At 54.5% G+C, this 46,944-nt stretch carries 39 protein-coding genes and 2 pseudogenes (1 of these 41 running past the window's edge); 26 read left to right on the top strand and 15 right to left on the bottom strand.

Features of this window, described 5'->3' with window-relative positions:
* The 6 genes from HGO41_RS04705 to HGO41_RS04730 all read left to right on the top strand — a co-directional run.
* On the top strand, positions 1–333 hold the end of the coding sequence (locus HGO41_RS04705; protein ID WP_013578075.1) for a LacI family DNA-binding transcriptional regulator. The gene continues 723 nt to the left of window position 1, outside the view; the window shows 333 of its 1,056 coding nt (coding positions 724–1,056); its start codon lies off the left edge, out of view; its stop codon occupies positions 331–333.
* A 257-nt stretch (positions 334–590) separates the two neighbouring features.
* Entirely contained in the window at positions 591–1,409 is an 819-nt protein-coding gene (locus HGO41_RS04710; protein WP_217244550.1) for an ATP-binding cassette domain-containing protein, read from the top strand.
* Positions 1,409–2,224: an ABC transporter ATP-binding protein gene (locus HGO41_RS04715; protein ID WP_250980822.1), complete on the top strand. Its 816-nt coding sequence runs from the start codon at positions 1,409–1,411 to the stop codon at positions 2,222–2,224. Before HGO41_RS04710 ends, HGO41_RS04715 begins: the two co-directional genes overlap by 1 nt.
* 4 nt (positions 2,225–2,228) lie before the next feature.
* Positions 2,229–3,467, top strand: coding sequence for an MDR family MFS transporter (locus HGO41_RS04720; RefSeq protein WP_250980823.1), 1,239 nt, complete (start codon positions 2,229–2,231; stop codon positions 3,465–3,467).
* Between the two features lie 13 nt (positions 3,468–3,480).
* Positions 3,481–4,989, top strand: coding sequence for an ABC transporter substrate-binding protein (locus HGO41_RS04725; RefSeq protein ID WP_131637417.1), 1,509 nt, complete (start codon positions 3,481–3,483; stop codon positions 4,987–4,989).
* Positions 4,989–6,776, top strand: coding sequence for an ABC transporter permease subunit (locus tag HGO41_RS04730; protein ID WP_250980824.1), 1,788 nt, complete (start codon positions 4,989–4,991; stop codon positions 6,774–6,776). Before HGO41_RS04725 ends, HGO41_RS04730 begins: the two co-directional genes overlap by 1 nt.
* Before the next feature lie 16 nt (positions 6,777–6,792).
* Here HGO41_RS04730 and HGO41_RS04735 read toward each other — a convergent pair whose 3' ends face one another.
* Positions 6,793–7,773: a bifunctional helix-turn-helix transcriptional regulator/GNAT family N-acetyltransferase gene (locus HGO41_RS04735; protein WP_153375195.1), complete on the bottom strand. Its 981-nt coding sequence runs from the start codon at positions 7,771–7,773 to the stop codon at positions 6,793–6,795.
* A gap of 434 nt (positions 7,774–8,207) precedes the next feature.
* Here HGO41_RS04735 and HGO41_RS04740 point away from each other — a divergent pair, with 434 nt between their 5' ends.
* The 10 genes from HGO41_RS04740 to tssG all read left to right on the top strand — a co-directional run bounded on the left by HGO41_RS04740 (position 8,208) and on the right by tssG (position 22,194).
* Positions 8,208–10,709, top strand: coding sequence for a type VI secretion system Vgr family protein (locus HGO41_RS04740; RefSeq protein ID WP_250980825.1), 2,502 nt, complete (start codon positions 8,208–8,210; stop codon positions 10,707–10,709).
* Between the two features lie 18 nt (positions 10,710–10,727).
* The gene (locus HGO41_RS04745; RefSeq protein WP_153375191.1) at positions 10,728–11,675 is read left to right on the top strand and encodes a T6SS immunity protein Tli3 family protein; all 948 of its coding nucleotides are present in this window, start codon (positions 10,728–10,730) and stop codon (positions 11,673–11,675) included.
* A 2-nt stretch (positions 11,676–11,677) separates the two neighbouring features.
* Positions 11,678–12,544 (top strand): T6SS immunity protein Tli3 family protein, encoded by an 867-nt coding sequence (locus HGO41_RS04750; RefSeq protein WP_153375189.1) that lies wholly within the window; start codon positions 11,678–11,680, stop codon positions 12,542–12,544.
* Positions 12,545–12,547: 3 nt separating this feature from the next.
* Positions 12,548–14,227, top strand: a complete 1,680-nt coding sequence (locus HGO41_RS04755; RefSeq protein ID WP_250980826.1) for a T6SS effector phospholipase Tle3 domain-containing protein — start codon at positions 12,548–12,550, stop codon at positions 14,225–14,227.
* The gene (locus tag HGO41_RS04760) at positions 14,212–14,562 is read left to right on the top strand and encodes a hypothetical protein (RefSeq protein WP_250980827.1); all 351 of its coding nucleotides are present in this window, start codon (positions 14,212–14,214) and stop codon (positions 14,560–14,562) included. Before HGO41_RS04755 ends, HGO41_RS04760 begins: the two co-directional genes overlap by 16 nt.
* Positions 14,559–14,816, top strand: a complete 258-nt coding sequence (locus HGO41_RS04765; RefSeq protein ID WP_153375186.1) for a PAAR domain-containing protein — start codon at positions 14,559–14,561, stop codon at positions 14,814–14,816. Before HGO41_RS04760 ends, HGO41_RS04765 begins: the two co-directional genes overlap by 4 nt.
* Positions 14,816–16,132 carry a KPHS_23130 family T6SS system protein gene (locus tag HGO41_RS04770; RefSeq protein WP_250980828.1) on the top strand — a complete coding sequence of 439 codons (1,317 nt, stop codon included), beginning with the start codon at positions 14,816–14,818 and terminating at the stop codon, positions 16,130–16,132. The genes HGO41_RS04765 and HGO41_RS04770 overlap by 1 nt, the downstream gene beginning before the upstream one ends.
* Positions 16,133–16,257: 125 nt before the next feature.
* On the top strand, positions 16,258–19,356 hold the full coding sequence (locus HGO41_RS04775) for an ImcF-related family protein (RefSeq protein WP_250980829.1): 3,099 nt from the start codon (positions 16,258–16,260) through the stop codon (positions 19,354–19,356).
* A 13-nt stretch (positions 19,357–19,369) separates the two neighbouring features.
* On the top strand, positions 19,370–21,145 hold the full coding sequence (gene tssF, locus HGO41_RS04780) for a type VI secretion system baseplate subunit TssF (protein WP_250980830.1): 1,776 nt from the start codon (positions 19,370–19,372) through the stop codon (positions 21,143–21,145).
* Positions 21,109–22,194: a type VI secretion system baseplate subunit TssG gene (gene tssG / locus HGO41_RS04785; protein WP_217244545.1), complete on the top strand. Its 1,086-nt coding sequence runs from the start codon at positions 21,109–21,111 to the stop codon at positions 22,192–22,194. Before tssF ends, tssG begins: the two co-directional genes overlap by 37 nt.
* A 43-nt stretch (positions 22,195–22,237) precedes the next feature.
* On the opposite strand, the gene HGO41_RS04790 is transcribed toward tssG, so the two are convergent.
* From HGO41_RS04790 to HGO41_RS04815, 6 genes are read right to left on the bottom strand one after another with little or no spacing between them, the layout of a single operon-like run.
* Complete coding sequence (locus tag HGO41_RS04790) at positions 22,238–23,008, bottom strand: ABC transporter ATP-binding protein (protein ID WP_112151588.1); 771 nt, start codon at positions 23,006–23,008, stop codon at positions 22,238–22,240.
* 24 nt (positions 23,009–23,032) lie between these two features.
* Positions 23,033–23,899, bottom strand: coding sequence for an ABC transporter ATP-binding protein (locus HGO41_RS04795; RefSeq protein WP_112151589.1), 867 nt, complete (start codon positions 23,897–23,899; stop codon positions 23,033–23,035).
* A complete protein-coding gene (locus HGO41_RS04800; RefSeq protein WP_112151460.1) occupies positions 23,871–24,776 on the bottom strand; it encodes an ABC transporter permease in 906 nt (301 codons plus the stop codon). Before HGO41_RS04800 ends, HGO41_RS04795 begins: the two co-directional genes overlap by 29 nt.
* Positions 24,773–25,789: an ABC transporter permease gene (locus tag HGO41_RS04805; protein WP_049804371.1), complete on the bottom strand. Its 1,017-nt coding sequence runs from the start codon at positions 25,787–25,789 to the stop codon at positions 24,773–24,775. The genes HGO41_RS04800 and HGO41_RS04805 overlap by 4 nt, the downstream gene beginning before the upstream one ends.
* A gap of 41 nt (positions 25,790–25,830) precedes the next feature.
* On the bottom strand, positions 25,831–27,474 hold the full coding sequence (locus HGO41_RS04810) for an ABC transporter substrate-binding protein (RefSeq protein ID WP_379670768.1): 1,644 nt from the start codon (positions 27,472–27,474) through the stop codon (positions 25,831–25,833).
* 51 nt (positions 27,475–27,525) lie between these two features.
* On the bottom strand, positions 27,526–28,680 hold the full coding sequence (locus tag HGO41_RS04815; protein ID WP_037033211.1) for a mandelate racemase family protein: 1,155 nt from the start codon (positions 28,678–28,680) through the stop codon (positions 27,526–27,528).
* 388 nt (positions 28,681–29,068) lie between these two features.
* Here HGO41_RS04815 and exoX point away from each other — a divergent pair, with 388 nt between their 5' ends.
* Positions 29,069–29,731 (top strand): exodeoxyribonuclease X, encoded by a 663-nt coding sequence (gene exoX, locus HGO41_RS04820; RefSeq protein ID WP_013578051.1) that lies wholly within the window; start codon positions 29,069–29,071, stop codon positions 29,729–29,731.
* Positions 29,732–29,735: 4 nt separating this feature from the next.
* On the opposite strand, the gene HGO41_RS04825 is transcribed toward exoX, so the two are convergent.
* Complete coding sequence (locus HGO41_RS04825) at positions 29,736–30,641, bottom strand: LysR family transcriptional regulator (protein ID WP_153375170.1); 906 nt, start codon at positions 30,639–30,641, stop codon at positions 29,736–29,738.
* A 134-nt stretch (positions 30,642–30,775) separates the two neighbouring features.
* Between HGO41_RS04825 and HGO41_RS04830 the strand changes: the two genes are divergently transcribed.
* The 6 genes from HGO41_RS04830 to HGO41_RS04855 all read left to right on the top strand — a co-directional run bounded on the left by HGO41_RS04830 (position 30,776) and on the right by HGO41_RS04855 (position 35,639).
* A complete protein-coding gene (locus HGO41_RS04830; protein ID WP_217244544.1) occupies positions 30,776–32,197 on the top strand; it encodes an MFS transporter in 1,422 nt (473 codons plus the stop codon).
* Positions 32,198–32,236: 39 nt separating this feature from the next.
* Positions 32,237–32,926 (top strand): helix-turn-helix transcriptional regulator, encoded by a 690-nt coding sequence (locus HGO41_RS04835; protein WP_013578048.1) that lies wholly within the window; start codon positions 32,237–32,239, stop codon positions 32,924–32,926.
* Between the two features lie 97 nt (positions 32,927–33,023).
* A complete protein-coding gene (locus HGO41_RS04840) occupies positions 33,024–33,395 on the top strand; it encodes a VOC family protein (RefSeq protein ID WP_013578047.1) in 372 nt (123 codons plus the stop codon).
* 212 nt (positions 33,396–33,607) lie between these two features.
* Positions 33,608–33,847 (top strand): DUF1272 domain-containing protein, encoded by a 240-nt coding sequence (locus HGO41_RS04845; protein WP_072012244.1) that lies wholly within the window; start codon positions 33,608–33,610, stop codon positions 33,845–33,847.
* Positions 33,848–34,045: 198 nt separating this feature from the next.
* Positions 34,046–34,690 (top strand): hypothetical protein, encoded by a 645-nt coding sequence (locus HGO41_RS04850; RefSeq protein ID WP_013578045.1) that lies wholly within the window; start codon positions 34,046–34,048, stop codon positions 34,688–34,690.
* 289 nt (positions 34,691–34,979) lie between these two features.
* A complete protein-coding gene (locus HGO41_RS04855) occupies positions 34,980–35,639 on the top strand; it encodes a LysR family substrate-binding domain-containing protein (protein WP_014416637.1) in 660 nt (219 codons plus the stop codon).
* Here the strand turns inward: HGO41_RS04855 and HGO41_RS04860 are convergent.
* Genes HGO41_RS04860 through HGO41_RS04870 form a run of 3 tightly spaced genes read right to left on the bottom strand, consistent with a single transcriptional unit; the run spans position 35,612 to position 37,757 of the window.
* Positions 35,612–36,595: a saccharopine dehydrogenase family protein gene (locus tag HGO41_RS04860; RefSeq protein WP_121019867.1), complete on the bottom strand. Its 984-nt coding sequence runs from the start codon at positions 36,593–36,595 to the stop codon at positions 35,612–35,614. The two genes, HGO41_RS04855 and HGO41_RS04860, sit on opposite strands and share 28 nt — an antisense overlap.
* A complete protein-coding gene (locus tag HGO41_RS04865; protein ID WP_013578042.1) occupies positions 36,592–36,996 on the bottom strand; it encodes a VOC family protein in 405 nt (134 codons plus the stop codon). The genes HGO41_RS04860 and HGO41_RS04865 overlap by 4 nt, the downstream gene beginning before the upstream one ends.
* A gap of 17 nt (positions 36,997–37,013) precedes the next feature.
* The gene (locus HGO41_RS04870; RefSeq protein ID WP_013578041.1) at positions 37,014–37,757 is read right to left on the bottom strand and encodes an SDR family NAD(P)-dependent oxidoreductase; all 744 of its coding nucleotides are present in this window, start codon (positions 37,755–37,757) and stop codon (positions 37,014–37,016) included.
* 134 nt (positions 37,758–37,891) lie between these two features.
* Here HGO41_RS04870 and HGO41_RS04875 point away from each other — a divergent pair, with 134 nt between their 5' ends.
* Both HGO41_RS04875 and HGO41_RS04880 read left to right on the top strand, forming a co-directional pair.
* A complete protein-coding gene (locus tag HGO41_RS04875) occupies positions 37,892–38,794 on the top strand; it encodes an AraC family transcriptional regulator (RefSeq protein WP_013578040.1) in 903 nt (300 codons plus the stop codon).
* A pseudogene (locus tag HGO41_RS04880) lies at positions 38,775–38,996 on the top strand (LbetaH domain-containing protein); the annotation flags it as partial. The gene HGO41_RS04875 and the pseudogene HGO41_RS04880, both read left to right, overlap by 20 nt.
* Positions 38,997–39,067: 71 nt before the next feature.
* On the opposite strand, the gene HGO41_RS04885 reads toward HGO41_RS04880, so the two are convergent.
* Positions 39,068–41,467 carry a glucose/quinate/shikimate family membrane-bound PQQ-dependent dehydrogenase gene (locus tag HGO41_RS04885; protein ID WP_013578038.1) on the bottom strand — a complete coding sequence of 800 codons (2,400 nt, stop codon included), beginning with the start codon at positions 41,465–41,467 and terminating at the stop codon, positions 39,068–39,070.
* A 178-nt stretch (positions 41,468–41,645) separates the two neighbouring features.
* A complete protein-coding gene (gene pqqU / locus HGO41_RS04890) occupies positions 41,646–43,799 on the bottom strand; it encodes a TonB-dependent receptor PqqU (protein WP_250980831.1) in 2,154 nt (717 codons plus the stop codon).
* 787 nt (positions 43,800–44,586) lie between these two features.
* On the opposite strand from pqqU, the gene HGO41_RS04895 reads away from it, so the two are divergent.
* Complete coding sequence (locus HGO41_RS04895) at positions 44,587–45,345, top strand: alpha/beta fold hydrolase (protein WP_250980832.1); 759 nt, start codon at positions 44,587–44,589, stop codon at positions 45,343–45,345.
* 34 nt (positions 45,346–45,379) lie between these two features.
* Here HGO41_RS04895 and HGO41_RS04900 read toward each other — a convergent pair whose 3' ends face one another.
* Both HGO41_RS04900 and HGO41_RS04905 read right to left on the bottom strand, forming a co-directional pair.
* The gene (locus HGO41_RS04900; protein ID WP_013578035.1) at positions 45,380–46,198 is read right to left on the bottom strand and encodes a hypothetical protein; all 819 of its coding nucleotides are present in this window, start codon (positions 46,196–46,198) and stop codon (positions 45,380–45,382) included.
* Positions 46,198–46,944 (bottom strand): annotated as a pseudogene (locus HGO41_RS04905) (hypothetical protein); the annotation flags it as partial. The pseudogene HGO41_RS04905 and the gene HGO41_RS04900, both read right to left, overlap by 1 nt.

The following is a 46,944-nucleotide window of genomic DNA, read 5'->3' on the forward strand; positions in this document are numbered from 1 at the left end:
TACGAAATGTTTGCGCAGCTGTGTGCCCGGCTTGGGCGTCCACCCAAAGCGCTTTTCGTGGCCTCCTGCGGTTTGATGGAAGGGGTTCTGCGCTATATGAGTCAGCATCAATTGCTTGAGAGTGATATCCATCTTTGCAGTTTTGACGATCACTATCTTTACGACTCGCTGTCCGTGAAAATTGATACCGTCGCTCAGGACTGCGGGGAGCTGGCCATGCACTGCTTCAGCATGATCAGTGATCTGATGAATGAACACCCCATCGCACAGCCACAATGCTTTTTAACCCCTAAATTGCACTGGCGTTCCCCGCACTTCTCGCAGATCAAATAGATATTCAATGTCGTCACATGAGGATGATGAGAGATGTTAATTCATCTCGCATCATCTGATTGTTCCTGCCAGCTTTGCTTCATCATGTCCCGGCTACGACAGCGGCGAACTCATCATTTCGCTGCCTGAAAGGGTGCTGCACACAGTTGCACCGGCAAATAGCACAGAGAAAATCACAAAACCTTTTGCATTAAATTGACACATTTTGTTATGTTATCACATATCAAAACAGTCGCAGCGATGAACAGGTTTAGGGAATGACATACAACAGGACGCAAAATACTGAACCGGTTCTCGCGGTGGAAGGGCTGACAGTGCGGCTCGCAGGTGAAGAACGCGTTAGCGGACTGAGTTTCAGCGTCAGTGCGGGCGAACGGGTGTGTCTGCTTGGTGCTTCCGGCTCCGGTAAATCACTGACTGCCAAAGCCATCACCGGCACGCCGCCTGCGGGCGCGATACACGGCGGCAGCATTCGGGTGAATAGCGTCGAAGTGCGCGGCATACATCCGGTTTCACGTTGTGCTGCCAGCCGCGTCGCCACGGTTTTTCAGGATTCTTCCACCGCACTGAACCCGCTGATGACGCTCGGAAAACAGCTACGTCTCGCCCTGCCCGCCGCCAGCGAAGACGAAATCTGCACGATGCTGGATGCCGTCGGGCTGGGCGATATTGCACAATTTTCCACCCGTTATCCGGCGGAGCTTTCCGGCGGCCAGCGCCAGCGTTTGTGCCTGGCGCTGGCGATGCAATCCTCTTCTTCGCTGCTGGTGGCGGATGAACCGACCACCGCGCTCGACGTGCTGACCCAGCAACAGGTTTTACAGGTCATGCATAACGCCTGCACCCGCCCGCAATCACCCCGGGCGCTGCTGTTTATCACCCATGATATTGCCGTCGCCGCGCAGCTATGCGAGCGCGCACTGGTAATGGAAAACGGCGTGCTGGTGGAATCTGCCGGTATGGCGCAGTTACTCCGTCATCCGCAACATCCTTATTCCAGAAAACTGGTTCACGCTGCGAGACAGGCCGCCGCGCTGCATCAGAATGCCGCGGCGCGGAGCGGGGTTGCTGTCTGATGGAATCTTCACTGCATCTGGCCACCGAACCGTTTCTGCATCTGCATAACGTCAGCCGCCATCTCGCCCTGCAGCGGTCCGGCTGGCGCAGGCAGCACGCTGCGCTTTTTGAGCATCTGTCGCTGCGTATCGGCCCCCACGAAACACTCGGGCTGGTCGGCGCGTCCGGCTGCGGAAAATCCTCCCTGCTGAAAATCTTGCTGGCGCTTGAATCTCCCGACAGCGGTGAAGTATATTGCGCCGGTGTTAAAATTCGCCCCGGCTCTGCACGGTCTCTGCGCGCATACCGGCAGCGCGTGCAGTACATTCCGCAGGATCCGGCCGGTTCGCTGCCACCGGCTCAGACCGTTTATCAGATTATTGCCGAACCGCTGAAACGCCTCGGGTTTAGCGGCAATATCCGTCTGCGCGTGACTGACGTGATGGCGCAGGTCTGCCTGAACGAAACGTTGATAGGGCGTACGGCAGCCGGACTCTCCGGCGGGCAGGCGCAGCGGCTAGCGATTGCCCGTGCGCTGGCGATCCGCCCGCAAGTTCTGGTGGCCGACGAGCCGGTGAGCGGGCTGGATCTTCCCCTGCGCGGGCAGATCAAACAACTGCTCCAACAGGTGACGCAGCAAAATGGCATGGGCCTGCTGATGGTCACGCACGATATCTCGATGGTGGCCGGGCTATGCGACCGGTTGCTGGTAATGCACGGCTGCAAAATTGTGGAAGACCGCGCCACACAGGATATTTTGCGCACCCCGGACCATACGCATACCCGGCAACTGCTGCAGGCCATTCCTCATTTACCTTTGACCGTTAACGGATAACCGGATGCTGACCCGTTCCATTGCCCGCGCTTCTGCGCCAAAACCACCGCTGCTGCTCGCCAGCAATCTGGTATTTAACATTGGCTTTTATGCCGTCGTGCCGTTCCTGGCGATTTTTCTGCGCGACGATTTATTGCTTTCCGGCTGGGCGATCGGGCTGGTGCTGGGTTTGCGGACATTCTCGCAACAGGGCATGTTTTTGCTCGGCGGGGCACTGTCTGACCGCTACGGCGCACGGGTCATCATTCTGCTGGGCTGCGTGGTGCGTATCGCCGGTTTTCTGCTGCTCGGGCTTTCCGACACACTGGCACCGGTGATTCTCGGCGCCTGTCTGACTGGCATCGGCGGCGCACTGTTTTCCCCTTCGATCGAAGCGCTGCTGGCACAGGCAGGAACGCACAGCGAGAAAGCCGGAAAACGCAGCCGGGCAGAATGGTTCGCGCTCTCGGCGGTCTGCGCGGAACTGGGTGCGGTGCTGGGGCCATTGCTCGGATCGCTGCTGTCCGGTTACGGTTTTCAGCCGGTGGCGCTCGCCGGTTCCGGTCTGTTTCTGATTGCGCTGGTGGTGTTGTTTTTCACGCTGCCCGCCACGCCGGAACGTGCCGCTGAACTGAAAATTGTGCCGTGGTGGCAGACCTTCCGTCAGCCGCGTTTTGTGGCCTTTATTATTGCCTACAGCGCTTATCTGTTCAGCTACAACCAGTTGTATCTGGCGCTGCCGGTGGAGCTGCGCCGTTCGAGCGGCAGCGAGCAGGACCTCGGGCCGCTGTTCGTGCTGGCCTCGGTGCTGGTGATCGTTCTGCAAATGCCGCTGGCGCGTTTTTCCCGCCGGATAGGCGCGGCGCGGATTTTACCTGCGGGCTTCGGATTGCTGTCTTCCGCGTTTATCGCCGTGGCGCTTTTCGCCTGGACAATACCGCCGGAAGGCTGGCTGCGGCTGCTGCCTTCCGTATTACTGATTACCCTGCTGACTGTCGGCCAGATGCTGATTGTGCCGGTCGGGATGGATCTCATTCCGCGCTTTGCCGGGCAACATAATCTCGGTGCGCATTATGGTGCGCTGTCGTCGATGGGCGGCGCTGCGGTGCTCGCGGGCAATTTCCTGCTCGGCGGCCTGCTCGATAACGCCCTGACACCGTCTCCGGGCGCAGTGATTCCGTGGCTGGCGCTGGCCGCCGTTCCCTTTTTAAGCGCGCTGGCGATGTGGCGAATCTGCCGCCAGTTGCCCCCTCCTGCAATCTGACAAGGAACTTCTGATGTCTCTGTTACGTGTAAGCCCGCTGGCCGGGCTGCTTTCTGCTGCCCTTTTACTGACCGGTTGCTTCAGTGAAGCCGATAAAACCCCCGAAAAAAGCGCGGATCAACGCCTGCGGCTGGCGATGTTACAGCCGCCGCGTTCCGGCCTGACGCCGCTCAGCGACGATGCATTTAAACTCTCACGCTGGAGTACAGCAGAGACGCTGGTGACGCTCGATAAGCTCGGCGAAGCGCAACCGGCGCTGGCCATCCGCTGGCAGCAAATCGGTAATAACAGCTGGCGTTTCGCGCTGCGTGCCGGTGTGAAATTCCACGACGGCAGCCCGCTTGATGCCGCCACAGTGGTGAATGCACTGACCGTCGCCGCACATGCCGCGCCGAAACCGCGCATTCTGGATGGCGTGCAACTGACCGCCGTGGCTGACGGCGCACTGGCGGTGATTGTGACCACCGCACTGCCGGATCCGTTGCTGCCGCAGCGTCTGTCCAGCCCGCAACTGGCGATTCTTTCACAAAAAGCCTACAGCGCCAGCGGCGTGGTCGATCCACGCCATACCGGTTCCGGCCCGTTTGAACTGGTGCAGGTGAATGGCACCAGCAGCGCCCGGCTTGAACGTTTCGCCGGTTACTGGGGCGAAAAGGCCAAAGCCAGCGGCATTGATGTCAGTTTCGTGCCGGACGGCACCGCACGCGGCGCGGCATTACGCAGCGGCACGGCGGATATTGTCGAAGCCATTCCCGTGTCTCAGGCCCCGCTGCTCGATCAGAACTTAATCCACGAGGTGCCGATGCCGCGCACCAACACGCTGTATCTCAATACGCGCCTCGGCGTCATGCAGGATCCGGCGCTGCGTGCCGCCGTTCGCGAGGCGATTAACCGTCAGCAACTGGTGGATAATGTCTACGAAAAACGCGCAGATGTGGCGCAGGGTCTGCTCGGCCCGGCACTCCCCTGGGCAGCACAACTGCGCCAGCCGGTGAGCCATCCGGTAGCTGCCCGTAAACCGGCCGGTGAAACCATCACGTTAGCGACATTCAGTGACCGCGCTGAACTGCCGGAGGTGGCGGTGTATCTTGCGCAACAACTGAAGGCCGCCGGTTTTACCGTGAAACAGGTAGTGCGCGAATACTCACAAATCGAATCTGACGCGCTGGCAGGCAAGTTCGATGCCTTTATTTTATCCCGTGCGACGGTGCTGGATTCCGGCGACCCGGTGGCCTATATGTACAGCGATTTTGCCTGCAAAGGGTCGTTTAACATTGCGCAGCTTTGCCGCCCTGACATCGATCAGGCGCTGCAAAAGGCTGCCGTTATTCCGGCTGGCGCTGAACGCCGCCAGGCGATCATGCAGGCTGAAAACCTGATCCTCGCCACGGATGCCGCCATTCCAATGTTGCATGAACGGGTGATTCAGGGCGAAGCAGCGGATATTCGTGATGCAGTGCGCGACCCGCGTGAACGCACATTAATCAATGCCGCAACACAACGTGCGGTTCAGGCCGACTGATGAGTGAATCTCTGTATTGCCGCACCTGCATGGCCGTCAGCCGTGTTCGCATGAGCCAGACCGGCGGCGCGTGGATACCGCTGATTTCGCGCTTGCTGACGCTGGCCGCCATCGTGGTATTGATCGGCCTGTTGCCGTGGCTGTCGGGCAGTGATCCGGCACTGACCTTGCTGCGCGCAAAATCCGGTGAGCAGGAAGCCACGGCAGAAACGCTCAATGCGATCCGCCTTACTCTGGGGTTAGATCAGGGGCCGTGGCATGCACTGACCCACTGGCTGGCCGGTTTGTTGCGGGGTGCCGCGGGAATTTCCTGGGTATCCGGCATGCCGGTTTTACCCGGCATGTTGCGGGCCACCGGCGTTTCACTGACGCTGATGGCGGTTTCCGCTGGCGTGGCGTTTCTGATTGCACTGCTGTTATGCGCGGGCACGATGATTCGTGGCTTGCAGGGCGGCACGGCACGCCCGGCCGGTTTTCTGGCCGCACTGCTGACCGCGCTGCCCGAGTTTTTACTGGCGTCGGTGCTGCTGATTACCGGCGCTGTCTGGCTGAAATTTTTCCCGCCTTATGGCTGGTCCGGCTGGTATTACGCTGTGCTGCCTGCGCTGGCGCTGGGCATTCCGGCGGGTGGCTATCTCGGGCGGCTGTATTCCGATGCCCTCAGCGGTGTCTTTAATGAAAGCTGGCTGACCACCTGGAGCGTGCTGGGCATTTCGCGCCGCCATACCGCACTGGCCATTATCCGCCGCGCATTGCCCGGGGTAATGCCGTTAACCGGACTGGTGCTGGTGTCGCTGACCGGCGGTGCAATCGCGGTGGAAAAAGTCTTCGCCATCCCCGGCCTGGGGCGCGCTACGCTGGGCGCGGCGGCGGCGGGAGATTTACCGGCGTTACAAACCGGCGTGCTGATCCTGCTGCTGCTGGCCTCCGCCATCGGCATGCTGACGGGCGGCATGCGGCGGATATTACTGGGACGTGCGTTGTCATTGGGTGCGGTGCCGGTTCCGCAACCCGATGCCACGCCCGAGAAACAGCGGGCATGGCTGCCGTGGCTTTGTCTGAGCGTTCTGGTCGTTATGGTTCTCGCCGGTTTGCCGCGCGACCCGCTGACATCAGAGTATTTGCGCCTGCAATCCCCCTCTTTCGCTTTGCCGTTTGGCGCTGACGCGATGGGTCGTGACCTTCTCGCCCGCGTGGCGCGTGGCACATTCAGCACCTGTTTGCAGGCACTGAGTGTTTCACTGATTTGCCTGCTCGCAGGCGTGATTACCGGTGCTTTTCCCCGTGCTATGACCGGCCCGATTGAAGTCACTAACGCACTGCCGCCGGTCATTGCCGGGCTGGTGATCGCTGCCATCAATGGCCCAACCGCCACCGGCGCGGCGATTGCCGTCACCGCCGTAAGCTGGGCGCCGCTGGCAGCACATACCGCCGCGCTGGTGGCCGAAATCCGCGCAAGGCCATACATGCAGATGCTTGCGGTCATTGGCGTGGGTGCATTGCGCCGTAATGTATTTTATGTGTTTCCTGCGCTGGCAGGTCCGCTGTTGCGCCACGCCCTGCTGCGTTTACCGGGCATCGCGCTGGCGCTGGCATCATTAGGTTTTCTCGGGCTTGGCGAATCCCCGCCCGCCCCGGAATGGGGACGCGTGCTGGCGGAAGGGATGCCGTATATTGAACGCGCCCCGTGGAGTGTGCTCGCGCCTGCCGGTGCGCTGGCGCTGCTGTCCGTGATGGCGGTGACGATGAGCAGTTTGCGCTGGAAAAAAACCGTCAGGGCTGGCTGAACTGTTACCTGAATCATTATTTTCGCGCCAATCTGACGGTACTGCCGCCCTGATGACCGGCCGGACTCAATTTCGCCTCATGACAATCTCCGGTCAGGCGTGTATTTTTTCGCTGTTCTGTTACGTGCTCAAAATCTTCTTTTTTCAGATGCATCGGGGTGATGGGCATGCCGTAGAAATCACGGGTGGGCCCGGTGATTTTTCCACCCAGCTCGCTGATGATCCTGACCGTGGAATCCCGCGCCTCCATTATCACGTTATCTGTTTCTTCAAGCATCTCCGTCAGGGAAACCCGCGCCAGTTGCCTGCCGATGCCCATCCCGCGATAACAAGGATTAACGGCAAACCTTCCCCAGTGCCATTCGTTATTTTCCTGCCAGCAGGCGACAGTGCCCAGAACATATTCTCCCGAGCGAACTATCCAGCATTTAGTTTTAAGCTCTGCGGGTAACAGAATAAGCGCCTGCGGAATATTCTGTTCCTGCGAAAAAGTCTCCATTAAGAGTTTTGTCACTTCGGGAAGGTAATTACTGCGCATAATTTCAATTTGTATTCTTTGCGGATGACGTGCGGCATTCCGCCGGAAAGTATTTATTCTCAACGCACGTAACCCATTAATTATTTCCTGCGCTTGCTGTAATTCCATTGCATTTTGAACAAATGAAAATTCATTATCCGCCGAAGCATCAGCCGCGGCTAAACACTGCGCACCTGCCGTCGTCAGCTGAAAACTTTTTTGCCGCTTGTCTCTCTCTCCGGTGACCGGTTCAACATAATTTTTTCCGGCCAGCACGTTCAGCGTACGGCTTAGCGAGGCCTTATCCATGCTCAGTTGCAGGCATAACTCAGCAAAAGACGTCACGCCGTTCTTTGAAAGATAGGTCAGCAGATGCGCCTGCGTAAGAGATAAACCCGAGCGAAAACAGTTTTTATCCAGCAACCCGAGCTCCCTGACAAGGTAACGCAGCTCGGTGCGAATCGAATGAATGGCCGTCATTTTTAACCCTGTTAGTTGATAGTATCAACGAAATTAAACAGCTTCCACCATTCTGTCAACCCTGAACTACATCCCTCAATCCACTCATACACTACCGTTCAATTCTGAGCCGCTGCGCCGGCACTTATCTGGCATTATGTTAACGAGATGAATAACCTGAATTAATAAGAAGAAAATGATTATAAAAACCCGGCAATACAAATCATAGCCTTCAGGCATACTTGCCAGAGCCATTATTTTTAATTATTGAACATACATCACTTCTGTTTTTGGGATTTTTAAGTAGACTTGCGCGATCTTTAAATTTAACTTAAGTCAAATTATATTTTCATTCATGCCGCTAATGATTTAACACAATGGATTCATTTCATAACCAGTAAACAGGGTGTCGATTAACCGGCCATATGCTGCGTTGTGTCAAAGGGAATTAAACGATGAGCATTCAGGATTACATTCTTGCAGGCAGTAAATTACCGGTCCACAACCATTATCAGTTAAGATTAATACGGCTGGAATCTCAGCAGCCCGGCGTCGATATTTCTGTGCTCAAATTCAGCGGCAGCGAGGCCATCAGCGATATTCTGCGCTATGAGATAGCGTTTACCAGCACGGTGAAAGATATTCCCGCCCGGCACATCATCAATTATTCCGCGCTGTTCCTGATGTACCCCGACGGTAAGCCGTGGGAGTCTGTAAAGCCTCGCATTATTCCCGGTGTGATCACGCAGTTCCGCCAGTGCAGCACTTCTGCTGATGAAACCCGTTACGTCGCCACGCTGGAGCACCGCGTCACCCGCTTAAATCAGGGCAGCAATAACGCGATTTACCAGAACGACAGCATCATCAGCATGACCGAAAACACCTTCCTGCGTTACAACATGGACCGGCTGGATTTTCGGTTTGCGCTCAATGACCAGTACCCGCTGAAAAAATTCATGATGCAGTTCGGTGAAAGCGAATACGCCCATATTGCGCGACGCCTGGCAGACAGCGGCATCTCGTACTTCTTCGAATATGACGAAGAGAACAACTGCGACGTCATGGTCCTGGCCGACCATTCTTACGCCTGGCCGGAACCGGTTGAGATCCCGTTTCGCAACCCGGCGGGACTTTTTGACGGCGGCCTGGAATCAGTCTGGGAGATGTCGGTCAGCCGCAAGGCCATTCCGAAGTCAGTCACGGTTAACGACGACTATTACCCCGCTGCGCAAAGCGATATGACCGGCACGACGCAGACCAATCCCGATTATCCGGCGCTGGTCGCCGAAGATTACCGCTGGGGTGAGTACTATCCTGAGCCGGGCAAGGAATTCAGCAACGAGCCCGGACAGGGCATGTGGTACGCCAGACGCCGTCAGGAACGTTACCTCAGTGAGCAAATCACCTTTGAGGGCAAATCTAACTGCATGACGCTGCGTCCGGGGATGGTCATCACCACACCCGGCAAAGACTGGCCGGAAGCGCCGGACGGTCTCCTGATAGTTTCCACCAACTCTAAAAACGTCGCCCGCGATACGGCGTACTTCGTCACCTTCACCGCGGTTCCGCGTAATACTCAGCATCCGTACCGCCCTGCGTTGTTGCCGTGGCCGACCGTCACCGGCACGCTGCCTGCCCGCATCTCCAGCGCGCATCCGGACGAACCTTACGCCCACATCAACGCCGACGGTTTGTACCGCGCCCAGTTTGGTTTCGACCGTACCGAATGGCAGAAAGGCTTTGAGAGCTGCTGGCTGCGTCTGGCCAAACCGTATTCCGGTGATACCTGCGGCTTCCATATGCCGCTGCTGGATTCCACCGGCGTGGCGATTGCCTTCGAAAATGGCGACGTTGACCGGCCTTATATCGCCTGTGCGCTGCATGATTCAACGCACCCGGATCATGTGGCGTTACCGAATTATAAGCGGAACGTCATACGCACTCCTTCTGGAAATAAGTTAAGACTTGATGATTCACGAGGCAAAGAACACATCAAGCTTTCCACACCGGCCAGCGGCAAAAGCCAGCTGAACCTGGGGGCGCTGGTCGATGACAAGCGCAAAGACCGCGGTCACGGCGCCGAACTGCGCACCGACGACTGGGTGGCCGTTCGTGGCGGCAAAGGGGTGTTTATTACCGCCGACGTGCAGGCGTCAGCCGGAGGTCAGCAACTGGACATGCAACAGGCCAAAGCACTTCTTTCCAGTGCGATGGTAGAAATGCAGAGCCTGTCGGCCAGTGCTCAACAGGCCCAGGCATTAGCGGCGGATATCGACCGGCAACAGACGCTGTTACAGCAGAAACTCGACAAACTTCAGCAAGCCGTTTTGCTTTTAAGCGCACCAAAAGGCGTCGGTATTGTCAGCGGGGACAGTATGCAATTGTACGCGGAAGACAGCCTGACGCTGACCGCCGGTAAGCAGGTGGATATCGGCGCGACGAAGAAATTCACCGTCGCCGCCGGTGATCAGATCAGCCTCTACAGCCGTCAGGGAACCAAAATATTTGCCGCCAAAGGCGACATTGACGTTCAGGCGCAGGGCGGGAAATTCACCACCTGGTCAACGGACGATACGCATATTGCCAGTGGCAAAAAAATGACGGTGACAGCACAGGACGAGCTGGTTCTGATCTGCGGCGGTGCCTACATCAAACTGAAAGGCGGTAACGTTGAAATTGGCGGGCCGGGGAAACTGCTGGTTAAAAATGGCGGCATCGTCAAGCAAGGCTCGGCCAGCATGCAGAGTGCGATGAAATCGTTCGAGCCCGAACAGTTCAATGAAGGATTTGTCGTTACTCATCCGCTCAACGGCAAGCCACTGGCTTCCCAGAAATATAAAATCACACTGGATGATGGACAGATCATTGAAGGGCTGACTGATGAAAAAGGCATGACCTCTCTCACTAAATCACAAGCCGCGCAGGATATGGTCATTTCGTTACTGGATGGCGAATAAGGATTTCAAGGAAAGAATATGAAAAAAATAACTAAATTAATCATCAGCGCGCTCAGTCTTTCTGTTGTGATAAGTGTGACAGGTTGTGCTGTTGGCCCCTGGGGAGGCCTCATTATAGGTAACCCTTTTTCCGGAATAGCGGAAGCTCGTCAGGCTAGAGAATATAATGAAAGGCAAGCAGAATTAAAGAAAGAAGCACTACAGAAAGAGCTATTGGCCGAAAAAACTTATGGGCCGCCACAGGTGATATATCGTATTGATAAAAAACGCTATATCACGCTTGAAAAGTATACCCATTGCGACAATGGTCAGATATTTTTTCATAATGATGAAAAAAATATAAAATTACCACTAGCGGTCTCATCGCGAAGCGTAATGAATTACAAAGGAAAATTCATCTGGGCAGCGAAGAGCGACAACATGCTGGCTTTTCCTTTAGTGAGAGGCGGCAACGATCATTGTAGTGACACTCTCAAAAACTGTGCTTATAGCATTCTATCAGCCAGTAACGATGGGGGGGAGAAATTTAGTGATATTATATTCGGTGCAAGTAATAGCTCAAACTCTAAAGAGTACACGGTTGTCCTTACAGATGATGCTATCTTCACCAAAAGAGACAAATATCCTACTGATAAATTTTCTGTCGATACAGATGGTAAATTTTATAATGTAAGGCAAGTCTGGGTCCAGGATGAACTTTATAAAGGCTTGTTGAAGTTCGGGGTGCCAAAAGATGTTTTAGCAAATAACCGAGTAGGTTATATACCTTCTTGGCTAAAAGCATTACACGATTACTCTGATATTCAAATTCATGAAGTTGATGTAAAGGCTCATACGTTGTTAAACCGACTCAATAACTCACCGACTTTAGAGAAATTACCTGATGAAAAGATCGGTAAATCAATAAGTAGTGAATTTACTTGCAATGATGCTCTGATACCGACTCAGCCTAAAAATCAAGGATGACCATGAAGAATCTAACTTTACTCGCAGGTGCATTAATATTTTCACTGACCAGCCTGAATGGCTGCGCCGTGACACCGCCTCCGGTGCAGACATCAACGCAGCCAAAAAAGCTGGCAGTACAACCCATCCATAACCCACCACAGGTGATTTATCGTATCGATAAAAATCGCTATCTCACGCTGGAGGATTATTCGAACTGCGATGATGGTTCGATTTATTATCGCAATGACAGCAAGAAGATAAAAACTAAACTCTGGTTCCTCTCTAAGGGAACGATGAACTATAAGGGCAAGTTTATCTGGGCAGCGAAAAACGACGACATGCTGGCGATTCCATTGGTGAGCGGTGATAACGCACCTTGTGGTGACCCATTAAGAGGCTGTGCTTACAGCATACTATCAGCCAGTAATGATGGTGGAAAAACATTTAATGATATAAAATTTAGAGCAACTGATAGCTCAGCTTCTAAAGATTACACAATCGTTATTTCTGATAATGCCATATATATTAAAAGCATCAACTATAATGCTGATAAATATGTACGCAATAACGAAGGTGCTTTTATACAACCAAGAGAATTATCAATTAACAACATTTTCTACAAAAAACTTTTGGCAATGGGAATACCTGATGATGCTTTAGATAAAAAAAATCTTTTGGATGTAAATGGGAGTTTATTATCAACTAAATATTCATATACTAATGAACAGCTTTCTGACTTGGGTAATAAGGTTAGTGCTTTATATTATGATATAAGAGATAATACTCCCCAAGATACAATCCCTAAATTGATGCCATTCCCTCAAAGCGCAACTCAATTTACCTGCAACACCGCATTGCTCCCTACTCAGCCTAAAAATCAAGGATGACCCATGTCTGAAGCCTATCAACACGATCAGCCTACTCGTTTACTGAACAGCGAGACGACTCCTAATGGTATTCAACAAGCCAGAAGTACCATGAGCCCCCAAAATGTTTGTGTTCGAGGGGAGGTAAGAAAAGGTGCCCAACTTCCAGGCTTGGTTATCTTTGTTCATGGCGTAAATTCTGAAGGCGAATGGTACCTCAAAGCAGAAGAGCATCTCTGCAAGGGTCTTAATCAGCGTCTTGGACTGGAGGGCTCTCCATTTAGTTTAAAACCTAATGCATATAATGAAGATAATACGTTTCCAGTAAAATTAACTCAGAAAGGCAGATCTCCTGTCATCCGTTTCTACTGGGGATATAGAGCACAACCCGGCACAGAAAAAGATTTTGTCATCCCACTGAGAACTGCAAAAGGCGACAGTTATACCGACCTCAGTGATCAACAAATTAAGAATGGTAATAACCGGTTTTTCTGGGGTGGAGGTCCTTTCCAGAACGGCTGCACATCACTTTATTCGCTGTGGAGCAAATATGGCTTCAGTAAATGGGTCAATAAAATCCCTATCCCCTTCAGTACGCAGTTTATCAATGAAGAAACTGACCGCCTTTTGGCAAACGCACCACCGCGTGAATATTATTCTCACGCTGCTGAACGACTGGCAAATTTGGTGAGAAAGATCCGCGAACTCAGCCCGACTGATACCGTAACTGTTATATCTCACAGCCAGGGCACTATGATTGCTACTGCCGCAGCGGCAATGGAGGGTGCCGCACCCGATGCGCTCTTTGTGATGAATTCTCCGCTCTGTCTGGAAAGCAAAGGGATGGACTATCTCTCCTATCCATTAGCGGAATGTATTTCTGAAGCCGCGAGACGCATCACCTTTGCTGACATTGTTGCAAAAGTGGCTGAAAACAAGGACCGGCTTAAGAACGCCAACCCGAAGAAACTCGTCTGTGGTCTTGATGGTGCATGCGAGAACTGGCAACCGGATGGGGAAACCTCCAATCCGGATGTTCCTGAGCGGGACAATCACGGACGCACGTATATTTATTGCAGCCCACATGATCGGGTAATGGGGTCGTCACCCTTATTGAGTATTGGCTGGCAAGGGCTTCCTAATACGAAAGCCAGCAACTATACCCAGCCACACCCTGTCTTTGCGATGGTGCCGGAAAACTCACTTTTTGTGCGCATGCTCGCCCGTAATATGGCTTGTGGCGAAGCACCTAATCCGCAAACACCGTTCGGTACGTTGCCAGATATGAGCAGGGACTGGAAGCCGAATGGCGGTAAGACATTCTGGGACAGCAATGATTCTGTGTTTAGTCGCCAGGCATGGCCTAATCCTGACCCAAACCAAAAGCTGTTCATCAATGCCGAGCAGGTCCCTCTGCCAATAACAGCGGAGCAGTTGGCTGATTTCGATAAAGACCGTAAACATATTAAAGATTTGCCCGCCGATAAAGCAGCACATTCTATCTATTTGGCTGATAAAAATTATGACAGTTATGGTTATAGCTGGAGCACCAATGCCCCGGAAACAGGGAAGCCCAACGACAATACCTACAAATATTATATCAAGCTGTATGGCTTCAATGAGCGCAAAACCTTCCCTGTGCCACCAGGCACGATAAACGGAATGTTGACAGGGAAAGCGTTGAACAGATGCGAACGCGCATAAGCCAGTATATTTCCCGGCCTGCCGATCACAGTGATTTACCCCAAAATCCGCTGTTCCTTCAGCAGGTAATGGCCTACGACTTGCCTATTGGATTCTGTAACATCGGACAAAACGAAACACAGATGCAGATGCTGCGCGATATGGCTGACTGGACACATATTGGATCCGATGATTACTACCAAACAGGCACTTTCACGCCACCTCCGCTGCCGCCCATTATCCGTAAAGACGTGGATGCCGATGCCCAGCAACGTTATGACGCGGCGGTGAAAAAGGCCGAGGCTGACAATATCGCGTTAGTCCGGGCACAGAAACCGCAGGGAGAACTCGCATGAAAAATGTCGTAGTTCTTGGAGATAAAACTTCCCACGGCGGCGCTGTGATTTCTGCTTCATCGACGTTTGAGATTGAGGGCAAAAATGCTGCACTGTTAAATGACAGCGTGAGCTGCCCTGAACACGGCCCGAACCGCATTATCGAATTCGAGCCGGGTTATGAGGAGCAGGGAAAAGGGATTGTGGTACATCTCTGCAAAACTGAATGTGGGTCGGTAGTATATGCCAGCTTCCCTGACGCAGGGTTCGAATAATGGGCTGGTCAGTTCCTCAGGCTGAACCTCAGCAAAAGCCACCTGCGTGGTCACCGTGGGTGTGCGTGTTTATTTTTCTGCTGGCTTTTGCACTGGCTTTAGTCTGGGTCGTGCTCGATACGCCATCAACCGGGTTGTATCCGTTGTCTTCAGGTCATTATCTGCCGCTGACCGGCTTCACATTGGTTGGGATCCTGTCTTGCCTGTCGCTTTATCTCCTGATATGGGAGGCCGGTGCGCTGATGTATTACAGCTGGATGCACTGGCAGGCAAATACATATGCGGCGTGGCAAAACTGGACCCATCAGCATCTGCATATCGTTGATAGCGTGAACTTCACCACCCGTCTGGATTTATACCCACAGGTCGCGGGCCTCTCCCGTCCAGAAGGCGATAACGAGGAACCTGCCGTGTTGCTGTTTCCTGAGGACGAGGCGCCGCCGGGTATTTATCGCTTTGAAATCATCTGCCGCCATATCCTGACATCGTTTGAAGACGCCATTAAAGCGCTGAATCTGCCAAAACAGGTAACGTTCAGACTCTTTGTGCAGACGCAGACGGAGGTGACCGAAACACACGTTCTCTACCTCGGAGAGCTCTGGCAAACGCTTTATCCCGGATACTCGTTACAGGTAAACCCTGTCCGCCCGCAGGCGTCTCTGGAAACTGTGGAAACCTGCTTAGACGCACACACGCCCTGTCTCGTTATTGCGATGCAGTATTACGACGGCGTGGAGGAAAAGCCTCTCAGCGAAATAGCGACTGGCCTGCTGCTCTCCCCCGCCGACTTGCTTAGACCAGATACCCTGCAAAATGCCCCGCAGCTCTTCAGAGCCATGCCGTTAAATCTGAAAAAACTGCCCGAAGATTTGCTGGAACTGCGAGACATGACGCAGCAGCCGACAGAGTCTCTTCGCCTGCTGTGGTTCTCCGGGCTGACCGACACCCTGCGTCAGAAGCTCAATACCGTCGTCCATGACGTGAAATTACCGCTGCGCAAAGAAGCCCCTATGGGCGGGCAGCTGGATTTCGACAAAGGCTGCGGGATGTATGGGTCATTTTCAGGCTGGCTGATGATCGGCGCCGCCGCTGATATGATTAAGCGCGGTCAGGGCAGCCAGTGGGTATTGGCCGCCGCAGAAGAGTCAGCCTGGGCAGTCGTTGTCGGGGATCAAGCGCCGGTTCAGGCTGACTATCACAGCCAGTTACCCCGCGATGTCTACCCTGCAGGATGCCTGGTCGCTTCACTGCTGTTCAATCTGGTGTTGTTCTGGTCCCTCGGCAATACCTTCCCGGACTGGCTGTTTTCTTTCTGAGGCGCGATCACGCTGATCCTGACACTGGTTGTCACAATGACTGGCAGCGCCGTGGGCCTGCGGATCGTGTTAAATCGCCTGCTTGAGCCGCACTTTATCCGTTCTGCGCAGCAAGGAAGCTGATTGTGAAGAAATTCATCAAGCCACTGGGAATACTGTTCCTGCTGCTGGCCGTCGCAGTCGCGATTATCAGTGTGTTCCGGCAATACGGCGTGTTTTCTTCGTCCTCAAAGGACTCCGGCATTTTAATGACCGTTCTGGTCATCACGCTGACTGTCGCGCTTATTGCCCTGTCATTTACCCTCGTCACCACATCGGCCAGCTGGCGGGTTCCTGTGCGCCCCAAATTCGCATCGAAGGGTACAGAATCAGAGCGGCCCGTTCAGGCGTCCATTGATGTTGGCCGGTTAAAATCTGCCCTCCGACATCGCTACGGCCTGCGCTGGAAGCGCAAACTCCCCTGGCTGCTGGTGATGGGCGAAGCGACGGATATTGAAGCGGTCGCGCCGGGACTGACTCAATCTGGCTGGATGACCGTCGGCAATACCCTGCTGTTATGGGGCGGGTCGCTGGCGACGGGCGGCAATACGGCAGATCTTCAGGCGCTGCGCCGTCTGCGTCCTCACGCCCCTGCCGATGCGCTGATCTGGGTCAGCCATGAGACGCAATACACTCAGGCGGAACAGGCTGACGCGGTACTTCGCGGGTATGAAATCGTCCGCCACCGGCTGCGCTGGGAACTGCCGGTGTATCTGCTGGACCGCCGCGAACTGACCTGGCCGCAACCCGAACGGCCGGTGCAGCTGGTCGGTGTGTTCGATAACAAAAGGCTGTCGCCGGCGTCTTTATCGTCCTCTGTCGATTCCCTGCTTACCGAACTTCGCGCACAGGGCATGGCACAAATCAGCGGAAACCTGAGCCATGCGTTTTTGCTGCAACTGGCCAGTGATTTAAAAGTCCGCCTGACCGGTTGGACGGATGCATTCAAACCGCTGCTCAGTGGCTATTTTCAGCTGCCGCTGTACGGCGTGGTGTTTTCACCGGCGCTGACGTTACGCGCCTACAGCCCGCATGAACGTGCGGATTCTCCGGTCTGGCGGGAATTGTCTGCCGGCATTCACCGCCGCGCCGGTCGTCCGGTTGGGGTAACGGCGCAAACAGTGGCGAAGTGGAGTGCCGCGACCGCGATGCTGGTATTGGCCATCGGTACAATCGTGTCCGGCATCAGCAATTACCGGCTGGTGACCGGCAGTGCGGAGCAGGTACAACAGGCGAAAACCTCGCCCTCGCCTGCGGTCTTGTCTTCGCTGCAACATAGGGTGCAAACCTTACTGGCTCAGCAGGAACAGGGCACGCCGCTGTATCGCCGGTTCGGTCTGGACATAACGGGTTCGCTGCTTCCTGCCCTCTGGCCGCAATACTCGGCGCTGGCCCATCGGCTTATCGTTCAACCGGCCGAAAAGCAGCTTAGTGCGGCGCTGATGTCACCCACGCCGTCCTACGATGCCCTGAAAACCTACCTGATGCTGGCCCAGCCCGACAAAACCACCGGCGCAGAGGCGCAGCGCTATTTAACGCAACAGCTGACGCCGTTGCTGAAAAACGTCGCGCCGCAGGATATCGCTTTTATGACCGCGCAGTTCGCCCGGCATCCTGACTGGAAAATCCAGCCTGACAGGGCGGCGGTCACGCAGGCGCGGGCGGCCTTGCTGAACGCCATGAGCGGCGCGGACGCAGAACAAAAACTTTATGGTTCCCTGATTGACCGCACCTCACGTAACTTCGCGAATTTGTCGCTGACGCAGTTGCTTGACGGTCAGGAGACCGGCGGAATGTTTACTCTCGACGCCGACGTACCAGGCAGCTTTACCCGCCAGGCGTACGAAGGCGCCATCGCGCCGGAGATTGCCGCACTGGTCACACAGCGTCAGGAACAGGTCGGGTGGGTACTGGCCGAGCCTGGGCATCAGGTGGAAGCGTCACTCTCCCCCGCCGCGCTGGGTGAACGGTTAACGGCGCGCTATTTTGCCGAGTACGGCACCGCGTGGCAGAAAACGCTTAACCAGCTGAAGCCGCATACGGCGGCGAATCCGGCAGAGCAGCTGGCACTGGCTTCTGACGTCAGCCGGTCGCCACAGATAGCGCTGATGAAACAGCTGGCCTGGCAGGGACTGGCGGGCAGCCCGAACGAACGACGCAGTGAGCTGATTCCTGCCCTGCAGCCGGTGTTTGGCGGCATCGTCTCGATGGCGACCGGTGCCAGTAAAGGGAACGGTATTACGCTGTCGGGCTGGCGGTCACAAACCGCAGGGCTGCGCGACAAGATGCGCAACCTGTCGGCGGCCACCGGCGGCACGGCGGCACTCTCGCAGTCGGTATTTCGCGGGACACAGATTGATAACGCGGTTTCTGAGTTGCCCGCCCGTCTGCGTGCCCAGCTGGGCAGCGGCTGGCAACCGATGGCACAGGCGCTGTTTTTGGCGCCGCTCAGCCAGACATGGAAAGGCGTGATGACCACCGGCGTAAAAGGGATGGATGCGCAGTGGCAGCAGGAGATTGTCGCGGTCTGGCACAAAGAATTCGATAACACCTTCCCGTTCACCGACAGTCCGAAAGACGCGTCGCTGGCGGCGCTGAACGATTTTATCAATCCGCAGACCGGCCTGATTGCCGGTTTCATCCGCGAGCGTCTGAACGGCGTGCTGGAGTACAAAGACAACCGCTGGCAGAAGGCCGACAAACTGCCTCCGGGACTGACGGTGAACGCCGCGTTTCTCAGTAAGCTAAACCAGCTCGACCGCCTGGGTCACGCGCTTAACGATACGGGCTGGGGATTTCGTTTCAGGCTGCAGGCGGGCACGGCCAGAGACGTGGTGCAGACCGAACTGAGCATCGACGGCCAGAAGCTGTTGTACTTCAATCAGATGCCGTTATGGCAGGACATTCAGTGGCCGGGCGACACTTACTATCCCGGTGCATCGCTGGTGTGGACCAGTGTCCATGCCGGTGCGCGGCTGTATTTTGATACGCCGGGCACCTGGGCATTTTACCGGCTGCTGAAGAAGGCCAAAATTACGCCGGTGGACAACACACATTATCTGGTGGTCTGGACCGCCGGAGACGGCCTGCCGCTCAATTACCGCCTGGCCTTTGTCGCAGGTAATAATCCGGTCAGCCTGCTGAAACTTGATGGTTTCAGATTACCTACCACGATTTTCCGATAACGCAGGCACCGACATGGAAGACGATTTCTTAAAATATTTTGACGGCGAAATGCGCTACCTGAAGGAAGCCGGGCTGGAGTTTGCGAAAGAGTTCCCGGAGCTGGGACGCGCGTTAGGTCTGGACGGCAGTCCGGTACCGCGCGATGACTCCGTCGAACGGCTGTTTCAGGGCTTTTCGCTGATGATGGCCAAGCTGCGTCAGAAGATAGATGACGATATTCCCGAGCTGACTGAGCCTCTGCTCTCGCACCTGCTGCCGGTGATCAACCGCACGCTGCCCTCCACGGCAGTGGTCGAACTGACACCGGTCGCGCCGGAGCTGCATGTGCGCGAAGAGGTGTTGCCCGCTGAAAGCGATTTGTTAACCCAGCCACTGGGCAACGACCGTCAGCGCTGCGTTTATCGCACCACCCGCGACCTGAAAGTCCATCCGTTTGCGCTTGATAACGTCTCGTTATTCACCCTGCCCGAAGGCCAGCAGGCGCTGAAACTGCGCTTCACCCTGCCCGCCCTCACTGAAATCCGCCGCGCCGACTGGCAAAACATCAGCCTGTATCTCAACGGCGACCGCGTGCTGCAGTCTGCGCTGTATCTGGCTCTCAGCCGTCAGGTAAAGCGGGTTAACGTGCGGTTCTGGCAGGAATCGACAGAGCTGACGCCTGTAGACGTGCAGTTTGTGCCGCGCTGGCAGGCAGAAAACGACGCCTCAATCTGGCCGGAGAGCGACAGCCCGGCCCTGTGCGGCGAGGTGCGCCCGTGGCTGGAATATTTCACTTCACCGGCGCGTTATTTCTTTATGCAGCTGCGCGGGCTGGAAACCCTGACCTTTCCGCCGGACACCACCTCGTTTGATATCGAGGTGACGCTCAGCGAACGCTGGCCATACGATCTGGCCGTGCCGCCGGACGCCATCCGCATGCACTGCGTGCCGGTGATCAACCTGTTCCGCCTGCTGGCCCAGCCGCTGTCCGTGACCGCCGCAGTCAGTGATTACCGCCTGCGACCGCACCGCCTCAGCGACGGCCACACTGAAATCTATGCGGTCAATGACGTCGCGGAAGTGACCGAAGACAACGCCGAATTCAGCTACGTGCCCTACAGCCAGTTTCGCCAGAAAGGCGGCATGCTCCAGTATAAGAAAAACTGGCCCGACCGTTATTACCACACCCGCATGTACCGGGGTCCTTCCGGACTGAACGAGACCATTTTAATGCTCGGTGGACGCACCCACGAGGCGCAGAACGGCCTGAAGATGCGCCTGAACATGACCTGCACCAACGGCGCGTACCCGCGCATGGCGTTACAGGAGAGCGTATTCGACGGTGAGACCGCCCCGGGTAATCTTGAGCTGAAGTGTGCGACCCGCACGCGTCCCTCCATGCCGCATTACCCGCCGACCGCTGAACTTTACCAGTGGCAGGTGCTGTCACTGCTGCATCCGCAGGCCATCGCCGGTCTGATGGAAATCGACACGCTGCGTCACGCGCTCAGCCTTCTGGACTGGACGCATGACCCGGACAACGCGCGCCGCATTGCGGGCATTACACAGGTGAGCTATACGCCGTCGCACTACCCGGCAGAAGGCTGGCACGGCGTGGCTATCCGCGTAATGCTGGATGAACATCAGTTCTGCGGCCAGGGCGACGCCCTGCTGTTTTGCGAGGTTCTGGAGCAGTTCTACACCCAGTACGCCGATATCCGCCGGTTTATACAGCTGACGGTGACACTCAGTCAGTCCGGGACAAAATGGGCATGGCCGGAACGCCGCCTGACGCGGGTGTTGTTTTGATGACGCCGGATGATTTTGATGACCATGCAGAAAAGAAAGAGAACGCCCTGAAGGAATTCTGGCGGGACAAGGACGGGAACGACCGGGCGCACGCCTTTAACTTCTACCGTTTCTGCCAGTTGCTGGAGAAACAGCTCTCGGATAAGAAACCGTTAGGCAGCACCTTCTCGCCGAAAAACGACGCGGTGCGTTTTCGTCCGCATCCGGGGATGGGTTTTCCGGTCAGCGAGCTTAAAGCCGTCGAAACGAGCGAAGTACGCCCGGACGCGCCGCCGACGGTGCGCACCACCTTTATGGGGCTGTACGGCGTGGATTCGCCGCTGCCGACCGGCTACATCGATGACATCACCCAGCGGCGCGAAGGTCACGAGGCGCTGGAAGCCTTTTTAGACATCTTCAACCACCGGATGATGACGCAGTTTTACCGCATCTGGCGAAAGTACAATTATCCCGCCACCTTTGAAGACGGCGGGACCGACAAAACGTCGCGCAGCCTGATGGCCCTGACCGGCATCACCGACAGCGGCGACGTGCCCGCCTCGCGATTGCTGGCGTTATTGCAGCCGCTGGTCAGAACTACCCGCACGGCGGAAGGTATCACCAGCTTGATCCGCTCGCAGGCACCCAACACGCAGGTCACCGTAAAACCGCATAAGGTCACGCGGATACCCGCCGGCAAACGTGCTAGATTCTCTTTCTCAGCTCAGCAACGCCTGGGCGACCATCTGGTTCTCGGCAGTGAAACCTCGGATGCCAACTACTGCATTGGCGTGGAGATGTTTACCGAAGACCCAACTGAGGCCAACGGCTGGCTGCCCGGCGGTCAGTTGCGGGAAGACGTCTTTACCCTGCTGCGCGTCTATCTGGGGTGTGACTACGACACCAGCCTGACGCTGACTATTCCGATGAAGCTCGCACCGCTGCCGCGTCTGGGCGATCGCACTCTGTTCGCGGGTTACAACGTGGTGCTGGGATTGCGGGAAGATAATCTGGATAAAATGCCGGAGCAGGTGACGATGAAACTGGGCAGGATCAGGGATAAGAGGTAAAAGGCCGCTGCATCACTGCCGCTACAGTGGCCTTTTATCCTTCCTATAGCATCACTTTTGCCGCCATTTCCCGGCTGTAGTCACGGCTGGCATCGACCAGCACACGGGTGTAGTCATCCCGGATATCGCCGCGCAGCAAGGCATCAGTGTCCAGCGTTTCGAGGATTTTGCCGTATTTCATTACTGCAACACGCTGGCAAAGATGGGCGATAACCCCCAGATCGTGTGTCACCATCAGATACGTCAACCCTTCCTCTTTTTGAAGATCGAACAGCAAATTAAGTATTTCCGCCTGCACGGAGACATCCAGCGCGGAGGTCGGTTCGTCGAGCAGTAACACGCGCGGTTTCAGGATCAGCGCCCGCGCAATCGCCACGCGCTGGCGCTGACCGCCGGAAAGCTGATGCGGATAGCGGCTGCGGAATGCGCGGTTCAGACCGACTTTTTCCAGAATGGTGTTAATCCGCTGCTCCCGCTGGTCGATACGGTGGATTTGCAACGGTTCTTCCAGAATATCGCCAATGGTGTGGCGCGGATGAAGTGAACCATACGGATCCTGAAACACCATCTGTACCAGTCTGCAACGCTCGCGGCCAATGCGGTGCTCGAGCTGCTGACCATCGATTTCCAGCTCACCCTGCCAGTGAGTAAACAATCCCGCCAGACATTTCAGCACCGTGGTTTTACCGGAACCGGATTCGCCCACCAGCCCGAAAATCTCGCCTTCACGCACGGCAATATTGACCTCGGTCAGCACCTGCGTGGTCTTCGCGCCCTCACCGAAACTCAGGTTCAGGTTGCGCACGTCTATCATCGTTTTCTGTGGCATACGTGCTCCTTAATCGGTCAGCCAGCTGGCCTGACGTTGCATCACCGGCAGCGGATAACGGCGGTTATCCATGTCCGGCAACGCGTTCAGCAGACCACGGGTGTACGGATGCTGCGCGTTATCCAGATCGGTTGCGGCAATGGATTCGACAATGCGCCCGGCGTACATCACCAGCACGCGGTCGCAGAAACTGCGCACCAGATTGATGTCGTGACTGATAAATATCAGCCCCAGACCGCGGGTTTTCACCAGGTCATCAAGCAGCGCCAGCACCTGCAAACGCACGGACACATCAAGCGCCGATGTCGGCTCATCGGCAATCACCATTTCCGGGTCAGTGATCAGCATCATCGCGATCATGATGCGCTGCCCCTGTCCGCCGGAAATCTCGTGCGGATACAGGCCGTATACACGTTCAGGTTCGCGGATACGCACCACGTCGAGCATGTTCAGCACTTTGCTTTTGGCATCGTTATAGGAACATTTGTGGTGCGAACGCCACGCTTCGGCAATCTGATCGCCGACGCACAGCACCGGATTCAGTGAGTATTTCGGGTCCTGCATAATCATCGAAATCCGCTTACCGCGCACTTGTCGCATCTGCGCCGGGCTGGCGTGCAGCAAATCCACATCGGCGAACTGCATTTTGCTGGCGGTGATACGCGCTTTCGACGGATGCAGATGCAGCAGCGCACGCCCCACGGTGGATTTACCCGATCCGGATTCACCGACTATCGCCAGTTTTTCGCGCCCGAGCTGGAAAGACACGCCGCGTACTGCCTGCGTGACCTGACGGCCATTCACAAAGCTGACGTGCAAATCCTGCACATCGAGTAACGCCGGAGCGTCAGTCATTTCGGGGATCGAGAATGTCACGAAGGCCATCTCCTAAGAAGTTGAACGCCAGGCTGTTAATCAGGATCGCCAGACCGGGGATTGTTGCCACCCACCAGCACTCCATCATGTACGTACGGCCGCTTGATATCATTGCGCCCCATTCCGGATCCGGCGGCTGGGCGCCAAGCCCGAGGAAGCCCAGACCGGCTGCGGTCAGGATAATCCCCGCCATATTCATGGTGATACGGATGATCACCGACGGCAGGCACAGCGGCACAATGTGACGCCACAACACCCGCACCGGACTCGCGCCCTGCAAACGCACCGCCGAGATAAAATCAGCCTGTCGCAGCGAGAGCGTTTCGGCCCGCGCCAGACGCGCAATCGGTGGCCAGGCGGTGAGCGTAATGGCGATCACCACATGTTCCAGCCCCGGCCCGAGTGCCGCGACAAATGCCAGCGCCAGCACCAGACTCGGAAAAGAGATGAAGATGTCAGTGACGCGCATCAGCACCATGTCGGTTTTCCCGCCGAAATAACCGGCGGTAACGCCCAGCAACAGGCCAAGCGGCCCGACGGTGACCGACACCAGCAACACGATGTACAGCGTGATACGCGAGCCATACACCAGACGGCTGAAGATATCGCGGCCAAACTCGTCAGTGCCGAACCAGTGCGCCGCCGACGGCGGGCTGAGCGCATTGTTTAAATCCTGCACCAGCGGGTGAAACGGTGCGATCCACGGCGCAAAAACCGCCACAATCATCAGCACCAGAACAATCGCGCCACCGATGGCGGTCAGCGGATTACACGCCATCTGCCACAGAAAATGGCCCGCCCGGCCAAACGCCCTTTTCACGCGCTGACGTTTTTCGTCGCCCGCGCTGAGCGTGACGGAATCAAGGGAAATCGTCATACTTTTGTCCTCGGGTCAAAGACCTGATACAGCAGGTCAGAGAGCAAATTCAGCACCACGAAAATCATACCCACCACCAGCACACAGCCCATCACCGCATTCATATCGCCCAGCATCAGGCTGCTGGTGAGATACGAACCGAAGCCCGGCCAGGAAAACACGGTTTCGATCAGCACCGCGCCTTCCAGCAGCGAGCCGTATGCCAGCGCCACCACAGTCAGCAACTGAACCAGAATGTTGCGGAACGCGTGATTCCACAGCACATGCCATTCGCTCAGCCCTTTCACGCGGGCGGTGATGATAAATTCCTGCGAAAGCTGCGCCAGCATAAAACTGCGGGTCATGCGGCTGATGTAGGCCAGCGAGTGAAAACCGAGCAGTGACGCGGGTAAAATCAGATGATTAAGCGCGTTGCGAAACACTTCCCAGTTGCCTGCGATCAGTGCGTCGATCAGCATAAATCCGCTGTGGCGGGTAACCTGTCCGTCGAGGCTGAAATCCAGCCGCCCGGCACCGCCGACCCAGCCCAGCCAGGCGTAAAACACCAGTAAGCCCATCATGCCGACCCAGAATATCGGGGTGGAATAGCCAGCCAGGCTGATGATGCGCACCACATAATCCGCGATGCTGTTGCGTTTTGCCGCCGCCAGCACACCGAGCGGAATACCGACGCCCGCACCGAGAATGATCGCCAGCGTCGCCAGTTCCATGGTGGCCGGGAACACGCGCAGAATGTCCTGCGTCACCGGTTTACCGGTCAGCAGCGCATTGCCCAAATCGCCATGCGCCAGCCCGGAAAGGTAAATACCGAACTGCGTCCACAGCGGTTTATCAAAGCCGAGCTGATGGTAAACCTGCTCATAGGTGCTGTGGTCGGCGTCCGGTCCGACAATCGCCAGCACCGGATCCACCGGCATCACGCGGCCGATAAAAAACGTCAGCAGCAGCAGTCCGAACAGCGTGACCGCTACCTGCACCAGACGTTTGCCAATGCGCCCGGCAGGGAATGACATCCGCGCCGTTTGCTTTGAAGCAGGAGCCGGAATTTGCATGGTCATAACCCTTTACCTCCGGTTGGCTGCACGTCAGCAGGTTCATCTTTCCAGACGTCACGCAGGAACGTGGTGGCAGAAGGATGCGGCAGGTAGTTTTTGACGTCCCTGCGCACCACAATGGAATCAACCATTTGCGAGAGCGGCACCAGCGCCGGGATCAGCGCGTCGTAGCGTTGCTGAATGGCGAAATACTCCTGTTTCTGTTTCTCGGGGTCACGCTCAAGCAGCGCCTGATCGATATCCGCATTCAGCTGTTTGTCATAGAAACCGGTGCGCCAGCCCTGAAAATTGGTCAGCCGTGCCGCGTCATTGTTATCCGGGTTGTAAACCAGCGCACGCAGGCTGGAATGCGGATGCGGTTCCACGCCGCTGCCGCCGCGCCCGACCAGCATGTCGAACTTGCGTTCACGCATCGCGCCGTAAATCTGGTTGCCGGTACCGGTAACGATTTTGGCGCGGATCCCCGCCTGCATCAGCGTGGACTGCACCGCAATCGCGATATTGAGGAAAGGCTGATCGGCCAGTACCCGCAGCGTAGTATCAAAACCGTTGGGATAACCGGCTTCCGCCAGCAAAGTTCTGGCACGCGGGATATCCAGCTTATAACCCGGATCCGGCAACGTGGCAGGCATACCGACCTGGATAGGACGCTGATGCACGATGCCATAACCGTCCATCAGCGCCTTGCCGATACCCTGGTAATCAATCAGATAGCGCACCGCTTCGCGTACTTTCGGGTTAGCGAAATGTGGCTCTTTCATGCTCATCGCCACGTAATAAATGGTGCCTTTTTTCACCTGATCGACCTGCATGGCCGGGTCGTGGCTCAGCGCTTTCACATCAGACACCGCCATGTTATTGGCAATATCCAGATCGCCTTTTTCAATCATCAGGCGCAGCGTCTGGGATTCCTGAAAATGACGGAATACCACACGCGACAGTTTCGGTTCACCGCGCCAGTACTGCGGATTGCGACTCATGTTCAGCACATCTTTCGCCTGCCAGCTATCGAGACGAAATGGCCCGGAACCGGCTTCGTTGGTGGTGAGCCAGCGGTTACCCCAGTCGCCATTCACTTCATGGGCCTGCACGGTTTTGCTGTCCAGCGCCACCACGCTGCCGAGCGCCGCCAGCGAGTAGATCACCAGTTTCGGGTCATTGGGTTTGGGTAACTGAATTTCGACGATACCGGGAGACGGCGAACGCACCATCTCATCGACATTCTTTTTGCTGAATCCGTAGGATTTCCACACCGAGGCCTGTGCCAGATTGAGATGCAGAATGCGGCGCATCGACCACACCACATCGTCAGCAGTCACCGGATTGCCGGAGTGGAATTTCACGCCTTCGCGCAGATGAAACGTGATGAGGTTGCGGGCGTCGTTGACCTCCCATGAGGTCGCCAGTGCGGGGCGCACGTTGGTGAGTTGTTGCGGATCAAGCTCAATCAGCGGGTCATAGAGATTGACCACGATGCCGACAATATCATTGCCGGTCATCGCTGCCGGATCGAGTGTTAACAGGTTATTCATGTTCATGCCGATGATCAGCTGGTCGGGCGGCGTTTTTGCCTGCGCCGTCCAGCCAGCCGTCATCAGCAGGAGCGCGAAAAGCCATGCGCCCCACGGTTTGCCAGAGTTCATGATGTACCTTCCGGGTAGAGTCAGAGGTTTATTATTTTTTCTGCCCGCAGGTCAGTCGCGGCTGACGGTATGGGTTTCTATGTAATCAAAATTAATGTCCTCTCCGAGGCCGGGGCGGTCAGAAAGATGAACAAAGCCGTGTTCATCCATCGGGTCAACAATGCTGTTCAGGTATGCAGCAGGTTCGTCGTATTCCAGGAACGGATGCAGCAGACCGCGTTCGTACCAGCGACAGTTGCGGATTGCGCCGACCACCGCCAGACTCGCCGCGCCGTTGCCGTGCACTTCGCAGTCCATCCCAAAAGCTTCCGCCAGACTGGCGACTTTCATGCACGGCGAGATGCCGCCGACGCCGTTGGCACCGGCGCGTAAAATGTCGCAGGCACCGGCCTTCACCCAGTCCGCACGGCTGTGGTGCTTGCCACCCAGACTTTCCGGCCCGATCACGTCGATAGACAGGTTTTCCGCCAGCCAGGCATAAGAAGCCATGCTCTCTTCTTCCATCGGTTCCTCGAACCAGGCGAAGTTGAGTTTTTCCAGCGCCTTACCGATGGTCAGCGCCTGACTGCGGCTGTACCAGTGATAGCCGTCGAGCATCAGTTCGATATCCGGCCCGACCGCTTCACGTACGGCGGCGCAGGCTTTGATATCCATTTTCGGATCCGGCGCGAACGCCACCGGCGGCATCCAGGTGTGCAGCTTGATAGCCTGATAACCGCGGGCCACCAGTTTTTCGGCAAACTGCCCGAATTCGTCCGGCGTCGACAGCCCGCCCTTCAGTTCGTCGCCACACATGGTGCTGCCGTAAGCCGGGACTTTTTCGCGAAAACCGCCCAGCAGTTTGTGCACCGGCATATTCAGTTTGCGGCCAATAAGATCCCACAATGCCTGCTCGACAAACGACAGTGCCCGCTCGGTCAGCTGATGCGCACTGCCACGTTGCCAGTGAACCAAATCCTGCCAGAGGCGTTCGCGGTCGAACGGGTTCTGGCCTATCAGCACTTTCCTGAAAAATGCGTTCACCACATGCGGACGCACCACTTCAGGCGGTGCGAACGAATACCCGCAATCACCTTCGTCAGTGGTGATCGTTAACATGGCCATTTTCGCCTGACTTTCTTCACCCGGATGAGAATGACCCGCGCTGTCAGAAACGCGACGGGTCGGATAAGTAAAAACAGAGACTTCAACAGAACTTATTTTCACAGCGATACCTGCCATTACTGAGAGAGTTAACGCCCTTCAGAGCGCTTCGTCATTGCGCGTCCATTCAGCAGTGTGAGCACACTCACACTTCTTTAAAACCGCAATCCAACAATAATAAAATAGCGTTTCATTATTGAACTTAGCCAGTTTGGTGACGCATTTCCACGGCTAAAAGCCGAAAATTTGCCGGTAGATTTGGGCATCTGCACGACGGAATGTGAGCATTTTCACGAAAGTGAGGGGAAGTGTGATCTGTACAGGAAATAGACGGATGGGATGTAGGGGGATATTGCGGCCTTTACTTTGTGATGAGAAAAGTGGGCACGAGGAAGTCAATCCGTTAGGCTAACGTTTTTAGAAGGTGTTTGCTGACCAGTCGGAGTGGAATATGTTGCGCGTTATTGATACGGAAACTTGTGGATTACAAGGCGGCGTGGTTGAAGTGGCTTCGGTCGACATTGAAGACGGGAAAATCGTCAACCCGATGAGTGATCTGGTGCGCCCCGACCGGCCGATAAGCCATCAGGCAATGGCCATCCACAAAATTACCGAGGCCATGGTGGCCGACAAACCGTGGATTGAAGAGATCATTCCGCGTTATCACGGCAGCCAATATTATGTGGCCCATAACGCCAGCTTTGACCAGCGCATGCTACCCGATATGCCGGGTGACTGGATTTGCACCGTGAAACTTTCCCGCCGTTTATGGCCGGGGATCAAATACAGCAACATGGCGCTGTACAAATCCCTCAAGCTGGACGTGGCAACGCCTGCGGATCTGCATCATCACCGCGCGCTGTTTGACTGCTACATCACCGCCGCGTTACTTATCCGCATCATGGATGAATCAGGCTGGACACCGGAAGAAATGGTGACCATTACCGGCCGCCCTGCGCTGGTGAGCACCATGATGTTTGGGAAATATCGCGGCAGAAAAATTGCTGAAATCGCCGAAGACGACCCGATGTACCTGCGCTGGATGCTGAATAACATCAAAGAATTAACGCCTGACCTGCGGATGACACTCAGGCATTATCTGGAGGTAGAGTAACGCGTTACAGCGGCACATTATCACGACACACACCCAATACCAGTTGCCGCAGCCAGCGGTGCGCAGGGTCAACTTCTGAACGCGGATGCCACATCTGGGAAATCGTGATTTCACGGGTCTCCAGCGGCAGTTCGAAAGCATATAACCGGTCTGGCTCAGCAATCATGAATGACGCGGGGATCAGCGCCACCAGATCGGAGTTTTGCGCAATCGCCAGGGCGGCGGAAAAACCCGGCACGACGGCGGCAATTTTCCTTTTCAGCCCGACTTCGGCCAGCGCGTCATCCACAGGTCCGTAAGTGTTGTTGCGACGTGAAACGACAACATGCCCGAACGACACGTATTCGTGCGCGGTAATCGTTTTCTTAAGCGCCAGCGGATGACCTTTTCTCACCACGCCCATAAACCTGTCGCGGAACAAAGTTTGCAAACGAATTTCCGGTCCCATTTCGCCTAAAACACCAATCTCAAGATCTACCCGCCCTTCCCGCAACGCATTGGAGGTTTTTTCCGGTTTTGGCATAAATCGCAGACATACGGACGGGGCCACCTGCGCAGCAGCGGCAATCATCGCCGCACCAAATGCCACCACAAAACCATCGTTGGAACGGATCAGGAAAGTACGCTCAAGTCTGGCTAAATTGAAATCTGCTGATGAAGGCCGCAACAGGGCGCGCGCCTCAAACGCCACATTCCGGGTGCGCTGGCGGATTTCTTCGGCATAAGGCGTCAGCACCATATTTCGTCCGGCGCGCACCAGCAGCGGATCGCCGGTGGTTTCGCGCAGGCGACCCAGTGTACGGCTCATGGCAGAGGCGCTTAATCCCAGACGTCGGGCAGCAGCGGCTACACTTGCTTCAGCCAGCAGCACATCAAGTGCAATAAGTAAGTTCAGATCGGGTTCAGTCATCTGAACAGAGTAACGCAATGGCAATAATGAGAGAAGGCGTTTGGTGCAGGTATTAAGTGCAGATGCTGCGTCTTCCGCACTATATTACCTGCCGGTATAGTTACCTGACTCAATATCAATAAGGCGAATGCGTTATGGAATTATTTTCCGACAAACCAGGCGATGAAGGATTACCCGGCCGTGAACGGGGATTTGCCATGGCCGCCGTGATGATCATGGCAACGATGGCGGTATTCGACGGTTCGATGGTCAACATCGCACTGCCACAGATTGCACATGCACTGGATATCTCGGCAGGTGCAGCGGTCTGGGTGTCGAACGGTTATCTGCTGTCGGCGTCCATGACACTGGCAATCTTCGCCGCGCTGGCCAGCCGCATCGGTTTCCGTCCGCTGTTTGCCGCCGGACTGACGGTGTTCACCCTTGCCTCTTTGGGTTGTGCGCTGTCATCATCGCTCGACATGTTGATTATCATGCGGGTGCTTCAGGGAATTGGCGCAGCAGCCACGCTGAGTATTGGCCCGGCGATATTGCGCTCCGTTTTCCCCAACCGCCTTCTCGGACGAATACTGGGGCTGAATGCTCTGATGATCGCCACCAGCACCGCTGTCGCGCCGGTGCTGGGCGGGACAATATTATCGGCGATGAGCTGGCAGTGGCTGTTCGCGATCAATATTCCGCTCGGCATTATTGCGGTCATTCTTACGCTGCGCGTGGTGCCATCAAACCCCGCCAGTACGCGCCAGCCGTTTGATACTGCCGGGGCGATTTTATCGGCAGTCGCACTGGGCGCGCTGATTATGGCGGCAGAATCCTTTGCGCATCCGGGAAATGACAAACTTGCCACCGCCATAACCTATGGCCTGACGGCGATAATTGCAGGCGTGGCCTTTGTCTGGCGTCAGCGTCGGGCGCCAAAACCGCTGCTGCCGCTCGGCATGTTTGCCTCCACGCGGTTCACGCTGGCGGCCTTCACCTCCCTGGCCTCATTCGTCAGCCAGGGCATCACCTTTGTCGCGCTGCCGTTCCTGTTTCAGAGCGTTTACGGTTACAGCGCCTTTGTTTCCGCATTACTTTTCACGCCCTGGCCGCTGGGGATTATTCTGGCGGCACCGCATGCAGGACGCCTTGCCGACCGTTATCCGGCCGCCATTATTTCTACTGTGGGTCTGGCGGTATTTGCGGTGGGATTACTGTTACTCGCGCAACTCCCCGCGCAACCCCAGGTCTGGGATATCGGCCTGAGAAGCTTTATCTGCGGACTGGGCTTCGGCTGTTTCCAGAGCCCGAACAACCGTGAAATGCTCTCCAACGCTTCACGGGAAAACAGCGGTTATGCCTCCGGCGTACTGGCCATTATGCGCACCTTCGGCCAGTGTCTCGGTGCCGCGTGCGTCGGGGTCATCCTGACAATTTATTCTGCCAGTAGTGTGTTGCAGGAGGCCCGGGCAGTGCAGGTCAGTTTATGGGTGGCGGTGATGGCGACGGTGCTGGCGAGTGTGATAAGCGTAAGCCGCCTGCGAGGTCAGCGCGGTCACTTGCAGGCGGAGAAATAATGGAAATAATAGATAACCGATACCTAAGAGAGTAACACCGTGTCCCGTTCCCAGCGTTTGCTTGATTTAATTCAGATCCTCCGCCGCCACCGGTTTCCGGTGACCGGGTTAACGCTGGCTGCGGAACTCAATATCAGCGTCAGAACGCTCTACCGGGATATCGCAACATTGCAGGAGCAGGGAGCCGATATTCAGGGCGAGCCGGGGCTGGGATATATTTTGCGCCCCGGTTTCATGCTTCCTCCTCTGATGTTTTCTGAGGATGAAATCCAGGCACTGGTGTTGGGTTCCCGCTGGGTATCCAGACGTAGCGACGGGCAACTGAGCGCGGCAGCAAAAAACGCGCTTGCCAAAATTGCAGCGGTGCTGCCCGAAGATCTGCGCATGTCTTTGGAATCGACAACCTTACTCATCGGCCCAGCAGACAATTCTGGCGCAGACGCAGCCTTATTACCGCAAATCCGTCAGGCAATTAAAGACGAACGTAAAATTGAAATTGTTTATCGCAGCCTGAAAAATGAAAGTTCCTCCCGGGTGATCTGGCCATTTGCCCTCGGTTATTTCGATCAGGTTCAGATACTGATCGCATGGTGCGAGTCGCGTCAGAGCTTTCGTCATTTCCGCACCGACTGCATTATGTCTCTCAAACGAACGGATGAGCGCTACCCAAGGCGGCGTCAGAGATTGCTGAAAGAGTGGCAGGATAAGGAACAAATCTCACCTCAGTAACCCGAATCACTCCTGACAGAAACTGGCAGTGGTGGCCACTAAGATACTCAGTAACAGACATCAAACCGGATGTCTTTTCATTCCTGAGGGGCCATTAATGATTGATTCAAACTTCGTTATTTTGTACGTCAACAATCCGCAGGTCAGCGCCAGATTCTATGAAGACCTTCTGGAAAAACAACCCGTTGAGGCTTCAGCCACTTTCGCCATGTTTGTTCTACCCTCAGGGATGAGGCTGGGCCTTTGGTCAAAGCATACTGTCGAACCCGCCGCTGAAGGTTATGCCGGAAATGGTGAGATCGTCTTTTCTGCTGACAGCAATGAACAGGTCGATGCTCTCTGCTCTCTCTGGCGCGATAAGGGACTTGAGATAATGCAGGAACCTGTTGAGATGGATTTCGGCTATACCTTTCTCGCGTTGGATCCTGACGGGTATCGCCTGCGGGTTTACCGGTTGTCGATAGAGTAAACAGCTCAACCCGGAGCGCCCTCACAGGCGCTCTGCTTAAATCAACGGGTTCTGATACGCATTCCAGCGATTGCCGCAGATGTTTCGTTATTCCGGTCAGTCCTTGCGCCGGATCTTTCCCAAACACCTGTTTCAGGATATGTTTATGACGAAACAGACCGGCGAACGTCTGATGGTTATCCCTGAAGTCATACTGTTGAAGGATAAATTCTATGCTGGAACTGAGACCCAACTGCGAGTGTTGCAATACCGATCTCCCCCCTGCTGCTGATGCCAGAATTTGCTCGTTTGAATGCACATTCTGTGTAACCTGTGCCGAAGACAAACTTCACGGGATATGCCCCAACTGTGGCGGAGAACTCGTTGCCCGTCCGCGCAGACCGGCCAATAAACTGGCCAATAATCCGGCGTCCATAACACGGGTATTTAAGCCAGAGGGCTGTGCTTCTTAGTTCCGCGCAGTGTCACGCCAGAGTTTCAGCCGCTGGCGTGCCTTCATCCAAAACAACGGTCATCTGTCTTCTCCTTACTTCAGGACATATAAACGCTTCTGTTTCCTGAAACTGAACTAAAGTTATCCTTCTCCTGCCACTCCCGCTGCATAAAGGGAGTCAAAGAATTCTATAACATTATTATTAAAAAGGATTTTTATGCCCCGCATCACTTCTCTGGTTTCTTCATCTGCACTGATCGGTTCGGTTTTTCTGCTCACCGGGTGTCCGCCCCCGCCTGATTTAACGCAGTGGCAGCGCCCTGGCAGCACCATAGATGACGCGCGTGTTGCGATGGGGCAATGCGGCGTCCCGCTTCCGGGGCCGGAACCTTCTTTTACCGACAATGAAACGGTGCTGTATTACCAGTGCATGGAGGGGAAAGGATTTACCTATAAGGGCGATTTCCATATTTGCGATTACTACAAAAACACCCCTGCCTGCATCGAGAAACAACAGGGACATCCGCTCAGTCAGCGACAGCTCGAAGCGCTACCTTTTGTCGCCGATAAGGGTTTTCACCCGATCAAACCGGATTCAGGCCGGGATGAGTCACAGCTCATCAGCTGGCGTAAAGCGGGCGCCTCGCTGCATTTTTCGCACGCTGTTGAGAACGATAAGCTCGCGTTACAAATGATGTATGAATGCGGATATCCGAAACCGCTAGGCTCGGTTCCTTTCGTTCCGACCATTCTTAAGGCCGCGAAAGTTCAGCAATGCATGCTGGATAAAGGTTTTGAACCGAAACATAAACTCATGCTGGTTTGCCGCAATTATCCGCAAGTGACAGGCTGCGGGAAATAGCGAAACCTATGTCCAGATTTCCCTGCCATCCGGCATTGAAGTGGTCAACAAATACACGATGGTTCATCAAGATGGTAAATCTACGAAGTCGAGAATATCTATGAATTTTCTGAGAATGACTGCTTCACTCTCGTCCACCAGAGATCCATAACCCCAATTTGCAAATGCAAACGACATTTCGTATCCCTGGGCGGCCTCAAAATCATTCTTATTGTCTCCGATCATTATCTTATGAAGCTTACCGTAATCGGCACGTGCTACAACTGCGTGTAGGGGTCAGGTTGGAAGAGTGGAGATAGGTTATGTTGGTTCAGCGGCATTTTTTGGGGTACTCCAGGAACAGGTCCAGCGGTTTCGCAATAAATGGCCCGACGTTATGCTTAACACGAAGGAATTACCCACCGAGCAGATCCTGCCACTCCTGGAGGAAGGCAGGATAGATTTGGCTTTTGTCCGAACGCCCGTGCATCTGCCTCTGTCTGTCTCCAGCCATGTCATGGCACGGGACCGATTCTGTGTGGCTCTGCCGGCAGACCACGCTCTGTCGAAGATGTCGACGGACATTCTCCCGCGCGCGCTTTCCAATGAGTCGTTTGTGATCCCAGAACAAGGTCTGGGCTTGCGTGAGGTCGCAAGGCGCGGAAAATTCGATCCACATATCGTCTCGTCGCCCGGAACTCTGGTTGCGGTGTTGACACAAGTAGCGCTGGGTATGGGTGTCGCAATCATTCCCAGTGTGCTGATCAACACGATTCAATTGCCGAATGTCGTTTTCAGAGAAATTGCCGGCCCTGCTATTGTTTCGGAGGTGGCGGCACTATTTCGAAGGCATGAGCGATTGCCAACGGTGCGCAATCTTATTGAACAGATGCTCGAGACTGACTGCCGCGCAGCTTTAGCATGGTTTTACACACCTATGGCTCAAAGTATGGAAATACGCGTCCCTTGAATACTCAGCGCAAAATCTGCACCAAATACTTTAGCTGGCGTCTGAAATCCAGGCTGGCTTACTCCGTTAAGCACCCGTCTGGCGGCTTCGACCGCAGCGAGTGGCGTATAGGAATATCCGTTGACCGTTTCAATGACTGCATGGTGAATGTCACCATCAACCCCGGTCATTTCTACCACTGCACGAGCGACATTACCTGCGCGCTCTTCCTGAGAGGGGCCATCAGGCAAGCGTGATAAATCTCCGGATGGAAAGGCATCGCCACTCACATGGACATACATTTCAATATTTGGAATGCCGGTTGAATGCCATGCAGTAACAAGATCACCGAAAGAGAGTGGCGCACATTCTACTTTCCCTTCACCAAAATCAAAAAAGTCTGTTTTGGCATCGGTTTTCGTCGTCAGTTCACCATTGACCCTGGCAAGCAGACCCGCGCTGATAATCTCTCCCACACTGAAGGCCGAACCCCGTGACATTGAGCCTGCAACCTGCAGCGCAATTCTCAAGCGTACAGGCTCATGCACCTTTTCAGCTATCGTCACCGCGAGACAATCCGTTGGCACAACATCCCATCCCACACCAGGCAGTAACATGACCCTGGCCGTGGAGGCGAGATCATGCAGTGACTCAGCCAGCCGATAAACGTTGATTTCGGCAGTAATATCCAGGTAATGAACACCCTGAATAATGCAGGCTCGCATCAGTGATTCTGAGGTATGAGCAAAAGGACCGGCGCAGTTCAATACAACCGTTATCCCGTCTAAATGACGAGGGAGAGCCCCGGCATCATCCAACGCAAAAGCATGGGCCCTTACGTCCAATGTTTTCGCCAGTTCATCCAGTTTTTCTTTATTTCTGCCGGCAATCACGAAATTGAGACCAGCGTCTTTTGCCTGTTTGGCAATCATGCGTCCGGTATAACCGGTGGCACCGTAAATAAGTAATGTTTTCATGATGAGGTGTGCTGCCAACTTTTATAGACGAATTCCAGGGTGTAGCCGTCGGGATCGATAACGCCGGCAGCGTAATAACGGGGATCATAATAAAGGCGTGCGCCCGGCGCACCATTGTCAGCGGCTCCCGCACTCATTGCTGCGGCATAGGCTTCATCAACCCTTTCTTTGCTATTAGCGACAAAGCCAACGTGCGTGGCCCCGCCTGCAGCGTCCCCCTCGCGCAGCCAGAAAAATATCCGGCCGTTGGCACCAAAGCCTTTGAGGTCAGGATGCCCCGGCGGCCCATCATTTCCGTCATAGTCCAGGCGAACGGTGACGCCGAGAGGCGCCAGGGCTGCGGTGTAAAACGCAACGGATCGCCCGATTTCAGTCACCGATAGAAAGATATGATCGATCATAGAGCCTCCTGTCATCATTAAATGTGATAGCCGCCAGCCACTTCGATGGACTGAGCATTAACCCAGCCATTTTCATCCGACACCAGACTCGCAATGGCCTTACCTACATCGTCAGGCTCCCCAACGCGTCCAAGCGCTGTTTGTGAAGCGAGTAAGGCTTCGAACTCATCATTCAGGCCGCCGCCCAGGCCGGTACGAATGGCACCTGGAGAAATAGCGTTTGCGCGAATACGGCGTGGCCCAAACTCCTTGGCCATATAGCGTGTCAGTACCTCGAGCCCTCCTTTGAAAGCGGCATAAGGCGCCACACCTGAAGTCGCAACGCGTGTCGTTGCGCTGGTCACATTCACGATGTGCCCCCCATCAGCAAGGACGGGCAAAAGAGCCTGTGTCAGGAAGAACGGGCCTTTAAGGTGAACATTGAACAGACTGTCGAACTCATTTTCTGTCACCGTTTCAATCGGGTTAAAAAGGCCGAAACCGGCATTGTTGATCAGTACATCAAAATCAGAACGTTGCCAGAAACGGTGTAGTAAATCCTCAAGGGTCTTCCTAAAGGTAAGGAAAGTTTCAGAGCGCGAAACGTCAAGCTGGACAGCGATAGCCTTACCGCCAGTCGCTTCGATTTGTTTGATAACCTTGTCAGCGGCTTCGGGATGATTATGGTAGGTGAGTACCACGCCCATACCGCGTGCGGCACACTGGATAGCCGTACTGGCTCCTATACCACTGCTTCCACCTGTTACAAGAATAACTTTCATGATGTTTCCTTTCTCTGTGTTTGCGTTGGAGTAATAGTAAGGTAAGGGTCAAACAGGGGCTTCCGTGTTCCTGCTCGATTCTTGCCTGTTTCTGCTTTATGCTCCTTTCAACGATGAGACCGAGGATGTAAGACATGATGATGCAATCCCAGCTTGATGAGCTTTGTGGTCTTGCCGCACACGCCAGCAACTGGCGAACGGAGACGGGGATCCCACGCGTCGCGATGGTTCAGGGAAATATTCCGGCTTCGGCACTGGCTGCGGTTTATGAGCCAATGATCAATCTGATCCTCAGGGGAAGTAAGTCGATGACGGTGGGAGACCGGGTTTTCAACTATGACCCTGCCTCGTATTTTGTGATGTCGGTTGATTTACCTGCAGTGGGTGCTGTTCATCCGTCTGCGACGGGAGAACCGTATCTGGCGGTGAGTCTGACCCTGGAACCTCAACGGGTGGCTGCTATGCTGGACGATTTACCTCAATCAGCCATGAAAAACAGACCGGAAGGCGCGTTCTCTGTTGCCTCAGTGACATCGGAACTTCTTGATGCGTGGGTCAGAATGCTGCGTCTGATGAAGACCCCCGACGATATCCCCGCCCTCGCGCCCAATTATGAGCGCGAAATTCTGTATCACGTATTGAAAGGACCTCATGGCTGGATGCTGAGGGACATTGCTTCTCCGGGCACGATGTTGGCCCGAATCGGCAATGCCATTCGCTGGTTAAGACATAATTTTACAGAAGAGTTTGTCGTTGAATCATTGGCCGAACGGGAGGCGATGAGCGTATCGGCTTTTCATCGTCACTTTAAAGCCGTCACGGCCATGAGTCCTTTACAGTATCAAAAGCGCGTTAGGCTACTTCATGCCAGAACGATGTTATTAGGCAGGCAACAAAGCGTGACGTTTGTTGCCCAGGAAGTGGGGTACAGGAGTGTGCCCCAGTTTAACAGGGATTACGCCCGCATCTTTGGTCTGCCACCGCTAAAAGATGTTGCCCATCTGCGTAAGGTCATCAATGTGCGTGACAATCCGTAATGTGAAAGCAGGCCAGGATGTGGTGATTTACGAACCCGCTAATGTGTATGACTGTATTCTCGGTGATGACGTTTTTGTCGGGCCCTTTGTGGAAATTCAGGCCAACACCAGCATCGGACGGGGGACAAAAATCCAGTCGCATACCTTTATTTGTGAATATGTCACTGTCGGGGAAAACTGCTTTATCGGCCACGGCGTGATGGCTACGGGCGTTGTAGCCATAAAAAAGGCCGCTTGCGCGGCCTTTCAGATTTCAGAGCTTATGACAGCTAATTATTTAGCGTCAGCGTCTGGCAGTGCGTAAGCGATAATGTAATCGCCCAGTTTGGTGCCGAACGAACCGTGACCGCCTGCTGCGATAACAACGTACTGCTTGCCATTCACAGAGTAAGTCATCGGGGTCGCCTGGCCACCTGCTGGCAGACGAGCTTCCCACAGTTTGTCACCGTTGCTCATATCAAATGCACGCAGGTAGTTATCTGCGGTCGCTGCGATGAAGAACACATTACCGGCGGTAGAAATCGGTGCGCCCAACATTGGCATACCCATTTTGAACGGCAGCGGTAATGGTGAGCTGTCACGCACGGTACCGATACGTTTTTTCCACACGATATCGTTGGTTTTCAGGTCAACGCCGGAGATGTAACCCCATGAAGGCTGTTTACAAGGGAAGCCCAGCGGAGACAGGAACGGGTTCAGCGTCACGCCAAATGGCACGCCGTACTGTGGCTGAATGCCTGTCTCAGTACCGGAACCGCCTTTATCGTTCTCATCTGGCTCCATAGGGTTGCCAGGACCACGTGGGATCAGTTTAGACACGAACGGCAGTGCGATCGGGTTAGCGATAGCCACCTGACGGTCGGTATCCACAGAAATACCGCCCCACTCGAACATACCGAGGTTACCCGGGAACACCAGCGTGCCCTGCTCGGATGGCGGTGTGAAGGTGCCTTCATAACGCAGTTTGTGGAAGATCACACGACACATCAGCTGGTCATAGATCGTTGCGCCCCACATGTCTTTACCGGTCAGTTTGGCTTCCGGACGGAAAGTCAGTTCGGAGAACGGCTGAGTCGGAGAAACGTGGTCGCCTTTCGCTGCGCCTTGCGGAACAGGTTTTTCAGGTGCGTCAACAATCAGCTTACCGTCACGGCGATCCAGCACGAAGATGTTACCGGTTTTGGTCGGTACATAAATCGCAGGAACTTTGTTGCCGCTCTTGTCAGTGATATCAGCCAGCGTTGGCTGCGCCGGAACGTCCATATCCCACAGGTCGTGATGAACGGTCTGATAGAACCAAGCCAGTTTACCGGTGGTCGCATTCAGCGCCAGCAGGCCGCTCGCATAACGTTCCATTTCCGGAGTACGGTTGCCGCCCCAGATATCTGGTGTCGCTACGCCGATTGGCAGGTAGACCAGATCCAGTTTGTCATCATAAGCCGCAGGCGCCCATGAGTTCGGGGAGTTTGGCGTGAAGTGCTGACCATCTTCAGGGATTTTGTTTGGCTCAGCCGCACCCGGATCGAAGGCCCACAGCAGTTTGCCGGTTTCCACATCAAAGCCACGGATCACGCCGGAAGGCTCGCGGTTTGAGTAGTTATCGGTAACCGCACCCGCCACGATGATCACAGATTTAGTGATGATTGGCGGTGACGTTGGCTCGTAGTGGCCTGGCGTTGCGTAAGGCATGTTGCCTTGCAGGTTCAGCTCACCGTTGTTACCGAATGCCGGGCAACGTGCGCCGGTTTCAGCGTCCAGCGCAAACAGACGGCCATCGTTGACCGGCAGAATGATACGACGTGAACAGACAGCAGGCGCTGCGCCATTAGCCGCATCACCTTGTGCAGCAGGTGTGGTCTCATGATAAGACACACCGCGACAGGTCACGTGCTGGAAGGTCGGGTTAGAATTGAGCTGCGGATCGAACTTCCACTTCTCTTTACCGGTCGCGGCATCCAGAGCAAACAGCTTCTGGTGCGGCGTACACAGGTAAAGCATGTCGCCGATTTTGATTGGCGTCACTTCGTCAGTGATTTCGCCCGGATCGTTCGGGGTCTTCAGGTCACCGGTACGGAAAGTCCAGGCCACGTCGAGCTTGCTGACGTTTTTATCGTTGATCTGGTTCAGTGGCGAGTAACGGGTACCGCCCTGAGTACGGCCATAGGCCGGCCAGTCACTGGCAGGAACGCCGGAATCGGTTGCCGCCGGTGCAGCATCGGCAGCTTTAAGGGTGCCGTTGATTTCCTGCGGATCGTTGAAGACGGAGTACGCCAGCACAATCACGGTGAACAGCAGGGAAACGGCCAGAGCGCCGCGTGCGAAAGCGTTTTTCGCCAGCATCTGGTTATACACAACCGGCAGCAGGATCCACAGGCCCAGGAAGAAGGTGACGTCTAAACGCGGCGTCAGTGCCCAGAAGTCTGTGCCTACTTCCCACACCGCCCACACCGTGGTGCCGAACAGGAAGATTGCGTACAGCAGTAATGCAGAAGAGCGACGGCGATACAGCAACCACGCGGTAACCAGCGAGATAACACCGGCAATAATGTAATAAAGAGAACCACCTAATTTTGCCAGCCAGATACCGCCGACAAGAAGATAAATCCCGCTTAACGCGGCGAACAAAGCGGTAATTATGACGACGATGCGTGATAACGAGGCTTTCGTTTCCATAGTTGATGACCTTACTGATTTTTTATAATCGTCGATTCAGGCATGAGCCGAATCTTCAAGAACATCCGGTTCTCACCGGGTGTCATTCCTTGCATGTGCTGCCCCGCTTCAAAAAGTGCAGGTAACGGGCAGCACCGCGTGGTTCATTGTTCTGCTGACTGAACGTACTGACTAAAAGTTATTCGAAACTATAAGAAAGCGTAGCGCCGCCACCGTAGTTTCTGCCAGGTGCCGGTTCGAAATAACGGCCATTGCCTTCATTAACAATCACAGAACCGACATAATTTCTGTCGAACAGGTTGTCGACGCGGGTAAACAAATCGAGCGTCACTTTGTTCCAGTTGAAGCGGTAACCCGCATTCACGCTGGCCACGGTATAAGCGGGGGCCTGTTCACTGTTTTCGTCGTTTACTTCAATGTCGCTCATGTATCGCACATCGGCGCCCGCGTGCCAGCCGTCAACCGGTGCCCACTCAAGAGAAGCGTAGCCCATGTTGCGCGCAATACCCGGCAGTCGGTTGCCTGCTGGTGTGCAATCACCCGCGCCACAGGTCTCGTTGCGGAAAGTAGCATCGAGCAGCGTCCAGGCCATTTTCACGCGCCAGTTTTCTTCAATCTGCTGATCTAACGACAGTTCCAGACCGCGACGGCGTGTCTTACCGGCGTTGGTGTAGCTTGACCGCCCGCCGACACTTTGTGCCACAATCAGCTCGTCATCGGTATCGGTCTGGAAGACGGCAGCGGTCACTAAACCGTTGCCCACGCGCCATTTGCTGCCCAGTTCCACGGTGTTACTGGTGGAAGGTTCCAGTCCCAGATTCAGGCCAGATTTACCATCGGTGCTGTAAGAAAGCTCGTTAATGGTCGGCGTTTCGAAACCGCGCCCGGCCGAAATATAAGTGTTCAGTGCAGGCGTCACGGCATAGTTCAGGGACGCCATCGGCAGCAGTTTGTGATAACGGCGCGAACCGCTGTCATCAGGGTTGCTGCCGGTAATGTAATAATCCTGCGAGTCGAAACTCACGGTGCTGTAACGCGCACCGGCATCCAGCGTCCAGCGCGATGTCAGGTTCCACGTGGTTTGCAGATAGGGATCGAGGTTCCACATCACGTTCTTTTCGTTACGGCGTTCGTCGCCTTTCACGCCCAGATCGCCTTCATCATTGAAGTTTTCATAACCGAAACGACGCTCGGTCATGGTTTCATAATCCAGCCCGCCGGTGACGGAAAACGGCACGGAACCTATCTGATCGTCATGTTTCCAGCGGGTATCCACACCGGAATACTTACGTTCCAGAACAATCACCCCGCCCGCGTTCAGCGGATTTTTCTGCGATGCCGCCGGAATGGTCTGGTACTGCGTCGTGTGGCGTTCGCCGTGATAAGTCATCAGGCTGAACTCGTCGTTTTCGCCCATCTGACGCTGATAGCGTAACCCGACCTGAGTCTGATCCAGACTCTTACGTGCGTTGTACTGATCGGCGCGTTTGGCCTGCTTCGGGTCATCATGCCATTCAGATTCTGTCAGGCCACCCGGATCGTTGGCATCCACGGACACGCTGTTAAACATCAGCGTCAGGGTGCTGTCATCATCAATACGCACGCCCAGTTTGCCGTTGCCGAGATTTTTCTGCGTACCGCTATGGTCACGGTAGCCGTCAGTGGTGAAACGGGAACCGGAAATCAGGTAATTCACATCACCGGCATGGGTGCCGTCGCCGGTTGCGCCGCTGGCTTTGACGCTGTTACGAAACGAGCCGTAACTGCCAAAATAAGTGCCCGCTTCCAGTTTGGCAGGCTGTGAACCGGTTTGGGTATCGACGTTCACCACGCCGCCGGAGGCGTTGCCGTACAGCGCTGAGAACGGCCCGCGGAGCACTTCAACACGCTCTACCGAGTTCAGATCGATATTGGAGGTCTGTCCCTGCCCGTCCGGCATGGTGGCAGGAATACCATCAACGTAAATACGCACACCGCGCACGCCATACATGGAACGGCTGCCGAATCCGCGAACGGAAAGTTGCAGATCCTGCGCATAGTTCTGGCGGTTCTGAACCTGTAAACCGGGGACGCTGCCAAGGCTTTCAGACAGATTGACCTGCGCTTTGCTGTTTCTGAAATCCCCGCCATCAATCACGCTGACTGCCGCCGGGGTATCGAGTTCGGATAATTTACCGGTGCTTTCACGCTTGATGACCATCATTGTTGATGAGCCGGCGGTGTCACCCGCATCATCTTTCGGCGACGCTGTCGAAGACTGGGCGTAACTGACTGATACCGGGTTAAAAAATGACAAAAACGTGATGATAAAAGCAGAGGTTTTGGCGTTCACTTTATGAGTTCTTTTGTTTTACGTTAAAAGGTTGAGTCAAAAAATACGACGCATCTCTCAATTCTGGACATAAGAAGTAGACATAAATTGACCAATCTGATTGAGAGCCGTGAAGGGGCTCACTATAGATTTTTTCTTCCTGTTAGTACATACGCAACTTTACAAATATAACTTTTTAACAAAATACCGCACGCAGTGTACATCTGACGCCATTTTCAAATTCTATCTCCGCGCAAAATACAGGGTTTTATTCGTCTGATAGCGTTTATATTCCGATACAAAATAAACATCCGCTTTCATTCGAAAAATCATCCAACGATCTCCCGGTATTTATCCGCGCCTCAGTGGTAACGATTACACAATATACAACCAACTGATAATTAGGTGATTTACCGGAAAACAAAAATGCACCTGATGCGTATTTATCAGAGAATATTTTCAGCTGGCTAATTCCTTTTTATCTTTCGAAATCCAGACGAAGGCGCAGACCTCAGAATAAATATAGACCACTATTTCAAGACAGCGGCATATTCATCGCTGTTTTTTCAGACGATAAGTTCCGTGTAATGAAACCGTGGCGTCTTTACAAAAGATATAAAATGGAGAATTCTCACAGCGCTTAAAATACCCGCAAATAAACCCGGGGAAACGTTTTCACCGCATCCTGCGGGTCAGCGGCTTTATGACTTTTTTGTCATCCGCAGGTCACTCCTCTGTCAGAGCGCCACACGCAAAGTGGCATCACACACTGAGTTTCATTTCTGATCACAGTAAAAGAGGTCGTGCCATGCGTTTACGTGTAGTTTCAACATTATTGTTTGCCGCCACTGCGGCGTTCGGTTGCCAGGCAGCCACCGCTGCGCCAGTGAAAAATATCGTGCTGGTTCACGGCGCGTTTGTTGGCGGCTCTGGCTGGCGTCCGGTGTATGACATTCTGACCCGCGATGGCTATAAAGTGACACTGGTACAGGAACCACTGACGTCGTTTGCCGATGACGTTGCAGCCACTAAACGTATTCTGGACAGGCAAAACGGCCCTGCCATTTTGGTCGGCCACAGTTATGGCGGCGCGATTATTACTGAAGCAGGCAACGATCCGCACGTAGCGGGGCTGGTGTATATCGCGGCGCATGCGCTGGACAACGGGGAAACCGAAGCAATTAACGGTAAGAAATACCCGAACTCCGCGCATCCGTTTGTGAAAACGCCGGACGGTTTCCTGTACATCAATCCGGCCAATTTCCCGTCTGATTTCGCCGCAGACCTGCCACGTAAACAGGCTGAATTTGAAGCGCAGGCCCAGATGCTGACATCCGCCAGCGTATTTACTGCGAACATTCCTGATCCGGCCTGGAAAGTGAAACCGAGCTGGTACATGGTGGCGAAGGCCGACAAGATCATTAACCCTGATTTAGAACGCATGTACGCCAAACGCGCACACAGCCACACCGTGGAAATCGCAGGCGCCAGCCATTCCGTTTATGAATCACATCCAAAAGAAGTGGCCGCACTGATTGAGCAGGCGGCAATGGGGGCAGTGAAGTAAAATTATTGACGGCGGACTAAGGCGAACACTTTGATCAGCCGTATAATTCTTCCGGTAATCCTTTTGGGAAAAAACCTTCTGGCGGCACATCGATAAATTCGCCTTCAACCCGACGGATAAGGGTCCAGCCGGTTTCGGTCCACTCAGTTTCTTCCCAACCGTAATCTTTTTCACCTGTGTCTGGGTCTGACCAGTTACTGCGCCTGATGCCCTGAGATGCAGGGACTGGTTGCCCAAAGTCCTCGGGAATAAACCGGGCTGGTGCAAACTTAATATCCGGAAGATAGAATCCTGTTTGTTCGGGATTTTGTCCTATTTCTATTCTTACGGAAGGATCAAGTTCATAACAAGGTATTTTTGCTGGGAGTTCAATGTTTGAATATAAGCTTCCGCAGCCGGTATAGGTCAAATCCCCGTCGTCCCAATTGCCGCGCAAAGTATATGACAGTCTATTGTCTAATGCTGATGCTTTATATTCTAATTCAGAGATATTTAAAATATCCTCCTCCTTCATCCAGCCATTCCAAAACTCGACAATACCTTTGTTAATATTGCTCATAGCATGACCGATATCGAATGCTTTGATATCGTTATGAGTTCGTAGGATATAAGCTTTCATGTATCGTTCTTTCATTGGCCTGATATTAGGCATCACCCGAGACTCCCATACCACATCGGCCTGTTGCCACTGTGGGAGCTTTCTGGCGTTAAGCGGCATTTCACGTTTATATCTTGCCAGTGCTTCCTCATGTGCATCGATATAAGCAATAATGGCATCACGGGTTTCGGCATAATGTTCTGCTGAGATAAATTTTTCTAAAAAGTAACATTCCTGCGGATGTAAAATACCCATTATTCTTTTCCTTTTGGTTCATACCAGTTGTTTTTATTCTCTAGCTTCGGTAGCCCCAGATAAGGGCTGACAGGGTCACCGGCCACATCACCATAGCCCCAGCCGGTTTTACGCCGCTCACCGGTAAACTCTTTTCTAAGCTGCGACGGGTCCAGTACGATTTGTACCGCTCCACCTTCCAGCGAATATTCTTTGGCATTCTCATTAACTTGTGTTGCAGCGCGACCTTCCCAGACTTTAAGCGGTTGCCCCGGCGGAACGGTGTAAACGACATATTCCCCGTTTTCATTCCAGCTTTTCCATACGGCAAAGTTTTTACGCCAGTCACTTTTCGATGTCAGTTTTTCAAACTCTGCCTTACGCATCCAGCAGATGCTGTTGTCTGAAGAGTTTGGGTCAATGACCCGATAGATAATTTCACCCGGGGGAATTTCAACGCCTGTCATGGAATTATCGAAAGTATTAAATTTCCCATTCAAAGGTGTTTTGCGGTGAGGCATGTTTTTAATGTCTGGCCAGCCTTGGTCAATTTGGACGATTTGTGGTTTGGATAGTTTTTTAATCGGCTTATATTTCTCCACGGATACCCCAACATCCACCCAATCCGGTTTTTCCTGCTTAAACATCTCCACTTCTTTAGCCGCCCGTTCGCCGCCGTAGAGGTGTACGTTGGTGCCCACATGCGCGCGGTAGGCATTGTCACCTTCAACACGCAGGCGGTTTGCCAGTTTTTCCAGTAAATCCGT

Source organism: Rahnella sp. CG8, from assembly GCF_023701875.1.
Classification (GTDB): domain Bacteria; phylum Pseudomonadota; class Gammaproteobacteria; order Enterobacterales; family Enterobacteriaceae; genus Rahnella; species Rahnella aceris.

What these genes read in the sequence shown, in the direction of transcription:
- HGO41_RS04710 (WP_217244550.1), top strand. Translation starts at nt 591, where the DNA reads ATGACATACAACAGGACGCAAAATACTGAACCGGTTCTCGCGGTGGAA.
- HGO41_RS04715 (WP_250980822.1), top strand. Translation starts at nt 1,409, where the DNA reads ATGGAATCTTCACTGCATCTGGCCACCGAACCGTTTCTGCATCTGCAT.
- HGO41_RS04720 (WP_250980823.1), top strand. Translation starts at nt 2,229, where the DNA reads ATGCTGACCCGTTCCATTGCCCGCGCTTCTGCGCCAAAACCACCGCTG.
- HGO41_RS04725 (WP_131637417.1), top strand. Translation starts at nt 3,481, where the DNA reads ATGTCTCTGTTACGTGTAAGCCCGCTGGCCGGGCTGCTTTCTGCTGCC.
- HGO41_RS04730 (WP_250980824.1), top strand. Translation starts at nt 4,989, where the DNA reads ATGAGTGAATCTCTGTATTGCCGCACCTGCATGGCCGTCAGCCGTGTT.
- HGO41_RS04735 (WP_153375195.1), bottom strand. Translation starts at nt 7,773, where the DNA reads ATGACGGCCATTCATTCGATTCGCACCGAGCTGCGTTACCTTGTCAGG.
- HGO41_RS04740 (WP_250980825.1), top strand. Translation starts at nt 8,208, where the DNA reads ATGAGCATTCAGGATTACATTCTTGCAGGCAGTAAATTACCGGTCCAC.
- HGO41_RS04745 (WP_153375191.1), top strand. Translation starts at nt 10,728, where the DNA reads ATGAAAAAAATAACTAAATTAATCATCAGCGCGCTCAGTCTTTCTGTT.
- HGO41_RS04750 (WP_153375189.1), top strand. Translation starts at nt 11,678, where the DNA reads ATGAAGAATCTAACTTTACTCGCAGGTGCATTAATATTTTCACTGACC.
- HGO41_RS04755 (WP_250980826.1), top strand. Translation starts at nt 12,548, where the DNA reads ATGTCTGAAGCCTATCAACACGATCAGCCTACTCGTTTACTGAACAGC.
- HGO41_RS04760 (WP_250980827.1), top strand. Translation starts at nt 14,212, where the DNA reads ATGCGAACGCGCATAAGCCAGTATATTTCCCGGCCTGCCGATCACAGT.
- HGO41_RS04765 (WP_153375186.1), top strand. Translation starts at nt 14,559, where the DNA reads ATGAAAAATGTCGTAGTTCTTGGAGATAAAACTTCCCACGGCGGCGCT.
- HGO41_RS04770 (WP_250980828.1), top strand. Translation starts at nt 14,816, where the DNA reads ATGGGCTGGTCAGTTCCTCAGGCTGAACCTCAGCAAAAGCCACCTGCG.
- tssF (WP_250980830.1), top strand. Translation starts at nt 19,370, where the DNA reads ATGGAAGACGATTTCTTAAAATATTTTGACGGCGAAATGCGCTACCTG.
- tssG (WP_217244545.1), top strand. Translation starts at nt 21,109, where the DNA reads ATGGCCGGAACGCCGCCTGACGCGGGTGTTGTTTTGATGACGCCGGAT.
- HGO41_RS04790 (WP_112151588.1), bottom strand. Translation starts at nt 23,008, where the DNA reads ATGATAGACGTGCGCAACCTGAACCTGAGTTTCGGTGAGGGCGCGAAG.
- HGO41_RS04800 (WP_112151460.1), bottom strand. Translation starts at nt 24,776, where the DNA reads ATGACGATTTCCCTTGATTCCGTCACGCTCAGCGCGGGCGACGAAAAA.
- HGO41_RS04805 (WP_049804371.1), bottom strand. Translation starts at nt 25,789, where the DNA reads ATGTCATTCCCTGCCGGGCGCATTGGCAAACGTCTGGTGCAGGTAGCG.
- HGO41_RS04810 (WP_379670768.1), bottom strand. Translation starts at nt 27,474, where the DNA reads ATGAACTCTGGCAAACCGTGGGGCGCATGGCTTTTCGCGCTCCTGCTG.
- exoX (WP_013578051.1), top strand. Translation starts at nt 29,069, where the DNA reads ATGTTGCGCGTTATTGATACGGAAACTTGTGGATTACAAGGCGGCGTG.
- HGO41_RS04825 (WP_153375170.1), bottom strand. Translation starts at nt 30,641, where the DNA reads ATGACTGAACCCGATCTGAACTTACTTATTGCACTTGATGTGCTGCTG.
- HGO41_RS04830 (WP_217244544.1), top strand. Translation starts at nt 30,776, where the DNA reads ATGGAATTATTTTCCGACAAACCAGGCGATGAAGGATTACCCGGCCGT.
- HGO41_RS04840 (WP_013578047.1), top strand. Translation starts at nt 33,024, where the DNA reads ATGATTGATTCAAACTTCGTTATTTTGTACGTCAACAATCCGCAGGTC.
- HGO41_RS04845 (WP_072012244.1), top strand. Translation starts at nt 33,608, where the DNA reads ATGCTGGAACTGAGACCCAACTGCGAGTGTTGCAATACCGATCTCCCC.
- HGO41_RS04850 (WP_013578045.1), top strand. Translation starts at nt 34,046, where the DNA reads ATGCCCCGCATCACTTCTCTGGTTTCTTCATCTGCACTGATCGGTTCG.
- HGO41_RS04860 (WP_121019867.1), bottom strand. Translation starts at nt 36,595, where the DNA reads ATGAAAACATTACTTATTTACGGTGCCACCGGTTATACCGGACGCATG.
- HGO41_RS04865 (WP_013578042.1), bottom strand. Translation starts at nt 36,996, where the DNA reads ATGATCGATCATATCTTTCTATCGGTGACTGAAATCGGGCGATCCGTT.
- HGO41_RS04870 (WP_013578041.1), bottom strand. Translation starts at nt 37,757, where the DNA reads ATGAAAGTTATTCTTGTAACAGGTGGAAGCAGTGGTATAGGAGCCAGT.
- HGO41_RS04875 (WP_013578040.1), top strand. Translation starts at nt 37,892, where the DNA reads ATGATGATGCAATCCCAGCTTGATGAGCTTTGTGGTCTTGCCGCACAC.
- HGO41_RS04885 (WP_013578038.1), bottom strand. Translation starts at nt 41,467, where the DNA reads ATGGAAACGAAAGCCTCGTTATCACGCATCGTCGTCATAATTACCGCT.
- HGO41_RS04895 (WP_250980832.1), top strand. Translation starts at nt 44,587, where the DNA reads ATGCGTTTACGTGTAGTTTCAACATTATTGTTTGCCGCCACTGCGGCG.
- HGO41_RS04900 (WP_013578035.1), bottom strand. Translation starts at nt 46,198, where the DNA reads ATGGGTATTTTACATCCGCAGGAATGTTACTTTTTAGAAAAATTTATC.